The following is a 46,594-nucleotide window of genomic DNA, read 5'->3' on the forward strand; positions in this document are numbered from 1 at the left end:
AGATGCTCACCGTCTGGCTGATCCGATCCTTCACGCTCGACCTTGTCGACCATATCGCCCGTCGCCGCAATCCGGCCGGCGCGGCGAGGCTGGCGCCGCAGTTGCGCCGGGCGCTCGGCGTGGGTAACGCGACGGGACTCGGCATGGCGCCCTTCCTCGTGCGCCACCCGCTACTGACGCATAGCTGGTTCCTCGCCCGCGAAACCGCGCTGGCGCGGGTGCGCGCCGAGCCGCAGGCAGGCGAGGCGGAACGGAAAATCTTTGCACAGTCGCTCGCCGATCTGGCCCAACGCGTCGCCCGCTGGCACAGCGACGATGACCGACAGGCCGGCGCGACCCGGTCCCTGGCCGCCGATCTCGATCGGCTGTCCGAAAACCTCGACCGCCTTCTGGCGAAACCGCAGCCCTGGGATGCGCTCTACCGCTTCGCGGAAGAGCACTTCTCCCTGGAAGGGCAGGAGGCCTGCGTCTCCCTGATCCTCGAGCCGCACGGGGCGCTGGTCGACGAGCTCGGCGACACGATGAAAGCCGACGAGACGCCGGGCCATGCCATCGACGGCGGCATCGACTGCGGCTCGCTGCGCCAGGCGCTTCTCGAATGCTATTCATGGGCGAGGGCAATCGACTTTGCTCAGCCGGCTCACAATGCGCGCTTCTGGTATGTATCGGCGGAGAAGCTCGAGCCCCGGCTCGGCGAGCGGTTCGAGGAGGACGGCGCCGAGCTCGAACAACCTTTGGCCACCGCGCGCGACGCGCTCAGCCTGGCGGCCGCGCTGGCGCAGGAGCCGGCCTCGGCCAGTGTCGCGGACTTCCTGCTGCGCCGGCCTGAATGGCGCCATGCGGTGCGGCGCGCCCAGATCGTCGCGAAATTCCCCTATGCCGAGATCCACGACAATCTGATCGGCGCCGAATTGCGGCCCGTCGACATATTGCGTGCCAAGCTCGCTTTTTTCGGCGCGCGCAGCTTCGATCCCCGCTCGGACCGCTGGCTGCGGATCGCGCTGTTCAGCGGCGAGCCGCTGATCGAGGATGTCGCCGTGCAGGCAGGAGAGGCCGCGTGATCGACCTGTCGCTCAACGAGGTGGAAACGCTGAGCGCCAAGGCGGCGCGGGGCGCCGGGTTTTCATGGGGACTGGCCGAGGATATTGGCCGCGCCGCACGCCGGTTCGCCGTCGAGGACGACAATTGGGGCATGGCCATGCTGAGCCTTGCCGAAAACGCGCAATCCCTCACGGCGCCCGATCCTGCTCGCGCGGCGCGCTGGCGAAAGGGCAAGGCCGACAAGCCTGCCCAAACGCCGCTCTGTCCGATCCGAACAGCGGCTTTGCTGCTCGACGCTCCGCTTCCGGCGAGCGCGCTGCCGCTGGCGATCATTGGTGTCGGGCTGCCGGTCTGGCTCGACGCCATGCTGCGCCGCTCGGCCATGCGCGTCGCGCGACCTGCGGGGCTGGCGAAGCGCGCCGATGTCGTCATCGAACATCGCGCCGAAATCGAGCAGCCGGCCACGGGCCGGCGCGGCGCGATAGACGAGCAAACCCTTGCGGCGCTCAGTTCCTTCGCCGCCAGAACGTATGTGCCGGAAAGCGAGCGATCGCGCATGCGCGGCGCAGGCGGCGGCCGGGTGGACGACGAATAAGAAGGGAGAATAAGTTGAGCGCAGCCGACGGCCAGAAGATCGCCATGCGTGGGGCGGGCTACTACTCGACCAACACCGTCGGCGCCAAATACGTCATCGACAAGGTCGGCGATCTCGTCGTCAAGGCAGTCGCCGGGATGCCTCGGCTGGCCGATGGCCAGCCATTCGCCGTCGCCGATTTCGGCGCGGCGGACGGTGGCACCTCGATGGACATGATGCGGCGGCTGGTCTCCGCGGTTCGGGAGAGGGAACCGGACCGGGCGATATCGATCACCTACACCGACCTGCCCCATAATGACTTCTCGACCCTGTTCCGGCTGAGCCAGGGACTTTTGGGAACCTCCGCCGAGGTTCCGCTGGCCGAGACGCCCGGCCTTTACATCTTCGGCAGCGGCACCAGCTTCTACCGCCAGATCCTGCCGGACAATTCTCTCTCGTTCGGCTTTTCCGCCACGGCGATGCACTGGATCAGCAAGCGGCCCTGCATGATCGCCGACCATGTCCAGGCGGTCGGCGCGACCGAGGCCGAACGGGCGCAGTTTCGCGCCCAGGGGCTGCGCGACTGGGAGACGATCCTGTTGGCAAGGGCCCGTGAGCTGAGGCCCGGCGGCCGGCTGGCGCTGGCCAATTTCTGCGTCGACGAGGAAGGCCGCTATCTCGGACATACGACCGGGGTCGACATGTTCGACAGCTTCGCGCGCCATTGGCGCGATTTGCTTGCGGCGGGGCGGATCAGCGAGGCGGAATATGTCAACGCGACGTTCCAGCAATTCTACAAGACGCCGGACGAGTTCGCAGCACCCTTTCGCGATCCCGTTTCGCCGGTGTCTCAGGCCGGGCTGAGGCTGGAAAACATCTTCACCATGGTGACGCCGTGCCCCTATGCCGAGGCCTTCCGGGTCCATCGCAACGGGCAGGATTTCGCCAGGGCCTATGTGCCGACGCTCCGCTCCTGGTCGGAAACCGTTTTTGCGAACGCGCTCGATCCCTCGCGTCCCGCCAATGACCGTGCCGCAATCGTCGACGATCTTTACGGCGCTTATGAAGCCGAGGTCGCACACGCTCCCGAAGGTCACCGCATGGACTACGTCCACTGCGTGGCGGAGATCGTCAAATCGTAAGGGGTACCGAGAGTTTGCGCGCCGCTTCCTGAAAACGTTCAGATGACGATCCTCCGGGCCAGCTGTCCATTCTAGAAGATTCACGGCATCTAGCTGCCGGTCGGCTTTCGGCCCAAAGCGGTGGACAGGTGGGTCTACAATTGGCCTTCGACTGGGGTTCCTGGAAGCCTTTCGAACTTTCTGCCTCGCGCCGCCAGCCGAACTGCGGGCATTGGTGAAGGAAGTCGGGGATCCAGGCCCCGCTGTAGTGCAAGCTTGAGGCACTCGCCGATGGCGTCGGGGCCACTGGCCCGTTTCTCGCATATGTTCGCGGCCAACGGAGCGGTGCAGTCATCAGAGGATCATGGCGTCCTCTTGGTTTGGCTATCTTGCCAAGCAGACGCAGAAGCGGCGTGAGCAGTCCATGCGCAGCGTCGTGGTCGAAGAGATTCGGCGGCAGTCACGGCCAGCCAACTTCTTCAGTGCGCGGAGTGTATGTCGAGACATTGCCGCCAGAGAGCTTCCGCTGGCAGGCTTGAAATGGAGGTAACTTACGGCGATATCTTTGTGCAGCGTTCACTGGACAACGCGATGTCGGGGATCATTATCGATCAATTGGAACGTCAAAAGACCGCACGGGGGAAGCAGCTTCTAGATCAAGATCGCTAGAGGATGTGAAGGTCGCCAGCCTATCGCGGCCGCCGGGGCCCGGCAATGAGCGCTTTTCCATTGAGCAGGGTGATGACGGGATAGCCAGGGTGCTGATTCACAGAAGGCCGTAGGAAGGCTCCCAGTGTGCCGCCCGTCCCCGCAACCAATTTTATCATAAATCAATAACCGTCCCGATTTAGCCGGGGCGGTTTTTGCTTTGAGAGGCGCGAGTGACCTTTGATACACACGAAGCTGGTGAAGCGGGTTGCTAAAGCTGTGCTGCACTCGGTGATTGTGCCCTCATAGAGGCCGACGAGAGAAAGTGTTGCGGCATGTTAGAACCGGTCACGGAAGCGGCCGCTTTGCGCCTCGTGTCGCTCGTACAGAAAGGTTGAGACTGAAATGTAAGCGGACGACGCCCACGGGCATCGGCTGCATTGAAAGGAGATCAGGAACGGCACGAATTTTCCAACACACACTGGCAAGACCGACGGAATGTGCCGCACCTTTTTTGGATGTGGTTTGGCTAGACGTCCTGTTGCAGCATTCGTTCAAGGCCGCTACGCAGCGCATCGGCCTGCACTGGCTTGCTGAGCAGAAGGAAATCTTTGAAGTCCGCCCGAAGCTGGCTAGCCGCATATCCGCTGACGAACGCAAAGGAAATGCCCTTTGCCAGTAGGCTCTCCGCGACGGGATATGATGTCTCTCCCCCCAGATTGACGTCAAGAAGGGCTCCATCGACTGTCGTTTGCTCAAGGAGCTCAAGAGCCTGCGAGACGGAAAGCGCCGGTCCGATTACACGATATCCCGCCGCCGCCAATTCGTCGGCCAGGTCCATGGCAACAAGCCACTCATCTTCAACGATCAGGACAGCAAGCTGCCGCAGCCTGCCATCTTTTTCACCCCCTACCATTGGTCCATCACTTTTAGCCTTACAGCGGAAAGCTCAATTCGAGAACAAATCCTTCTGGGGGAAACCTTACGTCCAATTCGCCGCCCAATTGCTGTTTCACCTGTCCCTCGACCAGAACAAGGCCGAAGCCCTTTCGTTCCGGCGCTTGGACTTTGGGGCCGCCTTTTTCGATCCATTGAAGCCGGATGCGCCCGTGCTCATGCTTCCAATTCACAGAGACACCGCCGGTCCCGTTCGATAGAGCACCGTACTTGGCTGCGTTTGTCGCAATTTCATGAATCACCATGCCCAGCGAAAGCGCGTGCTGCGGCGCAAGGGCCACCTCGGCCCCTCCCAGCTCCAGGCGCTCCACGCCGAAGGTCTCAGCCTCCACACGGACGAGATCCCGGATCGACACCTTCGTCCAGTCGGCCTCGGACAGAAGCGAATAGGCTCGGGCCATCCCATGTAAGCGACCAATCAGGTTGTCCGAAAATTGCTCTAGGGAGGGCGCCGTCTTGCGTGTGCTCTTTGCAATGCTGATGACCACCGCGAGCATATTCTTGACCCGGTGGTTCAATTCCGAAATGAGAACCTTCTGCTGTTGCTCCGCTCGCACGAGCGAGGCGACGTCTACGATGGTGATGACGACACCGCCGACCTCCTCATCCTGGTTGCGGTATGGAGCGAGGCGCACAAGGTAGTGCGTTCCGCCGTCGTCAGCGGAAAGCTGGCGTTCGATGCCTTCGCCTGAGCGAAAGACCTTGCGCACCTGCGTCTCGAGATCGGGATACTGCAACGCCCCCGCCAATTCGGTCAGGGGCCTTCCGATGTCCGCCTGACGCAGGCCGAAGAAATCGGCCGCGGCGGGAGTAAAGTTGCGAACCACCAAATTGCCGTCGAGGAATACCGTGGCGATTTGCGTGGCGGCGTATAGGTTCCTCAGATCGGTGTTCGCGCGGTCGAGGTCCTCGACGCTGGCCGCTAGTTCTGCGTTGATCGTCGTCAGTTCCTCGTTGAGCGACTGCATCTCCTCCTTGGAGGCCTCAAGCTCTTCGTTCGTCGACTGAGCCTCCTCGTTGACGGAAACCAGTTCCTCGTTGGATGACTTAAGCTCCTCAAGGGCGGTCTCGTATTCCTCGATTGTGGACTGGAGACGTTCGCGCAACTCCCGCAGCTCGCCTTCCGCGACCGCCTCAGCTTCTTCTGCTTGCCGCTCCGCGCCTTCGACCGTGGACCGGTTCCGCCAGCGCTCGACCGGCGTGAACAGGACCAGAAACAGCGATTCACGCCCTTTAGGCCCGCCTAGAGGCTCTATCGTCAAGTTGGTGATGTTGCCGCTCTCGCCGTTCTGGTCGAGCATCAACACCTGACGGCTGGCGGAGCGTCCTGTTTCCATTGCCTGACGCAGAGCCGCCCGAAGATCGGCTCGCAGCTCGCGCCGTGCCAGATCGAACAGGTGCCGGTTGGGCGCGCCCTTCGGCATTCCGAGGAAGCGGTCGGTGTTCGAGGAATAGTGGAGGATCTCTCCATCGTGAGTAATCACTACATGCGCCGGCGCATGCCGTTCGAGAACCTGCAACTCGGCCTGCTGGCGGACGCCGTTTGCATCAAATTGGTCCCGATCAGACGTAACGCCCCGCTGCCGCAGGCCTGAATGGTCTAGGGCCATTGGTAGACGCCGCGATCGCGACACGCCGCCATGGTCGCGGGCCTGGAAGATACGGTTTTGCTTGTCGAGCGGCGCAAACAAATCGCCGTGCCGGGCGACGCCTTCAGATGTACCGAGGAAGAGATAGCCCCCCGGCTTGAGAGCGTAGTGAAAAGTCGGGATCACCTGATTCTGGAGTTCACCGCCGAGGTAGATCAACAGGTTTCGGCAGGAGACGAGGTCCATGCGCGAGAACGGCGGATCGGAGATGACGTTGTGCGGAGAAAAGATACAGATCTCACGCACATCCTTGGAGACGACATAACTGACGCCGTCGCGGCGGAAGAAGCGCTTGAGCCTCTCGGGATTCATATCTGTCAAAAGGGCGGGCGGATAGCGTCCAGCCCGTGCGACCGACAGCGCCTCCTCATCGATATCGGTGGCAAAGATCTGAACCCGGGGCATGATCTCGAGTCTCTCCATCTGCTCGCGCATCAGAATGCCCAGCGAGTAGGCTTCTTCGCCGGTGGCGCATCCGGGCACCCACAGCCGAATCGTTTCGTCGGCACCGCGCCCCTCAAACAGCCGCGGCACGACTTGTTCCTTCAGTGCTGAGAAGGCATCGTTGTCGCGGAAGAAATTGGTGACATTGATGAGCAGGTCCCGGAACAGCGCCAGCACCTCGGAAGGGTCATCGTGGAGGCGCTGCTGGTAGGCCTCGAGCGTTTGCAAGTGAACAACCTTCATCCGTCTGGCGACACGGCGCATAAAGGTCCGAGGTTTATATCCGGAAAAGTCGTGTCCCGCGTGGCTGCGCAGCAGGCTCGAAATCTCTTTTTGAACGCGCTGAACTTCGTCGCGTTGCCGGTCCTGTTGATGATTGATGAGACCGTCGAATGCGCTGAGGCTGTCCCGGATCTGGAGCAGTCGTTCAGGCATATGCTCGACCGGCTCGGCAAAGTCGATCAGACCGCTTGCCATGGCGCTGGCGGGCATTTCCGGATTTCGCGGACCCGAACCATCTTGCGCCTGCGCCATGGTAATGCCGCCGCTCTCCTTGATCGCCTTGACCCCCAGCGTTCCATCGGAATCTCCCCCGGAGAGCACGATGCCAACTGCATTCTCGCCCTGATCTTGGGCCAACGAGGCGAAGAGGATATCGATCGGCTTGCGTTCCCGATGCACCGGATCGTCGTCCGTCAGCCGCAGTCTGCCATCCCTTACCGTCAGGATCTTGCCCTCGGGCATGACATGTACGGTGTTCGCCCGCAGCTCCGCGCCCTCTTCGGCAACAAGAACGGAAATCGCAGTATAACGGCCAATGACCTCGTGCAGCAGGCTACGCCGTTCGGGGCTGAGATGGGTTACAATGATAAATGCCATCCCGCTGTCGTTCGGAAGTTCTCGGAAAAAACCCTCAAGTGCCGGAATACCCCCGGCCGAGGCGCCGATACCCACAACGAGCGGAGTCTGCGATGTCATAAGCTTAATCTAGCGCTGTGCGATGACACCGACAACGGAGGCCGATTGTTGAGGCACATGCGGAGCCCGCCTTAGTCGCTGATAGAATCGATGTTCGGCTGAGCGGCTTCTATATCCAGCGGCGCTTTGGGGCCGGATGGGCGAAATGACCGGCTTCCTATAGTCGCCGGTACCGTTTGGAAGACCACCGTACAAGAGCGGCTGTGATTTCGATCAACTGCCGGGGTGGTTTGCACCGAAACAGGAGCACCAGCAAAGATGCGTCTTACGACCAGAACACCTTCTACGAGGCTTGGCGGCTGACGATCCAGCGTCGCAGTGAGAGGCGATTTCATTCCAGTCGTAGACACGGACCTTGCGGGGCGGCTGCCGACCCTGTGCAATCAGATCCAGCATATACTCCCGAACGCGCTCAGCCTCATGAGGCGGCAGAACGCTGGAGATACGGAGGCGGCAGAAATCGGATAGTTTTACGGGAGAGCAGTTTCATATTCGAAATTTCAGGCACTGATAGCAGCTTTGGGAGATGCGGGCGGCCAATAGCCGATTCTTCCGGTTTGGCGTCGTCAAAATTTGCCAGGCAACGTCCTGTAGACGAAGCCGTTTCCAGCGGCTTTCGCTAAGAAACGATCTCTTGACTCACAATCGTTGTTAGTAAAGAGATCGTATCTAGTGGATCAGGCAAGGAACATGGCCGTGCCTTGCTGCCAGCAAGACAACGGCAACCCTCGCGATCGAAGCGCTGGCTGAAGCTGGAATTCTCGTCGAAACGACCGGCAAGAAGCGTGACCGCAGTTTGCCTACCGAGCCTATATGGAGCGTCTGCGGATAGGGACGGATTGCCTGATCGCAAATGAAACGAACGGGTCAGGGCTGGCGACATCGGACCTCACATCGCGTAACTTTGCAGCTTGCATCGCCACAACCATCAATCACTTCGATGCGCCAGAGCGTGGACGTTTGCGCCACCCTAATCAGAGAATGTCCGCTTCGCGCCCAATTTCGGTCCTCAAAGTTAGCTGTGCCCCTGTCTAAAAGCGGACGTCCCAGGCGACCGCGCTGGAAGTCATGGTACGCCACTAGCAGACGATCCGCTTGCCGCCAGCAACGGCCCCTAATTCAACACATCGAGAGGCCGCGCCCCGCCCCGCCTGCAAATTGTTCATGTGAGATGAAGGTTCTGCACTTCGTAGGTCCAGACCCGAAACCCTTTGAGAACATGCGGGCCGAAGGAGTTGATGAGCGGAATGTCGGCCGCATCGCGGCCGCGGGCGACGACGATCCTGCCAATCCTGGGCGTGTTGTTTCGGGGATCAAAAGTATGCCAAGCACCGTCCAGGAAGACCTCGATCCAGGCGCTGAAGTCCATGGGGTCGACGACCGGGACCCCGATGTCGCCGAGGTGTCCGTTGACATAGCGTGCAGGAATATTGAGGCAGCGGCACAAAGTCAGCGCGAGATGGGCGAAGTCGCGGCAGACGCCTATGCGTTCCTGGTACGCCTCGAAGGCCGTTCGCGTCGATCTGGCCTGCATGTAGTCGAATTGAATATGACCGTGGACGAAGTCGCAGATTGCTTGCACGCGGCCCCAACCTGGGGCAGTGGCGCCAAACATGTCCCACGCCGCCTGGCTGAGACGATCGGTTTCGCAGTAGCGGCTGCCCATTAGGTAGACAAGGCAGTCGTCTGGCAAATCCCACACCGCTACTTCGCGGGCAGCTGGCAGCAGCCTGTCTATCTTGCCGTCATCCTCGATCGTTGCATCGCCCCACATCGTCAGGTCGCCCGCGGGCGCGACAAGCCGGCGGCATCGGTTGCCAAAGACATCATGGTAGGTCGATGTCGGAACATCGGGCGTGGTGAAGACCGTTTCGGGGATCCTGATGTCGGCCGCGCGGTCGTCGTGGACCGATAGCAGGCATACCAATGCGGTCGGTTGCTGGCAGGTCAGCGTGATCTCATAGCCGTAGCGGATCAGCATGTGGATCTTTCCTGCCGGAAATCAGCGGGGGTCAGAGTGCAGGATTCGCGACGGTTGCCGGAGTAGGCTTGGCAAGCAACATCATGGATGGACACCAGCAAGGCCTCGAATGCTGAAAGGTATCTTGTTTCAGCAGGCCCGGTCTCGGCCAAGGCGATATCCGATTTCGCGAGCGCCTCGACATCGACCAAGAAGCAAGCCGTCATGATCGGTGAGGCGGACGGCGTTGCGCGCTGAAAACGTGGAAGTCGGTCCAGGAGCGACCAACTTTCACTCGACGGCCATTTGATGGTCCATAGAAATCGCGCCCGGACGCGCCGCCCTCATTTTCCCAGACCGCAAGCGCGGCGAAGTTGCGGGTCCGACAGCTTTCGTTGTTATGGCCACTCATGATGTTAGCCGATCCTCATTACTCGCCTCCCCGGCGAGAACGCCCGAATAGAGCGTTGCGCCATTCGCATCGGCGATCGTCATGGCGTCCGGCCGCTGCGGCATGTTCAGGGTCCCAGCCAAAAGCCTGGCGATTTCGATCGCATCGTCGAGGTCGGCGGCTTCCGCGGCCTCGCGGCCGAGCACGGCATGCGCATCGTCCGCTTCTCGGGTGCGATAGAATTCGATCATGATCTTCATCATCATCCATCTCGCTGTGTCAGTTCTCGCCTTAGCCGCGAGGGGTACTGATGTCAGGAAGTCTGGTGTGGGCGCCGAACACGCTTTTAGGCTTGGGCAGGGCCTTTTCCTGCTTCGGCTTCCTGATTTCCCGGCTCGAGCGTTTCGGTCCCTTTGCCATGTGCGAACGTCCTTTCGATGAGCGTTATGGTGTCACCCGGCGATGTGGCGACCGGTTCGAGACTGTCTTGCGTCGCCACCCGTTCATGAGGTTCGCCGTCGTTGCGGATGCGGTACTGCGCCGAATCTTCCCTCGGCGGGAGTCTGGCTGTGATCCGGTAGATTTCCGAAGTCTTTGGAAACGTGCCGAAGCCGCCCTTCAGCCGGACAGCCTGTCCGAGGGCAAATAGATGCGTTGCGGCTTCGCGGCGGACCGGGTGTGCGTTGCGTTGCATCATCGTGGTTCTCATCATTGTCTCTGGTCCTGCTCCAGTGCGGCTTTGAGCGATGCCGGTTCGATCGGCACCATCTGCCGCGTAGCACCGCTTGCGGAGATCGCCGGCAGGTGAATGAAGGTGGCGACGCGGCGCCACGCGATCAGGGAAGCTCCTTCGAGGGCTTCCTCGTCGTGATCGACGCGGTAGTCCCCGGGTGGTTGCGGTGCATCAAAGCCGGGCAGCGAAAACGCCGACTTGAAGCGAACGATAGTTGGTGTGGTGCGGCTGGTCATTTGTTGCGCCTTTCAGCGGAAACCCGCGCCTGCGCATTTCCGTATCATTCCCACTCGAACCACCGGAATGATGCCCGACGCTGCCAGTACATCCGTGGTCAGCGTCGATGTCATTCCAGGGGTTCGAACGGAACGAAATGTGCGCCGGACCGGCGCTGCACTCGTTTTCGAGAATTCGGTGGTGAATGGCGGGGCTTGACACAAAGCCAACTCGACCAAATCAACGAGTTTTACCTATGCGCCTCATTTGAGTTCTAAACAAGGTCGAGACGCATTATATTTGTCCCTTGAAATAACAGACGCACGCCCGCAAAATTCAAGCCGGCAGAAAATTTCCCACGAGCGCGGATGAATTTCTGCGCGGCTCGAATTATTTCATTCGAATTCTTGGCCATCGGCGAGAAATAATTCTGGCACTCCTATCTATCGAGTGCCAACCCGCCTATACAGAGGCAGCGGCCCGCCCAATGCCGGCCACAGAAAGAAGTTCCCCATGAAATTCCGGCCACTCCACGACCGCGTCGTCGTTCGCAGCGCCGAAGGCGATACCAAATCCAAGGGCGGCATCATCATTCCCGACAATGCCAGGGAGAAACCGCAGGAAGGCGAAGTGATCGCCGTCGGCCCGGGAGCACGCGACGAAGCCGGCGCCTTGATCGTGCCCGATGTGAAAGCCGCCGACTTCATCCTGTTCGGCAAATGGTCCGGCACCGAGGTCAAGATCGATGGCGAGGACCTTCTGATCATGAAGGAAGCCGACATCATGGGCATCATCGACAAGAGCGAGACCGGCATTGTCGACAAGACAATGGCCGTCAAGGACGCCGCCTGACCGGGCAGTCTTCACGGCAAACGGCGCACTCCAATTTTCGAACGGGATCAACGATCATGTCTGCCAAGGAAATCAAATTCTCCACCGACGCGCGCGACCGCATGCTGCGCGGCGTCGAGCTCCTGAACAACGCCGTCAAGGTGACGCTCGGCCCCAAGGGCCGCAACGTCATCATCGACAAGGCTTATGGCGCGCCGCGCATCACCAAGGACGGTGTGACGGTGGCCAAGGAAATCGAGCTTACCGACAAGTTCGAAAACATGGGCGCCCAGATGGTGCGCGAAGTGGCCTCGAAGACTAACGACCTTGCCGGTGATGGCACCACCACCGCCACGGTGCTGGCCGCCTCGATCCTGCGCGAAGGCGCCAAGCTGGTCGCTGCCGGCATGAACCCGATGGACCTCAAGCGCGGCATCGACCAGGCGGTCACCGCCGTGGTTGAGGAAATCAAGGCGCGGGCCAAGAAGGTCAAGTCGTCGGCCGAGATCGCGCAGGTCGGCACCATTGCCGCCAATGGCGATGCCAGCGTCGGTGAGATGATCGCCAAGGCCATGGACAAGGTCGGCAATGACGGCGTCATCACTGTCGAGGAAGCCAAGACCGCCGAGACCGAGCTCGACGTCGTCGAGGGCATGCAGTTCGACCGCGGCTATCTCAGCCCGTATTTCGTCACCAATGCCGACAAGATGCGGGTCGAACTGGAAGAGCCCTATGTGCTTATCCACGAAAAGAAGCTCGGCAACCTGCAGGCGATGCTGCCGATCCTCGAAGCGGTGGTGCAGGGCGGTAGCCCGCTGCTGATCATCTCCGAGGACGTCGAAGGCGAGGCGCTGGCCACGCTGGTCGTCAACAAGCTGCGCGGCGGCCTCAAGGTCGCGGCCGTCAAGGCGCCGGGCTTCGGCGATCGCCGCAAGGCGATGCTGGAAGACATCGCCGTGCTCACCGCCGGCCAGATGATCTCGGAGGATCTCGGCATCAAGCTGGAAAACGTCACCATCGACATGCTCGGTCGCGCCAAGCGCGTGCTGATCGACAAGGACACCACCACGATCATCGACGGCGCCGGCGCCAAGGCCACCATCCAGGCGCGCGTCGCCCAGATCAGGGGTCAGATCGAGGAAACCACGTCCGACTACGACAAGGAAAAGCTGCAGGAGCGGCTGGCCAAGCTCTCCGGCGGCGTTGCGGTGATCCGCGTCGGCGGTGCTACGGAGTCGGAAGTCAAGGAAAAGAAGGACCGTATCGACGATGCGCTGAACGCCACGCGCGCAGCTGTCGAGGAAGGCATCGTGCCCGGCGGTGGTGTGGCGCTGCTGCGCGCCAGGTCGGCGCTCAAGGGCCTGACCAGCGCCAATGCCGATGTCACCGCGGGCATCTCGATCGTGCTCCGGGCCCTCGAAGCGCCGATGCGCCAGATCGCTGAGAATTCCGGCGTCGAAGGGTCGATCATCGTCGGCAAGCTTGCCGACAGCAAGGACCACAATCAGGGCTTTGACGCCCAGAACGAGGTATATGTCGACATGATCAAGGCAGGCATCGTCGATCCGGCAAAGGTGGTGCGCACGGCACTGCAGGATGCCGGCTCGATCGCAGCGCTTTTGATCACCGCCGAAGCCATGATCACCGACATTCCGACCAAGGATGCCGCACCTTCACCTAGCGGCGGCGGCATGGGCGGAATGGGATACTGAGATCTTGGCGCCAGGATACGGCCGTGCGTGAACCGACGCTACCCCCGGTGTTCGGCAGGCTTGGGGTCAAGTCGCCGGTCGCCATCGTGGCGGCTTCGGCCACATCCAGCAATATGACGAACCTGGCGGCCCGTATGCGAGAAGGTCTCTCGTCGCGCAGGGACCTGGCTTTGAACCTCGGCGTGGTGCTGTGGACAGTACTTGTCCTGGCGGCGGTATTTTTCATTCTGCAAACCTGAACCGATCGGCGGCGGGCGAAAACGAAAGGACGCGGAATATGGCAAACCGCTACGCCCTTGTATGGACCCTCCGGACAGCTGGACCGTTTTCGACGTCTTCACCGGCCAGCCCGCCGAGTCCGATCACAAGATCATGGTCGGCATCAATGCCGGCCAAGCGTACGAGATGGTCAGCCGGCTGAACGATCAAGACGCCAAGCGGCGGGAAGAGGCCGGCCGCTGACTTGTGGACCTGAGGATACTAGCGACCGTAGGCGAACTTCCGGGTGTAACTCGCGATCAAATTCGCCTGTCGGGGTCTTCAGTCAGTGCTCGCTAGAGAACACTGTCAATGTGTAACCGAACGAGCCAAGACCGACGACTTCCTCATCGAGGCGAATTTTCCCGGAGCCGTCGAACCAGCCGGCCAGCGTGGTTTCGGTGGTCTGGCGCCTATTCCTGCCTCAGCCGACCATCAACCTCTTTCAGGAAATGAGCTTCATTGAGGAGCTTTTCCCAATCCGTACCGAAGCGCTCAATCAGATCACGAGCCTGTGCTTCCGTGAGATTCGCTTCTCGCGACAGTCGGCCGGCCAGGAGGTCGAATTCGGTGAGATCGGTCTCGGGCAAACTGCCATCGCGGTGCTGCATCGCCTGGGCGATAACCTCGAACACGCTGCCGACTTCCTCGTAAATCTCGCTGACCTCGATGCCCTCTCGGTCCGCAGCTTTACATCGCTTGGTCGGTCAGATCGCTTATGGCGGCAGGGTCGTCCGTCACCACTTCGGGCAAATGCTCTGCCATCCAACGCTCGAGGAAATTGGCGCCGCGTGTGCTCATTTTTCCATAGCGGAAGCCGCATATTAGGTTCCGCTGATCTTAATTGGACCGTGAACCTTCTCTTTCGGGGAGCGTTGCCATTGGTTTCAGGAGGTTTCCGATGGCGCGCTTTCAAATCGAAGAGATCTATGGCGAACGCCTCGTTGCCACGACATCTGCAGAGGCACCTGATGCGCTCAGCGCCGCAGAGACCCTGACGGGAAAGGCGATCTCCACCAAGGCCTTGCAAGAGCACTGGTTTCGGGTTGTCGACGAACGCGAAGGCACCGTCCACGAATTCAGAATTGCAGAGGAGCCGCCAAAGGATTTTGCCAAATGATGAACTGCTTCGGCGCAAAGCCCGGCTCGCAGATCAAGGGTGACACAGGATTATGCGAGCCGGGCCTAGCCGCCGGCACCTATTCCGGGGGGACGTGGTTTCAAACTCGGCGGTAAGTAAAAGTTGTTCGATAATCCCTCGTGCTGCAATGAGGACTGAGGTCCCATTACGCTACCTGCTATGGTCTATTCGGCATGTGAAAGAGCCCGCCTGCCATGCGCACTCGACGGGCTGTTTATCGAGTGTGAAGCGTTGGATTGCGGAAGGCACCCACCCGACGCGACGCGCTCTGAAAGGAAGCAGCCTAGCGCGCCGGCAACGTGAACAATCACCAGCCAGCCATGACCGCCCTCTCTCAGCGAATTTGCAGAACTCTCAGCACACTACCGTGTCGGCACCCAAGGGCTGCAGCGAAACACCTTCCCCGGTGGGGCTGCTGTGACCACGGCTGCGCCCGACCGTCGCAGGAACAAAAAGCCCTGGCGCCGATTGGTTTTTTGAAGCCAAACCCGCGGAGGAAACGGGATGACGGTCGAACTTGTAGTTCTCGAAATGGCGGCTGCCCGGCAGCACGCAAAGCGAGCTGACCAGTCGCTGAAGCAAGCGACGGCCATGCTCCACGATAACCATGGTATCGCGGTGAGCATTGCGCTGTGCTGCCGCATCCGAAACGGGCAAGCGCGCGCGAAGGCGGCCAAGCGTCGCCTGCTGAAGATCGCCCCACCAGCAACCGCGCACTGACGAGCAACAACACTCATGCAGATCTCAGATTTTAACACCGCATCGATGCACGGGAGCCAACTGTTCCGTGATACCAAGACGGCGATGCTCGTGGTCCGGATCCTGCACCAGATGAAGCGGACTGCGGCCGCGGTCGACGACGTCGCGGACGCGCTTGAGGAGTTTGCAGCAGCCACGCACCGGCCGGTGGCACACTTCACCCGGCTGGGAACGGGCGAAACGCTCGGGCTTTAGCCCACGCGACAGGCGCGGCGCATAAGCTATCGATTTCGGAGGGAGTCACTCGCCTCGCCCTACCGGGCCACCTGCGCCACCATTCCCGTTCAAGCACGCTCGCCACGAGGTCGGCGGCTGGTGTGCGCGGCGCGGCATGCGCGGCAGCATGTTCGATCAGGAACTGAGGTTCGGGCATACGCTCGGCGGCTTCAGCGAAGCATCCGAGAGTGCATGAGAACGCCGCGGCGCGGATAGAGACCTCGTCGTCGTCGGTTTCTGGCACCGTTCCACCAGGCCGGGCCTTGATCAGCTTCTCGACCTCTCGGAGGCCCACCAGTGCCGGCGAGGCTTTCCAGTCGAACCGGCGCGCGCTTCCGCCGGCTTTTCCTTCAAGATGACCTTGCCAAGCATCACCTGCTCGGAGCTATTCTTGTTGATCTGCCGGCGAGCCTTCATGCCGCGCTCGTGGCTTTCGGCCAGACGCAGCGCCAAAGCGCGTAGCGAGCCCGCAAGCGCGATGGGCGGGGCTTTCAGGGCTGCTGCAATGTCGTCAAAGATCGCTTCCATGGTTGCCACCTGCGATTTCTTCGAGGCAACCATAGATCGAAACAGGGATCTTTGAATCCCCCTCGCTGTTGCTGCAAAACCTACAGCGACCATGGTCATCGGGCTCTATGACATTCCTTGTGCAAGCTTCCTCAGGCGGACCATCCAGGGAAAGGGGCACACAGTTTGAGGGAAGGGGCTCGCACGCCGGCGCCTCGAAAGAGGATCGCGACAGGGCTCGTACCTCAGCCGGCCAACAACGTCGGCGGCTGCTCCCCGGGTCTTGCCACCGCGGAGCCCAGGTCGAGAAAGATGGCATGGTCCAGATGGAGGCAGCGCAGGCCCGCGGCATGTCGCGCGCCATGCGCTTCCGCCGCCTTGAGCGCGGGCAAGCCACTCACCTGCTCGCGGACGTCACGGCCGTACTGGGATCTATCGATATCGTGCTGGGTCACGTGGACGGATAGGCCCGAGCCATCGAGAGCGAGCCCAACGTCGGAGTTGAGACGGTATCGCATCAGACGGCGTAGCTAGCTCCGCTGACCTCTTCTTCAACAGCGGCTATGCACTACTGATTGTCGGTTCGGCCCGCAGAAGCCTGCACCTGCGCGTTTATCCGTCCACCACAAGGTCAAGGAAGGCGTTGGCCGCCTCGACCTTGCCGATCGCGGGGAACCTTGGAGATCTAACAGACCACCGCTGGGAACATCGCCGTTGGGAACAATGTCTTTCGGGCGTAGTTCGGTCGCGTCCAGGCGGAGAGCGGCCAATCATGTGTCTACAGCAAACGACCGGAAGTTCGCGGCCTAAGCCCCGACGGCGGACCAGGCCAATTTTCATTCCTTGCGCAACCCTGTCGGCAGGCAGGCTGGACCCACAAGCTGACGCGAGCACGTCGTGCGCGGCCGTATGACTCTTTTCAGTTTCGTGACAGCGCTGAAAGCGACGTCCGGGATCCCAATCGCATTTCGGCAAGCGATGCAGATCAGCTCGCCTATGGAGAAGACGATGCCAATCACAAGAGTTCGAAGGGCACATTCACGCCGGATAAGGTGAGGTTTTTGAGGCACGTGCTGGAAGCTGGCGCAACGGCCAATGAAAGCGAAGCCCAAAGAGAGGGGCGCTCATTGCGACTGGTCGCCAATTTCATGACCGGCATGTCAGACGAGCGGGAGTTGAGGGAACTCTCGCACAAGCCGCTTGGTAGGTAAAATTGCGTCGATCCGGGAAGAGCAACAGCTGGGCAGGACGTGATTGGCGCGTTGGCGTACAAGGTGTCGATGCTGCCGTTGAGACGACTGCCGATCCAGTGGCGGGCAATCATCCTCTCTTGGATCGGCAATGACCAGCGATCCTCTTGTTCCGCTCGCGAAATCCATTCGAGAACGCGACGCGGTGCTGTTTGTTGGGGCAGGCGTCTCGATGAGCGTCGGCCTGCCGTCCTGGGAGAAGCTGATCGAGCGAATGGCGGATGAACTCGGCCTGGAAGCGGACCTTGGCAGGCAACGCGGCCGCTTCCAGACTCTGGCCGAGTATTACCGCATTGAGCATGGCAGCATCGGACCGCTGCGCAGTTGGATGGACCGGCACTGGACCGTCAGCCGCGATAAGATCGAACAGTCCGAATTGCACCGTCTCATCGTCGCGCTGAACTTCCCGGTGATCTATACGACGAACTATGATCGAAACCTTGAAGTCGCCTTTGAAATACATGGCGTCGAATACGTGAAGGTGGCCAATGCGAGGGATGTCTCGAAGGCTCGCAGGGACGTCCCCTATATCGTGAAGTTCCATGGCGACTTCGATGACGATTCCTCCTTAGTCCTCACGGAAACCGATTATCTTGATCGACTGTCGTTCGACTCGCCGCTAGACGTGAGATTCCGTTCGGACGCATTGGGCAGTACGGTTCTGTTTATTGGCTACAGCCTTTCCGACCTGAACATCCGGCTGCTTCTGCATCGGCTCTGGCAGACTTGGAGCCGGTCGGGCTATGAGGCGGATCGGCCCCCCTCGTTTATCTTCATGGCACATCGTGATCCTGTCGAGGAAGCTGTGCTGGCGCGTTGGGGCATTACGGCGGTGACGGGCGACGATCCAGATCCTGAGACGGGACTCCTTAATTTCCTTTCTCGCCTCGCTGACCTTGTATACGCCAACGGAATGAGTCGGCCCGGGTCTGCCGCCGGGAGGCGAGGTGGGGCCGGGCCTACCCTCACCGAGTGACGGCGGCTCGCCGAAGATGGGGTGGATAGGTTAAGGTTTCTTAGGTTCGGGCGCTGCTTCAGCTTACGCTGGCCTACATATGGCTTGCGTTTACGGAGCTCACGTGACATCGAGCAACAAATCGCAGGCCAACTTTTCAGCGGATAGATGTTCCGGCACGCGCTCTAAAAGGCCGTCGCTTGTGCGCAACCTCAAATGGGCCGACCGCACCGAAAGGCCTAATTTAAGGTTCGTACGCCGTCCGGTTTTGTCATGGCGCACGGACGCTGGCCGCGGACATCTCCCTCGCCCAAACACGAGGCGCTGAGATGCACAGCCAAGTCCTAGAACCCTCCCACCTCGACATGCTCACTCGCGTTCTGCACCACGCTGCAAGCAGGACGGGCATTAACTCGACTCGGACGATGCGCAGAACGTCGCCGTTAACGTTGGTCTATCTGTTCCAGAGAGCGATGGTGAACGAGTTTGACCTTATTGACACCTTGGGGCCCAGTCGCGCAAGAACCTACGCCGCGTTGGCTAAACAATCCGCTCGTCCGATAGTAACCTGGCTGACTGCATTGTGGCGGATCGCAAGCTGCTAGGTCAAGCAGGCGACCGCAACAGTCGCTTTCTATTGGCCCTAATCTTCCCGCCATAGTAACTTACAAACTTGTTTGCTGGCGCGCCCACAGCGAGCATCATAATTGAGCGGCCGGCAGCCTCGATTTTTTCACTGATCATCAACTTAGCTTCGCGTTCAGCCGCTTTGCCGCCACTAGCAATTCGCATACCTCTAAGCCAGATCACTTGCTGCGCCTCCAGTATCGAAAGTGAGAGATCGACCCATAGATTGAACATTGAGCGGTCCTGATTGGGATGAGAGAACGGCAATCTCGTTCGTCGGTTCCGCCGAATTGGCAGGTCGAAAAACTTCTCTCTGGGAGCGAGTTCAAGGAAGAAGCCGAACGTTCTCTTCGAGACTTGCGCGAGCGGTGACGACCCGATCCTGCCCGAGAAGAAAAAGCCCCGTGGAGAGTTCCACGGGGCCTCATCGATTACAGCGGTGTCGTTCGGCGAACGCGATCGCGTTCCGCTTGGATGTCATCAAAGGGCGCTGCGGTAGGGTCGAATCCTGTCCATCCGGCGGACTCGTAAGCGCTGCGCCGTTCGTCAAGATTGACGGAACGCTCTCCTCGCAGGATGCGCTCGGCCTCGCCGGTCAGCCGATCGTCCACTCTGGCAGTCACCAGACTGCCTCCGCGGCGCACGCCTTCGGCATAGACATGGGCGTCACGTTCCGAAACGCCAGATTCAGTCAGCGCCCCGACGATGCCGCCTGCGGCTCCACCAACCACAGCGCCGCCAACCGCGCCGACAGCCGTAGCAGCGAGCCAGCCTGCGGCCACAACGGGCCCGACACCGGGGATCGCCATGATCCCGAGCCCCGTGAGCAGGCCGCCCGCGCCGCCGACGAGCGCTCCCAGGCCGGCACCAGCGGCGGCATCTTCGCCGGCTTCTGAAGTCTCATCCTGCCGATACCAATTGTCGGAATTGTTGGCCACGATGCTGATGTCGTCTCGCGGCACGCCAATGGCTTCCAATTCGCTCACGGCGTCGGAGGCGTCCTGATAGTCATCGAAAAGTCCGGTGACAGTGGTCATTGTTTCACTCCATTTCTGAGTTCGGTTATTGAGCGCCGGCAACCACGTTGCCTTGGAAATCGAGCGCTACGGTCACCTGCTTTCCGTCTTTCTGGGCGGTGCCGCGCCAGATGCCTTGGTCGTCCTTCGTCAGCGCGCTGACATTGGAGAAGCCGGCATCCTGAATCCGCGATTTCGCCTGCGCTTCGGTGAAGCTGTTGGCGCCAGGCACGGGCGCGGCCGGATTATTGGTGTCGCTCGTGGACACCGCGGGCGTCGTCGAGCTCGTCGTGGAAGACTTGTCGCTGGTGCCGGATGCGATCTTTTCGATCATTTCCTGATGCATCTTGAGCGTCGGCAACGTCTGCTGCGCGAATGTCTTGAGCTGAGCATTGTCGCCGTCCTTGGCGTAGCCTTCGAACAGCTTCACAGCGTCAGCATGTGCGTCGCGCTGCATCTGCACGTAAGACTTGTCGAATGCGTCCTTGCCGGTGTTCAGGGTGTCGAGTTCGCTCTTGTGCGCGGCGTCCGTCTGGGCAGGCACCTTCAGTTTCTGCTCGCCGGCGATCGTCTCCAGCTTGGCGTTTGCCGCGCCGTGATCGTCGATCATCTTCTGCGCGAAATCTTTGACTGCCTCATCTTGAGCCTTGCCTTGTGCGATCTTGCTCGACTCGACCTCGAACATGCCTCCGGCGGCGGCCTTGTCGACGAAGTCCTGAGCTTTATCGGCGGCATAGGACGGCACGGCAAATGTCAGGACCGCGCAGGTGGACAGCGCTGTCATTAGAAGGCGGTGTTTCATCGATAAGTTCCTTGCTGAATGGGTGTCACTCAACAAGCGCCAGACCCCTTTGTTCCGGTCCAACGACGATTTAGGCCACTAAAGGAATGCCTCTTGCTCAGGAGGCGGCGCTAGGTCGTCTGTAAGGGCGAGGTGCGTCGAGATTCGCGCCGCCCCAATCGCGACGAGCCAAGCGCGGGCCGGCTCTTCTGTCGCGTTCGACCCTAGCCGCGGTCAGCCGCCGTTTGCAGGATGTAGAGCGCATCGCCATCAGCAATGCAACGGCGGGTATGGCCTGCCATTTCATTCGGTTAGTCCTTCTGCTCGTCACGCTTACGGCTCGGCGGTAGCGGGGCGGCGAGACGGATGTCCTTGCCGCCGGTGACCATAACTCATGACAGCCTCCGGATGAAACTTGACGTAAGAGATCACGGCGGTTTTCACATCATCGACCAGTTCTTCCCTGAGCTGATGCCAATCCAAATACTGTGCGTTGCCCTGCGAAGGTTTGACCCTCCACATGGCATAGGGTGCAGTTCGGAAGTATTCGAGTTCGCCCTCGATGACCGACTCGCCATGCACCACGAGGTGCCCAGCGAGCACATAGGTTTGGCCCAAGCGCCTTGGAAACTCGGAAGACGCGCGAGTGCCAGATTGGCTGCCGTCATGGGATGGCAGGCAGGGACTTCCGTGGGCTGATTTGCATCTAACGCAGCTAGAGGAGCAAAAGGCCAGGAGGACACTACCAAGACACAGATCAGCGTTTCCACGAAACCTGTCTGCATCTTACGCATGGGGCTTCCCGACGCCAACGACCCTTTATATATCTTCAGCATAAACATTCGCAGGGAATGGCATCCTTGTCTCGGCGAGCTTTCCACCCCACGAGCAGTCTTGCAGGTACCAGTTCGCGTCGTCGCACGAAGCCGCAGACTGTGGCAAACGGGACTGGTATGCTCCACCTGCGAAGGGGCGGCCAGATCAGATACGTCCGAACCATCAAAGTATGCACCGACCGTGCCGCGCTGTTTACGATCAACTACAACCGTGATGAAAAGGAGCCCTACGATCCGATTGCAGTTGGCATGGTGCGGTCGTTAAGGGCGGAAGGGTGCTAGCGCCCGTTCGTCGGGGTCTCGCCGATCATGCATGGAGGCGGACAGCGCTTATTGAAAAACTCTTCGCGCACTCAACCGGCTATGGTCTTTTCAAGAATGACAAGCTGAACGCTTTCGCGCTCTGCCGGTCGTTCGGGCGAGGCCATGTCGTAGGACCGGTCATGGCCGAAAGCGATGCTGATGCCGTGGCAGTTGTCCGGCCGCACCTAGCCGACCATTCGGGGTCTTTCCTCAGAGTCGACACTCACATGCACAACGGCGAGTTCGCTGCCTTCCTGTCACATGCCGGAATGCCGGTCTTCGACACGGTGCTGACCATGTCGCTGGGCAAACGCCTCGCTGATTTTGCGAATGGCGGCTCGCCAAGGATCCATGCGTTAGCAAGCCAAACCCTCGGGAAATCACCTTCTTTCGCGCCGTGGTTACGAGCGGGCGTGGTGGTGTTCGGACGAGAGCTGCGGTTGGCACAGCCGTAAAGCGCTTCAGGGAAAGTAGCAGCTAAAGCGAACCTCGCGCTGGTTGGCGAGTGCCGAAGCGCCAGCACAGGCTGCGGGATCAACTTGGCGCCGCCAGCTCGCCCGCCTCTTCGATCTTGTCCAGAACAGCTTCGGGCGCCACGTCGCGCTTGAGTTCCTTCAACTCGTCGTCACCTTTGGTGTCCACGTCCAGCCGCTTGGCAATCTCTTCGACCATCTTGATGAGCTTGGTCGTCTCATGTTCACTCAGCAGACTGACCTGCAGATCGAGGTCTGCCCGGGCATTGTCCTCGGCCGCCATGCGGTTCTGGTTGATCAGAACGAACGTCGACAGAAAGATCGCCTCGACCGAGGCGAGCATGGCCAGGATGACCAGCGATGGATCAAACGGCTTTATGAAGGTTACGACGCCGAGATTGAGTGCGATCCACGCCCCAAAGAAGATGAGGTGAATATAGACGAACATCATGCTGCCGGCGAAGCTGCTGATAGCTGCGGCCGTGCGTTGCTCCACGGATGCAGACCTCGCGTCGCGTTTCCGTCTCGCGACCAACGCCTCTATGTTCCGCGCCAGAGCAGGGGTGAGGCCTTCCGCCGCCGAGGTGGTTGGCGTGACGTAGCCCTTGCTGTCGGAGGCGGTTGTAGGACTCATTCTTGTCTCTCCCATCCAGGCTGCCTAACTCCCGGTTTGACGATTCGCTCCATTTTGCTCGGCTTCGAACGTGCGCATCCATGTTCCTGTCCGCAATGCCGCCGCCGCATTGATGATCCTGCGGACCACCGCTCGTCATTCCTCGGCGTTGAGTTGCGTGCCCGTAGAACCTATTTAGCGGCCATGCCTGTGCGCCGAAAAATCGACCAGACCGCGAAGCTGGTTGGAGAGTGGACTCTTTCTCCGGCGGCGACGCTTGGATCGTCGGTCCGGTCAAGGGGAATCTTCCTCGAGATGCGCGCGCGTCTTCCCTTGTCCTTGAAAACGCTGCTCCACCTAGAGTCCCGAGTGCTCAGCTTGCGGCTGCCTGAGGGCTCTGACCTCGACGTTGAAGCCGCAGCGGCAATTGTGTCCGAGGTCATGCGGAATATCGAAGATCTCCCGGTAATCCCTCGAGAAGTGGAGGACATCCTTACAATCTCGTCCGGCGAGCGGCACCGTTGGCTGAAGGACGGTCGCTTGCAGAGCGCGGGGACCAGAACCGTCAAACTTCGCGGACGCGCGAGAAAGATCACCTTCCACGTGTTCGACCCACGTCACATCGAGGATTTGCTCGATCGCGATCTTGTGACCGTCTGGCGCGAAGAAGACGCGGCGACGGCGGCCGAGAACCGGAGACGCGCCGCCGCAAAGGCAGCCCTGAAGCGCGCGCAAAAGAGAGGGCGCGGACCGGCAGGCTCAACCAACAGCAGCAGGAACGAGGATCCCCCTTCCAAGCTGCGCGGCTGGGAAGATTTTGAGGGCGAAGGGCTGCTGCGCTGACCGGCTCGTCGCATCGTGCGTGATCAGCAGGGTTTCCGCTGGAGGCCAGCCGCGAGGGCCGATGGTGACTGCGCCGCGACGGTGGCCGCCTCTGACGCGCTGTCGGGGGCATCGTTTGATCGTGGCAACGTGACCTTGCCCGACCGGCTTACCGGGATCATGCGGGCAGAATCACCGACGGCAACTTGATCTTGGACGGTCTCCTCTGGCCCAGCCGACGAGCGGCTTCCAAAGCCCCGCCCGCGAACGCTTTGGCGACGAACGCCGTTATTAACATCTCAGTGAGAAAATCGTCGACGGCGGCCGAATCCATTTCAGAGCCGCGGGGATCAATTTCTGTCAACCGCGATCGCGCTTCTCTTGCCGCCGCGGAGGCATCTTCTGCGTGGACCAGCGCTTCAAGCCTCTCTATCGGACCTCGCGACCTAGATCAGCGTGATCGGCATATAGGAATAATCACCTTGTCCTGCCGGAAACGCCGCTCCAGCGTGGTACGGCGAGCACGCCACTCACGTAGGTCGATCTCCTCGGTCATGACTTCAAAGATGACGATCTTGTCGGCGTTTGACTCGGCCCCCTTTCTCCACAAACCATCCGCAGGCGCCTGAAGATAGGCGGTAACGCCGTCGAAGCGGCTCGCCAGTTCTTCCTTTACCCTCTCGAAGTCCCCTTGGGCGAAAGGCTGGCCGCCATTGTCCATGCAGGGAAGCAGTATTTGAACAAGATGCATGGCGATCAGTGACGAAAGCTGTGGTTGGTGTCTGCAAGATGATTGTGAATGTCCGTGGCTGCGATCGCAGCGTGGCCGGAGGCTACCGCGATCTGGTTGATTTCGTTCACCACATCACCAGCGGCATAGAGACTGGGCACAACGGTTCGTTGATGCGCAGTTGCGGGTAATCGCAATGAGCTTCGCGCGGCTTTCACCGGCATCGAAAACAACAACTCGACGCCGGAAGCGGCCGAGATAGGTCGCGGCGGCGAGCCCAGCGGGGCCACCTCCAACTATCAAGCAGTCATTTTCCTCGGAGCGATGATGTCCCTGATCAGTCATGACTTGATCCCAACGAGCTCACCTGAACCCCAGAGAATGGGTCGTGACAGGCTGCAGCCTTGCGGATTGGCGTGCCTGGGACTGCCCTGTCTTCGCAGCTGTCTATAAGGAAACGCTTCCAGGCGAGGGGGCTCGCCTCCCCAATTTGCGCACAGGGAATGGAAGTTTTGACGTTGGTCCGATCATGATGACACAGTCCTATGGGATCCCGTCTCTCCCACTTCATAAAGCCCGGGGCCGCTATTTGGTTCAGCAACATTCCCCAAAACGCACCCGCCGCCCTTCTGGGATGGCCCGCGATTGGTTGTCCTCAAGATCGACGATAGCCAACGCATGCCGCAAATGCGGTGCCTCGCGTTGCTCCTCGCGCTTGTCGTTCGCGCACATGGGATTAAGGTGTTCTTGGGGGTGACGGGGGAGAAGATTGTCTCGTCGATCGGCACGAGCCCATCTGCTTGGACTAATCGCGGCAGCCGTGTTGCCCGTCTGGCTTTTTGCTGCCCATCTGCTGGTGACATACGCACTGCACGAGCGGTCACGGATCGAGCAGGAAGCCCTGTGGACCGCTCGACAGGTGTCGCTGGTGGTCGAAGGCGAACTCTCCAATCTTAAGACGGTTCTGGACGGCCTCTCCAGGTCCCCCGCTCTGGCCAGGGGAGACTTGCTGGCGTTTGGCTCCGAGGCGCGCCGCCTTGTCCAAGGGACGAACGAGGTGATCACACTGCGGAATCTGGACGGTCGCCAGTTGGCAAGCACCGGACCTGAGCTGGCCTCCGATACCTCCTTGACAACACCGCTCACGGTTGATGACCGCGAGCAACTGAAACTGGCTGGAATTCTCGTCAGCAACGTGTTCGCCGGGCACAGGGCTAACGAGTATCGCGTCGCCGTCACCACGCAGGTATCGGGGTTCAACGGCCAACCGTTGTTCCTTTCGATATCAGTTCCTACCGAACGCATCCGCCTTGTCATGCTGCCAGCGGTTCCGGAGGGGTGGACGGTCGGTGCCGGGGACCGCGAGGGAAAATATGTCGCCAGATCCAAATTGCATGATCAGGTGACCGGCAGGCCCGGTTTGCCTGAATACGTGGCTAAGGTCGTAGGCCGCTCCGGAACCTTCCAGTCTCAGAATTTCGAAGGGAACAGATTGCTGGCTGGATATTACCGATCACCCTATTCTGGCTGGTTCTACACCGCCAACATTCCACTATCCCAGGTCCAGGCACCGCTCTGGTGGTCGCTCGCGCAGATCGGAGGGATCGGTCTTTCGGCGCTGCTTTTCTCGCTCGCTCTGGCCTACTTCGTCGGCCGGAGGTTTACCAAGGCCACCGCAGATCTCGTCGAGCGAGCCGATGCGCTCGGCAACGGCCGCGCCGTGGAGCCGATCCTCACCTCGGTCGCGGAATTCGACACGATTGGGCAGGCCATGATCACGGCAGAGCATGCAATTGCGGAGCGCACGCGCGAGTTGGAAGCGGTTTTAGAGACGGTTCCCGCTGCGGTCTGGTTTACCTATGACCCGCAAGCTCGCCAGGTTATCCGCAACCGGTTTGCGGCGGAACTTATGGGTCTGTCGCCCCCGCCGCAAAGGCCATTTGGGAAGCCGGATCTGGTGATCGACACTCTTGCCTACAAACACGGCCAAACCATCAGCCGGGAGGACCGCCCGCTTAGCAAGGCAATGCGAGGCGAAGAGACCACCAACGAGGAATTTGCATACACTCTGCCATCAGGGGCGCAGCGATATTTGCTTTCCAGCGCGCGGCCCATTCGCAGCTCGGAAGGGTCGGTGGTGGGCGCAGTGCAGATCAGCCTGGACATATCTGACCGCAAACGGGGGGAGGAACAGCGCCAGTTGCTCGTCAATGAACTGAACCATAGGGTCAAGAACACCCTTGCGGTGGTTCAGGCCATAGCCGCCCAAACTATGCGCAACGCCAGCAGCCTGGCACAGGCGGGTCAGGCGCTTTCCAGCCGACTTGTGTCCCTGGCAAAGGCGCACGACATCTTGACCCGTGAGAACTGGAGCGGCGCCGACCTCAGCGCTCTGATTGCGGCCGCCGTTGAGCCGCATGCATCTCTCGACCGTTTCGACCTCGGCGGAGAACAAGTCTGGCTTCCACCCAACATCGCGCTCGCTTTCGCCCTAGCGCTTCATGAACTGACGACAAACGCGATCAAATATGGATCGCTCTCAAACGCAACGGGATCGATCGCGATCAATTGGAAGCTGCAGGAGGCTGGAGGCGACCGGGTTCTTGAGCTCGATTGGCGTGAGAAGGGCGGTCCACCTGTCACCCCGGGTAAAACTGGATTTGGTACGCAACTGCTCCAGCGGGTATTCGAGGGAAAGAACGCTGGTGGGGTGAAGATCACCTACGATCAGGCTGGTCTACATTGTGCGTTCCGGATGAACTTGAGCGAGGAAAGATAACACCCCCAACGCTCACGGAACATAAGTTCCGATCGGGCGTTCGGGTTCGCTCGGGGTCTCGGCGGTGCGGTCCTAATCGTTGAGGACGCGACAATGATTTTGCTCCTCGCCGCCATTCCTCAGGTTGGTGCGGTATCAGCTGGAATGAGCAACTTGGCCCTAACCGGTCAAGGGAGCGCTTGACAACCTTGTTCCTATTTTGTTCACTGTGGGGATGGCAGCCACAGGGAGGCCGGTGATGAACATCTTGATCGATGCAAGGCGCGCGAGCCCAGAAGAAAAACAGCGGGGTCTGGACGCTGCTCGGGAAGTGATCGAGCGTTCCGGGTTGACACCTGAGGAAGCGGCTGAAGGCTCATTCGCGGTCGAAGGCTGGGATGAGATGGGTTTCCCACCGGACCAAGAGCCATCGGAACGGGAATATGCTGCCGCTGACGTTTGGTGGGCAGCTAGCAATGCCGCAATTAAGGCGTGTTGTGAGGGGTGGCCCGACGAGAAGCGCATGCAGGTCAGCGGCATCCAGTTGCTGCATAATCCGGATATGCAGCTCGCCGACCGTACCACTGCACTCAGTCGGATGCGCGCCATCATCCAGGCCGAAGACGGCGAGCACGAGTACCATGACGATAGGGTCTTCTTGCTTGCTCTAGCCGCCACTGCTGAGGTTCCGGACAGTTCGAAAGTGCAGCGACTCGTTAGCGCCGTAACCGTTGCCTATACATCGCTGTCACTCGCAGGGTTCCACCCATATGAGCCCGTCGAGCCAAAGCGCCAGGCGGTGCTTGACGCCATCGACGCTCTTGAAGCGGAATCAGCGCCGCTCAACTGAGAAAGGCCGTTGAATGTCCAACGACGTCCTTCCTGGGCAGAAAAAGCCGAAGCTGATTGTTGTGGTCGCATTCGACCGCGGCGACGACGGCGAGCTATTTCCGATGTACGGCCCGGCCGATGAGCAAAGCGAAGAACGGGCGACCCGTACCGCCAAAGCACTGGCTGGCAAACACGTTGGCGTCATCGCCTGGAGCCGGGATGCCGATCCGGCGCTTGGGGACTACGGCCCGCCAAACACTTTGTTTGTGAGCGGCGATGTGCCCGACATGGAGTGATACCAATGTGCGGGCGCTAAACTCGATATCTACCTTGGCGGAAATCCATCACCTCTATCGACTGACCCGTAAGCCGATGGCGCCAAGCGGCCTTTGGTGCTCGATCGCTTCGAAAATCACTTCAAAGACACTGTCGATTTCCTCGGTGATCTCGGCGGCCGGGATGCCTGCTTGTTCGGCAGCTTTCATCAGTTCGTCCGCCAGGTCGCTCACGGCGACCGGATCATCAGTGATCGCGTTCGGCAGGTGCTCTGCCATCCATCGGTCGACGAAGTTGATACCGCGTGTGCTCATGGAGTCATGAAGCACGCACACTCCACTATGTTCCCGACCCAGCGACAAGCACCGGCTAAAGAGGTGGAACAAGAGGGCAACGTGGGTGTTTCTGCCAGTCAGGAGAAACCGACATGGTGGACGACAAGAGCAAGCGCGACTTCCGCGAACGCGATCGGGTTTCCGCCGAGGAAGACGATGAGGTGGAGCATTTCGCCCAGAAGGTCGCGCTGACGCCGCAGCAGATACGCGAGTTGATCAAGAAGCACGGCAATGACCGCGAAACGCTCGAACGCGTGGCGAAAGCCTTCGGGCGGCGGTGACAAGATGCCTCGATATCAGGTCGAAGAGCTGTGCGGCGAAGAGGTCGTCTCAGCGCAAACTGTGGATGTCGACGAGCCAATAAAGGCGGCCGAGCACGTGGCCGGCGCGCCAATCTCACCGAGAGCCTTGCAGGAGCATTGGTTCCGGGTCGTCGACGAGGAAGAGAACAGTGTCTTCGAGTTCAGTCTGGCCGAGCCCGTGGCGCGGGATTTCTCCAAATGACCAGCCGGATGAACGACATGGACTGCCGCGTCGTGCTCCAGCTGATCAGGGCGACGATCGAGGAGCATTGCCCGCCTGGCGTTCTGCCGAGCGAAGACCAAGTGAACGGTCATTACGGCCCGTCGCTACTTAACGAGGCTGAGGCGATATCAGCGGCAATCGTCAAGACTGTCGAGAAGCTTTCCAAATGACCAAGCTCTCCGAACTCGGCCCTCCTTCTCGTTCACCATGCACGACCAGCCGGGTGCACCTCCCACGCCCGATACCTACCGCCGCGAGACCTGCGGGCAGATGGTGGACCGGAGAGACCTGCGCCAAGTCATATGGCACGAACAGCCCGGGCAAAAGCCGCTTGAGATGGACGCTTAGTCCGAAATAGGTCGATACCGGAAGTGATTGCGAATGTGGTCGTTGAAATAGCGACCTTTGACGAATGCCGACCGGAACGCCGCATATGTCTCGGGCGGCACCTCCTCAAAATCGTAGCGCTTGCCGCTGGCCACGAACCACACCGAGAGGACCCTGCTTGCCGGATCGTATTCTGTTTTCTTTATCGAGGTGGATGGCATTTGCCGCCAGCCCCTTGTCCGGGTACTCGTCAGTGGAACAGGGCAGCCGAGAGCACGGCCATGCCTATCGACACTGGAATGGCTACAAGCAAACACGTTTCGACAACAAGGGTTTCTTTGTCCTTGAACATGGAAGGGGAATGCGTGTCCGGGTTTTAGGTTCCGTCCAAAGAAGAACCCGCCGGCCGAAGCCGACGGGCATCTTCCCACAATCTGCTTGTGCTCCCCTTTTCCGGGATGGTCCGCACCCAGGAATGCCGCACAAAGCTCACCTAATGCAGGCGCTAAAAGGCATGATTGCCGTTGCGCCGCGCTGGTTGCGCAGATAATCGACGAAGATCCGATCTCCGCCGCCTGATCAGCTACTTTGTGCGCATTTTGGAGCGGAGCGATTTGGCTGACCAGCAACCCCACGCTGGTCGAGCGGCGGTGTGCGATTTGCATATCTGAAGCCCTTCGCCGTGGCCGCGAGCGGATTCAGAAGACGCCTAGACTCTGGCCGCTACTTCAGCTCAACGCTCTAATGGCTTGCAACTTCATGGAACAATATCTTCCTCTGCGGGTAAGGTCTCCATGTCATCGGGTCGTTGTCTATGCGGGTCTGTGCGTTACGAAATAGCGGGCGAGCTTGCACAGCCTATAGCCTGTCACTGCACCCAATGCGCCCGCACCAGCGGCAACTTCGCGGCTATGGCGGCCTGTCGTTCGGAAGATCTCCGACTGCTAGCGTCATCGACTCTCAGTTGGTACCGCTCGTCAGATGACGTCGAGCGGGGCTTCTGTTCGCGCTGCGGTGGTAATCTATTCTGGAAGGCGGCTCCGGGCATTGAAACCTTCGTCGCAGCCGGAACCCTTGACCGACCGACCGGCCTGCGCCTTGTCAAGCATATTTTCGTCGGCTCGAAGTCCGATTTTTACGATCTGACCGACGGCCTACCGCAGGAGCAGGATGGCTAGGTTCAGCCGGCAGGCGCTCGAATGGGGCCTCAAACGGCCGCCGTCGGTTGCCAGTTTTCTTGGCCTGCACGCTTCGGCTGTGCGAAACTGGCCGTTTTGACGGTGCTGTCACGCGCCCAGTCACGAGCCGATCACGCCGCCAATTTACGGCAAACGAGTTGCGTCGCGTCGAGTCACGGCTCAGGCGACCGAATGTCACCGAGACTGGACCCACCGGACGGGATTATGAGATCGCCCACCGAGCCGCAGGATAAGGGCAAAGCAGGTCGACTTTCTACAAGCAGCCTCCCGAAGTTTCCGAAATCCGCCTGGGCCAATTTCTCCACCGGGCAACGGAAGCTTATGTCTCTGCCATCTGGAGGGCGTACGAGCCGTCGATCGACTTCGCTCGAGCGGAGCTGCCCCTCGGGCCAGAAGCGGCGGGGGTGACGGCTCTAATTTAGCGCAGGTAAAGGGAGCTATCCGTATGCCGGACAAGGAGACTTTGCAGCGCCACTTCATCGCCGGGCTGAGCCAAGCGAATTGTGATCCCGGTCATTGGTGAAGCGCCTCATACGCCATCCGTTGTTTACATCAAGGGTATGGCCGGCGGATTTTGGCCAGCAACGACACGGTGGAATACCCACAGAATGGCTGGGCAAACCAGGAGCATGACGGCGCCGAAGTCGAGCGCGGCGCTCGCGGAGCCGAGCGACGTGGAGAGCGTTCCCCCGATCGCGGACCCAACCGGGCTCCCGGCATAGAAAGCCGTATAGAAAATTCCCATTCCGATCGCCCGCGTCTTCGGCTCGAGCACACGCGCGGGTAGGCTCATAATGGCGCCGGCCGGCAGGCCGCAAATGGTCCCAACGGCAATGACGGCAGGAAGCACCTGGCCGCTTCGCGACAGGAGAACCGTCAGCAACGCAAAGCCGATGCAGCCTACGACGATGATAGCTTCGCCGCGTTTGGTCAGATCAGCGAGCAAGCCTCCTAAGGGAACCGAAAGCGCCGTGAGCCAGAGGACGATGCTGATCGTTGATCCAGCTGCAGCCATGGACCAGCCTCGCTCGACGAGCATCGTTGGGCCGAAACTGAAGATCATCACCAAACCGAGATTGTAGAGACACCAGATCGAGCTAGCGGCAATCACCGCATAGACCATTTCCGAGGTCACACTGCCTGGTTCACCACCAACGGAGACAACCGCCTCGGGCGCGCGGTAGAAAAAACGCCATCAGGCCGAAGCCGATCATGATCCACCCTGCGACGGCAAGGTTGACGGCAGGAAGGCCGAACCTCGCTCCGATCCATGGCAAGAGCATGAGCGAAATTGCGATGCCTACCGGCCACGAGTTGACGAAAATGGCCATCGCGGTTGCGATTTCCCTGCCGGCAAACCAGTCGGCGACCATCTTGGTCATCAGAACGCTCAAGAGAATGCCGCCAGTGCCCGCAATCAGTCGGCCTGCGATTTGCACGCTCCATGATGCCGACGAGGTCATCAGCAATTCGCCAGTCAGCATCGCCAGGAGTGCGGCGAGGACCGTCGCCTTGTCGCCATGGCGATGTCCGATCGTACCAGCGGGGAAGGCAAGCAGGACGCCCGGCGCAAAGTAGATTCCGATAAGGATGCCGATGTCAGCCAAGCTCGCACCGAGGCTCTGGCGAAGCTGCGGCGCTACAGCCCCCACACTGCCAAATTGAAAGGCGAAGGCGGCACGGGCGACAAACAAAACGGCAAGAATGGTCCAGCGGCTTGGCACTTGGATCCTCCCAGCCACCGCGCGATGCTGCGGCATTTTTATATTAGCAGAGCGACATGTAGCTTGATAGGCGGTAAGGAGTGGAGCAAAATCGCGCTTTTTCTCCTGCGTCGGCTCACCGGATCCGCGGCATGCGCCCACTCTGATCCAGCCGCGAAGGCGTGGACGATGGCGAAGCCCACGCCGACGGCAACGCCCATAACGAAGGCGCACCATTGCGCAGGCTCTCCGCTTCTAGCCCGGAGTACCTGAGCTGTCAGTTCAGTGTCGGCTCGCCCATCGTCTCGGTAAGAAAGGACGTGGCGATCAAATCGTCCGCGTCAATGCGTAAGGAGCCTTCGCCGCGCCCCATAATGGCCGCGACCTTCTGGAAAATTTTAATCTCATGCTCGGTGATCCTGGCGTCCAGCATCCTTGTTCTCAGATCGGCGACACGCATCCCGAGCGAAGGGGATGTTCCGGTTTCTTTATTCGACATTTTGATCAGTCCTCCTCCCCCCGCCTGTCTGTTTCGCCACCGCCCGATGCGCAGCCTGCCTATAGTCTGGTGTTGCAGTTGAGGAGCATCAGCATGCCCGCTTGTGAGAATCTGCTGATATTATGAATGAATGATGAATGGCGCGCGACTGTAGTTCAGCTCCTGGTGCGATCGCGGAAGGCAGCCTGATTCTCCGGTCGGGGGCCGGGCCGGCGAGGCAGGGGCTAGGCGGGCACGCTGCAGAGCAAGGCCGCCTGAACGGCGTCGAAGAAGCGACGGACCTCAGCGCGCGCATCGTTGGCGTTCTGGCCGCGTTCGGTCGCGACTGAGAGCAGATGCGTAGCAGTTTCCCGCCAGAGCGTAGCCGCCTCGTCACTCGGAAGGCGAGCAATTGCGTTCGCCACGATTCGAATGGCGGGAAGCTCTCGACTAATTGGGAAGGCATGCACCGACATGGACCGGATGACCCGCAAAAGGTTTCATGCCGAACCTATCGATCGAAAGGAAATAGAAGCTTAAGGGGGCGGCCTAAGCCCTTCGCCAAGACCTCGTGGCCAATGTTGACGCTGCCCTTCGCCGCGGTTTTGAGTCTGAAGCGCGACTCGCTGCCGCGTCAAGATAAGCGGAACCTAATATGCGCCGGCTGCTTATGGCAAAATGAGTATACGCGGCGCAAATTTCCTGGAAATATGGATGGCAGAGCATCTGCCGGATGCGGTGACCGACGACCCGGCCGCGATAAACGATCTAGCGGACCAGGCGATGGAAGCTGCGGACCGAGAGGGCATCGCGGTAAGCGAAATCTATGAGGAAGTCGGCAGCGTCTTCGAAGTGATTGCGACGGCGATGCAGCACCGCGATGGCAGCTTGCTCGAGGCAGATCTCGCCACCTTTGATCTCTTGGCAGACCGGTTGTCCCGAGAAGCAAACATCTCCAACGAGCAAGCCCACGATCTAATTGGGCGTTTCGGCACCGATTGGGAAGTCCTGCTCAACGAAGCCCATTTTATGAAAGAACTTGAAGGCCGCCTTGGGGAGGTGAAGGAACAGTAGGCGCTGCCCCGGCGGGATTGACCGCTGGGGCATTTAGGGCGGACGATTTTCCCCGAAAAATCCTCCACGCGATATCGCGATCATCGTATTCCGCTCGCGTAATCGCCCGGGGTCCGAGCCCGAACACCGTTTGGTTCAGATGCGATCAAAGGTGAAGGACGTTAGAAGGCTAGTGACGAAATTGCTTGCCTTCTCTTTGACGAGAACCTCGGTCCATTCGTCGTTCCCTCGAAGCCTAAGGTCCGTGGAGATGCTGTCTATCGCAGACTCTTCGAGGCGCTTAATATGGGACAAGAATAAAGCCTCGTCGCCTGTTTTATAGATGTCCCGCACGACTAACCGGAGAATTTCCTGGATTGCGATTTGCCAGGCGGTATTAATTGTCTGAAGCTCGTTCATTTTGTTTGTCATCGAGATTTCCTCGATCATCTTGGCTTCGGCCCGCCGCCAATATCCATTTATTCGAAGCGCACATTCCGCCGAAATTAAAAAAGGTCAGGCAGATTTGCCTGACCCCCATTAGGTCTCATGCTTTCACAGTGCCAGTACATCCGTGGTCAAAGGAAAGCTGATCCGATTAGACGGCCTGCAGCTTACCGGCCGACATCTTCCCTGACTTGCTGTCCCGCTCAAGTTCATAGCCAATCTTCTGGCCCTCAACGATTTCACGCATACCGGCGCGCTCGACCGCAGAGATATGAACGAACGCGTCGGCGCCGCCGTTGTCAGGCTGGATGAAGCCGAAGCCCTTGGTGGAATTGAACCATTTAACTGTGCCAGTGGTCATGATGAACCCTTTCATAGCAATATTGAGCCAAGGCAACGCGAACGCGCTGCCGATTGAAGATGACGATTTTGAAAGAAAGTTCGTTCAGGGCGCGTTGCCAAGCGCGCGATAACCAAAGCTCAGCCAGCAATATCGACGACCAGTTCCTATGCTGCCTTGCCAGTTATGTCAACTTTTGGTTTTTCGGGTCCTCGATTGCAACTTATTGATGTGCAGGCGATACGAACTTCGGATTTAGCGTCTCCACCGGAGATCAACCCTGGGGTCGTGTGAACCTTGTCGAGGTTCCGCCGGATGTGCAAACGCGGGAGGGCAGCGGCATCATACCGTTGGACGACATGGCGCACGACCGGCTGCAAGCTATCGAACGGTTCATCCGCTTGATCCACAGGCAACACCTTCCCGATCCCCGATTGACCGCGGCTCAGCGCCGGCGCCTCGGTCACATGCTGCGATGCTTGGATGGCCGGGAAGAGCAGGCATCCCATTTTGAAGTCGCGACCGCCTTGTTCGGTCGGCGACTGGTCAGCGCCGCCGACTGGCACGCTCGGCTTTTCGATATCAGACGCGTCGAATTAGTGCGCGACGGCTTGAAGATGGTCGAGCGCGGCTATCGCCAATTGCTTCGTGCGCGACGGCGCCTTTCCTGAAGAGAACCCGACGTCCCCTGGTTCACTTTTTGGGTTGTCTGCAGGGCCGGCCTGGATCCTGAAGTGAACGGGAGCTTTGCGCCCGATGTCGGCCGCTGAAGGCAATCTTGTCACCCGCTGAAAGCAGACATGTAGTCTGCATCGGGAGTCTAGCTTGTTCCCCTCAGGCCAAGCCTCGCAGGTACTGTCAATCGGGGATCTAGCATGTAACATTGCTTGCTAATATGCGATGGATTGAGGGAAGCGTTCCGCTCGAACTTGGCGGAATGTCCCTTTTGGGAGAAGCCGACATGCAGGGCTCAGTCGAAAACGACCTTTCCAGCCGCCTTGAATCCGCAAACCGGCGTATTGCAGAGCTGGAAAAGGCCGAGGCAGCTGCGGCAATCGAACTTGACCGTCTTTCCGCCGAAAACAAGCGATTGATTCAATTCACCGAGGAACGCACCAAGGAACTGGCCATCCTCAACAGCGTCGGCGAAGCGACTGCCAAGACGCTGAATGTCGAAACAGTGACCCGTATCGTTGGCGACAAGGTTCGCGAGATGTTCGGCGCGGATTTGACGGAAATCCTGCTGCACGACGAGACGTCCAATTTGATCAACGTCTCCTATGCATTCGACGGCAATTACCAGTACCCTGAACCTTTTGCGATGGGCGAAGGACTTACCTCGAGAGTTATGTTGTCGGGTAAGCCACTGTTCCTGGGAACTTTCGAGGATGCAATCGAGTTGGGCGCCCTGATGCCCAAGGAAGAGGACAAGACTGAAACCTATCTCGGTGTGCCTATTATTGCTGGGAATAGGACGCTGGGTGTGGTTAGCGTGCAGAGCTACAGAAAAAACGCTTTCAACGAAGATCATGTTCGCCTGCTGCAAGGGCTCTCGGCCAGCATGGGCGTTGCCATCGCCAACGCCTACCTCTTCGACGAGACGCAGCGGCTCCTGAAAGTGGCGCAAGACCGGGCCAAGGAATTGGCCATTCTCAACGGCGTCGGCGAAGCGATGACGAAGTCACTGAACGTCGACACGATTATTCGGCTGGTTGGCGATAAGGTCAGGGAGGCCTTCGGCACCGAGGTCAGTGAGATTCTGCTGCACGACAGTCAATCCGGTGTAGTTCGAGTTCCTTACGCTTACTATAGAGGTCACAAAACCATCGAGCCGTTCCCGATGGGGTTAGGGCTTACGTCGGAAATTATCTCCACGGGGAAGCCGCTGGTTTTCAGCACCATGGAGGAAGGAAAAAGGCGCGGTGCCTATTTTCCAGACGAAGATGACAGGACCTCATCATACATTGGCGTGCCGATCAATTCGGGCGAGAGAACGCTCGGAGTGGTTAGTGTTCAAAGCTACGAAAAGAATGCCTTCGATGAGAATCACGTACGATTGTTGCAGACGATAGCTTCCAATATGGGTGTCGCGATTGCCAACGCCCGCTTCTTCGATGAGACCCAGAGGCTTCTAAAGGAAACGGAGCACCGAGCCGCTGAACTGGGTGCGATCAGCAAGGTCAGTCAAGCACTCATCGGCGAAGCCGAACTTGGCAACACAATCCAGCTGATCGGCGATCAGATGCAGGAGATTTTCAGCGCCGATATAGTCTACGTCGCTCTGCTCGATCCGGACACAAAGCTGATCCATTTTCCTTATCAGTTCGGCGAAGCCTTCACCACACTCAAGCTCGGCGAGGGCCTTACAAGCAAGATCCTGGAAACCGGCGAGCCGTTGCTCATCAACCAGGATGTCGCGGAACGCGGCGCGGAAATCGGAGCAACTCCGGTTGGCAAGGATGCACTTTCGTATCTTGGTGTTCCGATCAAGACCGCTCAGGGCAATGTCGGAGTGATCAGTGTGCAGAGTACGACACGAGAGGGTATGTTCAATGAAAATTCGCTGCGGCTGCTTTCGACCATCGCCGCCAATGCGGGTGCGGCGCTTCACAACGCACAACTGTTCACCGAGCTCAAGGAGCTTTCGCCGGCGTTGACAGAGGCAAAGGAGGCGGCGGAGGCTGCCAACGAAGCCAAGAGCACGTTCCTTGCTACCATGAGCCATGAAATCCGCACGCCGATGAACGGCGTTATCGGCATGGCCAACCTGATGCTGGCTACCAAACTTGACGATGAGCAGCGGGAAATCGGCGAGACGATAAACAACAGCGCGGAAGCGCTGCTGACCATCATCAACGACATACTCGATTTTTCCAAGGTCGAGGCGGGCAAGCTTGATCTCGATCCCCGGCAGTTCGAATTGCGCGAGTGCCTCGAAAGCGCGATCGATTTGATTGCGCCAAGGACAGCAGAGAAGGGATTGGACCTCGGCTATGTCGTTGAGCCCGGCACGCCGGAAACTATTGTCGCCGACAATAACCGTCTAAGGCAGGTTCTGATCAACCTGCTCAACAATGCCGTCAAATTCACCGAGCGGGGAGAGGTCGTGCTTTCCGTGATGGAGGTGCCGTCCGGAGCCGCGGGCACCAGTCCGCAGGGCGAGGGCGAGCGCAAAACGTGTACGCTCCAGTTCGCGGTGCGCGATACCGGTATCGGCATAGCCAAGGACCGGATGGATCGCCTGTTCAAATCATTCAGCCAGGTCGATGCTTCCACGACGAGACGCTATGGCGGAACCGGGCTCGGTCTGGCGATCAGCAGGCGTCTGGTGGAATTGATGGGCGGTGAGATTTGGGTGGAGAGCGCCGAAGGAAAAGGCACGACATTCTTTTTCACCATCCGCGCTCCGGTTGCCTCGAGCCAAAGAGCGACACAACTGCTGCCGACGAAGGATGAACTGGCTGGCAAGCGGCTGCTGATCGTCGACGATAACGCAACAAATCGGCGCATCATATCCTTGCAGGCACAGGCCTGGGATATGGCTGCATCAGCAATCGAACATCCCGCCGACGCGCTTCGACGGCTTGCGGGAGGCGAAGTTTTCGATGTCATCGTTCTCGACATGAACATGCCCGGCATGGATGGGATCGAACTGGCCAGGCAAATACGCGCGCTCGAAGGCAACGGCAGCGTTCCGTTGGTGCTGCTCAGTTCAATGGTGCCCATACCGGAAGACAAGAAAAAAGAGATGGAAAGTATCAAGTTTGCGGCCATGCTTTCCAAGCCAATCAAGCCATCACCGTTGCTCAATGCATTGCTGTCGATCTTTGCCGGAACTCCGATACGCTCCATCCGATCCGATCAGCTGAAGGCGCCGGCACTCGACAGTACGATGGCGGAGAAATTTCCGCTTCGCATCCTCCTGGTCGACGACAATGCCACCAACCGGAAACTTGGCTCCAAGGTGCTCGAGCGCCTGGGGTACAAGCCGCAACTGGCGGTCGACGGGCAGTCGGCAGTCGCTGCATATACCCAGGGCAGCCATGGCGTTATCCTGATGGATATCGAAATGCCTGACATGGACGGTCTCGAAGCGACAAGATTGATCCGCGCGTCCGGCAGCCAACATGCGCGTCAGCCGTTCATCATCGCCCTGACCGCCAACGCAATGGCCGGTGATCGCGAGAGGTATCTGGATGCAGGGATGGATGATTACCTCAGTAAGCCGCTGCGCATGGAAGACCTCATCGCCTCGCTGAACAAGGCGGTGCTGGCTGGCGGGCAGAGACTTGCCGGTGCAGGGAGAGATTTCCAGGAGCCCAGCGTGCCAAGGCTCTGAAATGCAAGGTCGGATCTTGGCGCAATCGCCACCAGCCGTTGCAGCATTGAACGAAACTATGCGCTATCGCTAATTTAGCGCGCCCGCGATAGTCTACCTTTTCAGCGCAAGGGAACGCTGACAAATTCAAGCAGGGCGGTCGATTTCGATCGTACATCGCCAGCGCCGATCGAAGTTCGCGGTCGAAATCGAGGGACATCGTGGCGATCGATATAGGGGCACTTGATAAACTGCGCGAGCTTATCGGTGGCGAAGAAGCCGACCTTGTAGAGCTCGTGGAGTCTTTCCTCGAGGAGGGGGCATCCATCATGCAAGACATGCGGTCGGGTCCGGCTTCCGACCTGACCGCCATCCGGCGGGCTGCCCACTCCCTGAAATCCAACGCGCGGGACATGGGTGCGGCCGAACTCAGCCAAATCTGCGCCCGGGTCGAGGCGCGATGCGCAAGTGGCGGGCCGACGGATTTGGCGGAAATCGACAATGCACAGCGCGCGTTCGACGCCGCCGTGACGGAGCTTCGAATAATCTTTAATTTGGGAGAATAATTTGAGCAACCCTGGCAGGATTCTCATCGTTGACGACTCCCGGACCATAAGGATCAAGCTCAAGAAATCGGTCGAGGCTCTCGGCCACCAAGCCGCGGCGGTAGACAGCGGCCGGGCGGCGCTCGAACTGCTCGCCACCGAAAATTTCGATCTCATCCTTCTCGACATCATCATGCCGGTAATGGACGGCTTCGAGGTACTGAAGAATCTGAAGGTATCGTCCAGAACGCGGGATGTTCCGGTTATTGTGATTTCCGCGCTCGACGATGAGATGAGCAGCGTCGTCAAGGCGATCGAATTGGGGGCCGAGGATTTCCTGCCCAAGGACTTCGAACTCGCACTTCTCAAGGCACGGGTTTCCACCTGCATCGAGAAGAAGAGGCTGCGCGACATCGACAAAGAATATCTGCGGCAGGTGACAAAGCTGACGAAGGCGGCCGCGACCTTGGAAAGCGGGAGGTTCAATCCTTCAAAGCTCGGCATCCTCGATGTGGCAGGCCGCCCGGATGGTCTGGGCAAGCTCGCTACGGTTTTCGCCACAATGGCCCAGAAGGTCTATGATCGCGAGCGCAAAATGCGGCAGAATATCCGCACATTCCGTGGCGCACTGCTGCTGCTGGCTTGCGGAGGATTATGGGGCCTTGTCGTGCCACTATCGAAGATGGCTTCACTCGTTGAAGCTCATCCGATCGGACTGGCGCTCCTTATTGACGTGATTGGGGCTGTGTTCTGCATCGGGATAAGCATGAAGCGGCAGACAATGCCCCGCTTTGCTGATCTTACGCGCTCGGATTGGAAGTTCATTCTCATCCTTGCATTCATCAGCTCGGTGATCAATCAGGTGCTGGTCTATTGGCTGGCAAGCAAGCTTCCCGCCTTCATCGTCTCTATTGTCATCGTCCTCGAGGGATTCGCCGTATTCCTGTTCGCTTCCTTGATGCGGACGGAGGCGCCCAATCTGAAGCGGTTTTTGGGACTTGGACTGGGTCTCGCCGGTATCTTCATCATACTTCTCTATGGAGAGCCGGCGGAAATGGCGACCAGTTGGTTGTGGCTTGCCATTGCACTCGTCATCCCGATCACTTACGCGACCGAGGATATTTACCTCTCGGAGTACAAGCCTGCTGCCATCGATAGCGTCGCTCTGTTCGGCATCACCCTTGTTGCTTCGGTTTTGATGCTGATGCCGCTGGCAGCTTTCTATCGGGATTTCATCCCTTTTGATCTACTGACCGGACGGCTTGGCATGATCGTCGTTCTAATGGCCGTTGCCGGCAATTTGGCGATGCTGCTTTTCATCGCGCTGATCTCCAGCACAGGCGCTGTTTTTGCAAGCCAGAACGCCTACGCAGTCACCGCAGCCGGCATAGGCTGGAGCATGCTTTTGCTGGGTGAGGCGATACCGGCGCTCACCTGGGTCTCTCTGGCGCTCATCGTCGTTGGTCTCCTGATGGTCGAGCCCAAGCAGGAGGCTGAAGAAGAACCGCCCCTATTTGACGACACATCGGAGGAGTTCGTCCCGCAGTTGCTGTCGTCGCCCACGGAATGAAAGATCCGGTCAACGATCTACCCGCGGGACAGTTCACGTCGAAGAAATGCCTGAAGGTCTGGTTTTGACTATCACCGCTGAAAAGCTGCCCGTCAGCTCCCGGCCCGCCACTGGCACAGCTATAAACACCTGATTTCGCCGCTTCAACCACCGCGGGCGTATTGCGCTGGCGGCGCCCCCATGCACCGCGAGAAGGCTGAGCTGAAGGCACTCGTCGAGCCATATCCGGTCTTCGCCGCAATCTGCGCGATGCTATGCTGCCGCGCTCTAAGCATGTGCTTGGCCAGCGTCATCCTCCAGCTTTGCAGGTATTCCATCGGCGCCATGCCCACCACTCGGTTGAATCGCGTGAAGAAGGCCGAGCGGGACAGCCCCGCCTCACGTGCCATCTCGGCGACGCTCCATGCGCGATCTGGCGCCGCGTGGATGGCGCGCAGCGGGCCGGTCAACCGGTCGTCCGCCAGCCCGCGCAGCAGGCCTGGCGTGGCACTCGTCTCGGTCGCAGAACGCAGAGCTTCGATCAGTAGCACCTGCAGCAGATGTTCCAGAACCACGTCGCGTGCCGGGCGATCCGCTCTCGCCTCGTCCCGCACCAGTCGCGCCAGGTCGCCAAGACGCTGCTCGCCCCGGACCATGGCCATATCGGGAAGCAGCGACACCAGCAGCTCCGCATCCGGGGCGCCGAAGCTGCAATACCCGATGAGCTGCTGCACCTCGACAGGGGCATCCTCTGGCCCGATCCGCACTGATCCGTCCGGACGGATCAAAGGGCGGCTTTCCAGCCCAGGCGGCGGTTCGGGGTCGGCGCTCGACATTGAAAAGCTCTGCACCGCCGGCACCAGCACGAAATCGCCTTGGCAAAGGTTCATCGGCGGCTTGCCGTCCACCTCGAGACGCGCCTGACCGGCAAGGAGCAGACAATAGTAGACCTGTCCAACCTCGGTCCGCCGTACGCGCCAGCGGCCGGAAGCGTCCACCAGCTTCGAAAAGGGCGCGCGCGGACGCAAAAGGGCGATCACTTCGGAAAGCGGATCTGACATTTCGGACTTTCGATAAACAATCAAGGACATGCGATTATAGAAAGTTCGCTCCGCAAGGTCGATATCCAAAGCATCCAACAACGGAGACACCCCATGAATACCGTGATGATCACCGGATGCTCCTCTGGCTTCGGGCTGGAGACCGCGCGCCACTTCATCGACAAGGGCTGGTCGGTCGTCGCCACGATGCGCAGCCCGCGCGAGGATGTCTTGCCCGCCTCCGATCGACTGCGCATCCTGCAACTCGACGTGACCGAGCGCGATGCCATCGGCCGCGCGGTCGAGGCAGCAGGTCCGATCGATGCGCTCGTAAACAATGCGGGCATCGGCTGGATGGGACCGCTGGAGGGCACGCCGGAAGAGATAATCCGCGAAATTTTTGAGACCAACACTTTCGGCACGATCGAGATGGTCCGCGCCGTGCTGCCGCAGTTCCGGCAACGCGGAGCGGGGACGATCGTCAATGTTTCCTCCAGCACAACGCTGAAGGCGCTGCCGTTGCTACCGATCTACACGGCCAGCAAGGCTGCGGTGAATGCCTTTACCGAATGCCTCGCGCTGGAGCTCGAGCCCTTCGGCATCCGCACGCGGCTGGTCCTGCCCGGCCAAGCTCCAGGGACCCGTTTCGGGGCCAACGCACGCGGCAAGATGGCAGAAGCGGGGGGCATTCCCGAAGCCTATGGCCCCATTGCCAAGCAGGTCTTTGCCGCTCACGCGGCGGCGGCGAACACGAAGATCACCGAGCCGGCGGACGTGATTGCGGCCATTTGGCGGGCAGTGACCAAGCCGGACTGTCCGTTGCGCCAGGCCGCAGGCGCCGATGCCATGGCTCTTGCCGCATGACGGCAGGAATGCTGGGGCTCCGGCACTTCGGGTCAGACCGAACGTTACGAGCCCCAAACCGACCCTGGAAGCGCGTCGAGTGGGATCCTCAGATAACGCCGACCATTTTTCTCGACTTGGGGCAGTTCCCCTCCGCGGATATTGACCTGCAGCGCGTGCAAAATGGCCGTTCGGCTGGGCCGAGGACCTATGCTCTGGCAAGCCAAACCCTGGGGTAGTTGGTGCTCGTCGATACATCCCATCTTTGAAACCGAGAGGCGTCGCGTCATTTCCGGGGTTTCGCGGAAGTTCGTGAACGATCTGATGAAGCTGCGCGCCGAGAGGGGGGCGCTTGAGCCGCTCCGGCAAGGCCATGCCACTGGCGGCGGCAAGCTGGCCGCTCGCGCCGACTTCGTGCGTCAGTGGATGACCCAGAACGGCGATCTGACGCTCGACGAGCTGTGCGGTGCGATCGCGTAAGGCTGGCTTGGTCTCCGTCGCCGGCCCAGCGAGGCTGCGGCTAGGCGGGTACGCTGCTGAGCAAGGCCGCCTGAACGGCGTCGAAGAAGCGACGGACCTCAGCGCGCGCATCGTTGGCGTCCTGGCCGCGTTCGGTCGCGACCGAAAGCAGATGCGTAGCAGTTTCCCGCCAGAGCGTAGCCGCCTCGTGACTCGGAAGGCGAGCAATTGCGTTCGCCACGATTCGAATGGCGGGAAGTTCTCGACTAATTGGGAAAGCATACACCGACATGGACTGGATGACCCGCAAAAGGTTCCATGCCGAACCTATCGATCGAAAGGAAACAGAAGCTTAAGAAGCGGGGCTTAAGCCCTTCGCCAAGACCTTGTCGCCAGATGACGAAAGATCTCCCGTAGGGCCATTCTCGAGTTCGCGGGAAGTTGCGCGGCTCCTGGGATTTGGCCCGGAACAATCACGCGCCTGAAAGCAGGGCGCTTAGAGCTTCGAACTGAAGCCGCACTGCATCACCATCGCCTCGATTGCCGCCATGCTCGCTAACGGGCTTGCCCGTCCGGCAGTTTATGGCCATGTGGCGCGCCCTTTCCCAGTTTGTGTAATGCCACGGCGAAGTGATTGATACCGGGAACAAATTAGCAGTTCGAAAGTTCGCGACAACTGGAGAAGGACTAACCGCTCCCGAGCCGGTTGGTCGAAGGCCTGCTTTCGTTCCAGGATTCCCGCATATGAAGATTGCCCAGATCGCCCCCCTGACTGAGTCCGTGCCACCGAAGCTCTATGGCGGGACCGAGCGCATCGTTTCATATTTAACGGAAGAGCTGGTTCGAAGGGGGCATGACGTGACGCTGTTCGCCAGCGGCGATTCCCGTACTTCGGCCGAACTGGTGGCATGTTGCGACGTTGCGCTTCGCTTCAATCCGAAAGCAAAGAATCCGATTCCTTACCACGTCATGATGCTTGAAGAGGTCCGCAGGCGAGCGGACCAATTCGACGTGCTGCATTTCCACGTCGATGTTCTCCATTTTCCGATAATTAGAGAGTTCGCGCAGCGAACTGTTACCACGCTTCATGGCCGGCTCGACCTTCCGGATTTGTCGCAGCTATACGCGATGTTCAACGACATTCCACTGGTCTCGATTTCGGACGACCAGCGCCGGCCCATGCCGCCGGTCAATTGGCTTGGAACGGTCTATCACGGCCTGCCGAACGATATCCTGCCATTCCGGCCGAAAGCCTCTGGATACCTCGCGTTCCTCGGCCGCATCTCACCCGAAAAAGGACCGGAAGCCGCGATAGAAATCGCCAACCGCGCCGGAATGCCGCTGAAGATCGCGGCCAAAATCGACGCAGTTGACCGGTCATTTTGGAGCGACAAAGTCGAACCCCAGGTGCTTCGACATTCGAATGTCGAGTTCATTGGCGAGATTGATGAGCGTGAGAAGGCGGAATTTTTGGGCAACGCGACAGCGCTGCTGTTTCCGATCGACTGGCCGGAGCCGTTCGGCCTAGTGACGATCGAGGCGATGGCATGCGGAACGCCGGTGATTGCATTCAACCGTGGAGCCGTTCGAGAGGTCATCGATCACGGCGTATCCGGACTGATAGTGGAAAGCATTGACGAAGCCGTCGACGCTGTGCGGCGGATAGGCAGTCTCGATCGCGCACGAGTGTGGAGAACTTTTAAAAAGCGGTTCACGGTCGGGCGCATGTGCAGCGACTATTTGGGGATCTACAGCTTGCTGGCGTGCGACGGGCAATTTCCACTCGGCTCGCGAAACGGTTTCGCCGACAACGCAGCTGAGATAGCCAGCACTGCTTGAAACGAGTTGGCGGTTACAATCGCTGGCTTCCGCCGCATGCGATCGGGATCGAGCAGCGGAAGCTTCGTCGAACATCCGCCAAGATTTCAATGACGCTCTCCGAGATCATGGGCATCGCAGCATCGATGCGAGATACTGTTGAGAGGGGATGGTCGGGCGCAGGCATATTGGATGAGCGCCAAACATCGGCATCTGAACAGGAGGGATGAGATGAGCATCGAAGTCGAAGAACGCAAGCTTAATCCAGCGGTCGCTCTCCCCGCACTCGATGAATCGGCACCGCGCGAGCCGCATAGGCAATTTGCGCTGAAGCATGAGGACTGCTTCGTCGTCGCGGACAGCTATGGCGACATACGCGGCAGCGGCGACGGGCTTTTCCGCGACGATACGCGAGTGCTGTCGCGTTTTCGGCTGTTCGTAGGTGGCCGCATGCCGTCGCTGCTCGGAGCCTCCTTGTCTCAGGACAACATCCTATTCACCGCCAATCTCACAAATTTGGCTACCAACGGGCCCGACGGCAGTGAGACGCTGCCTGGGGTCGTGCACATCGAGCGGACCAGATTCATCTGGCATGACCGCATGTACGAGCGTGTCACTTTCACGAATTACTCCGCGCGTGAGGTGTTGCTGCCGGTCCGGTTCGACTTCGATGCCGATTTCCGTGACATGTTCGAGGTGCGCGGCACCACGCGCAGCCGGCGCGGTCGTGCACATGACGCCTTGGTCGGCGAGTCAGGCGTGACATTTCGCTACGAGGGCCTCGACAATGTGGCGCGCCAATCCGTCATCGCGTTTTCGATGAGGCCCGACCAGATCCATCCCCATCATGCAGAGTTTCTCATTCTGGTGGGGAGGCACGACAAGAAGGCGCTGTATCTGGAAGTCGGTCAGAACGAAGAAATCCCGTCCAGTGATCGGTTCCGCGCCGCCGCGGCGCGAGCGCGATTTGCAATGCGCTCAAAGCGTCGACAGGGCGCCACTGTTTTCAGCTCCGGCCGCGTGTTCAATGACTGGCTCACGCGCACACGTGCCGACATCGCCCTGCTGACCACCGATCTGGAGACCGGGCCATATCCGTATGCCGGTATTCCCTGGTTTTCGACTGCCTTTGGCCGCGACGGCGTCATTTCCGCCTTGCAAATGCTGTGGCTCAACCCCGAGCTTGCCCGCGGCGTGCTGGCGTTCCT

Annotated in this window: 53 protein-coding genes and 3 pseudogenes (1 of these 56 running past the window's edge); 30 read left to right on the forward strand and 26 right to left on the reverse strand. The window is 59.7% G+C overall.

The window, feature by feature from the left end; all coding sequences use genetic code 11:
• The 3 genes in view from LB523_RS19145 to LB523_RS19155 are tightly spaced (at most 14 nt apart) and all read left to right on the forward strand, a layout consistent with a single transcriptional unit that may run on beyond the window.
• Positions 1-1,061, forward strand: the 3' portion of a protein-coding gene (locus LB523_RS19145; RefSeq protein WP_224605928.1) for a hypothetical protein. The gene continues 589 nt to the left of window position 1, outside the view; only the last 1,061 of its 1,650 coding nucleotides appear in the window; its start codon lies off the left edge, out of view; it ends in the stop codon at positions 1,059-1,061.
• A complete protein-coding gene (locus LB523_RS19150; RefSeq protein ID WP_224605931.1) occupies positions 1,058-1,636 on the forward strand; it encodes a DUF3726 domain-containing protein in 579 nt (192 codons plus the stop codon). Before LB523_RS19145 ends, LB523_RS19150 begins: the two co-directional genes overlap by 4 nt.
• 14 nt (positions 1,637-1,650) lie before the next feature.
• Entirely contained in the window at positions 1,651-2,757 is a 1,107-nt protein-coding gene (locus tag LB523_RS19155; protein ID WP_224605934.1) for a class I SAM-dependent methyltransferase, read from the forward strand.
• A 1,156-nt stretch (positions 2,758-3,913) separates the two neighbouring features.
• On the opposite strand, the gene LB523_RS19160 is transcribed toward LB523_RS19155, so the two are convergent.
• From LB523_RS19160 to LB523_RS19185, 6 genes are all read right to left on the reverse strand, one after another.
• Positions 3,914-4,300, reverse strand: a complete 387-nt coding sequence (locus LB523_RS19160) for a response regulator (RefSeq protein WP_224605937.1) — start codon at positions 4,298-4,300, stop codon at positions 3,914-3,916.
• 19 nt (positions 4,301-4,319) lie between these two features.
• Positions 4,320-7,412, reverse strand: a complete 3,093-nt coding sequence (locus LB523_RS19165; protein ID WP_224605940.1) for a CheR family methyltransferase — start codon at positions 7,410-7,412, stop codon at positions 4,320-4,322.
• A gap of 1,162 nt (positions 7,413-8,574) precedes the next feature.
• Positions 8,575-9,393, reverse strand: coding sequence for a transglutaminase-like domain-containing protein (locus LB523_RS19170; protein ID WP_224605942.1), 819 nt, complete (start codon positions 9,391-9,393; stop codon positions 8,575-8,577).
• 387 nt (positions 9,394-9,780) lie between these two features.
• Complete coding sequence (locus tag LB523_RS19175) at positions 9,781-10,023, reverse strand: hypothetical protein (RefSeq protein ID WP_224544590.1); 243 nt, start codon at positions 10,021-10,023, stop codon at positions 9,781-9,783.
• Between the two features lie 86 nt (positions 10,024-10,109).
• The gene (locus LB523_RS19180; RefSeq protein ID WP_224605945.1) at positions 10,110-10,475 is read right to left on the reverse strand and encodes a hypothetical protein; all 366 of its coding nucleotides are present in this window, start codon (positions 10,473-10,475) and stop codon (positions 10,110-10,112) included.
• Positions 10,472-10,732, reverse strand: coding sequence for a hypothetical protein (locus LB523_RS19185; RefSeq protein WP_140721212.1), 261 nt, complete (start codon positions 10,730-10,732; stop codon positions 10,472-10,474). Before LB523_RS19185 ends, LB523_RS19180 begins: the two co-directional genes overlap by 4 nt.
• 493 nt (positions 10,733-11,225) lie before the next feature.
• On the opposite strand from LB523_RS19185, the gene LB523_RS19190 reads away from it, so the two are divergent.
• The 4 genes from LB523_RS19190 (at position 11,226) to LB523_RS19205 (ending at position 13,717) form a co-directional block, all read left to right on the forward strand.
• Positions 11,226-11,564: a co-chaperone GroES gene (locus tag LB523_RS19190; protein WP_224605948.1), complete on the forward strand. Its 339-nt coding sequence runs from the start codon at positions 11,226-11,228 to the stop codon at positions 11,562-11,564.
• 56 nt (positions 11,565-11,620) lie between these two features.
• Positions 11,621-13,255 carry a chaperonin GroEL gene (groL, locus tag LB523_RS19195; protein WP_224605951.1) on the forward strand — a complete coding sequence of 545 codons (1,635 nt, stop codon included), beginning with the start codon at positions 11,621-11,623 and terminating at the stop codon, positions 13,253-13,255.
• 23 nt (positions 13,256-13,278) lie between these two features.
• Positions 13,279-13,494, forward strand: a complete 216-nt coding sequence (locus LB523_RS19200; protein ID WP_224605954.1) for a hypothetical protein — start codon at positions 13,279-13,281, stop codon at positions 13,492-13,494.
• A gap of 61 nt (positions 13,495-13,555) precedes the next feature.
• Entirely contained in the window at positions 13,556-13,717 is a 162-nt protein-coding gene (locus LB523_RS19205) for a hypothetical protein (RefSeq protein ID WP_224605956.1), read from the forward strand.
• A 209-nt stretch (positions 13,718-13,926) separates the two neighbouring features.
• Here the strand turns inward: LB523_RS19205 and LB523_RS19210 are convergent, their stop codons facing one another.
• Complete coding sequence (locus tag LB523_RS19210; RefSeq protein WP_224605959.1) at positions 13,927-14,148, reverse strand: hypothetical protein; 222 nt, start codon at positions 14,146-14,148, stop codon at positions 13,927-13,929.
• Positions 14,149-14,414: 266 nt separating this feature from the next.
• On the opposite strand from LB523_RS19210, the gene LB523_RS19215 reads away from it, so the two are divergent.
• The 3 genes from LB523_RS19215 (at position 14,415) to LB523_RS19225 (ending at position 15,608) form a co-directional block, all read left to right on the forward strand.
• Complete coding sequence (locus LB523_RS19215) at positions 14,415-14,633, forward strand: hypothetical protein (RefSeq protein ID WP_224605963.1); 219 nt, start codon at positions 14,415-14,417, stop codon at positions 14,631-14,633.
• A 525-nt stretch (positions 14,634-15,158) separates the two neighbouring features.
• Positions 15,159-15,374 (forward strand): hypothetical protein, encoded by a 216-nt coding sequence (locus tag LB523_RS19220; RefSeq protein ID WP_224605966.1) that lies wholly within the window; start codon positions 15,159-15,161, stop codon positions 15,372-15,374.
• Between the two features lie 15 nt (positions 15,375-15,389).
• Positions 15,390-15,608: a hypothetical protein gene (locus LB523_RS19225; RefSeq protein WP_224605969.1), complete on the forward strand. Its 219-nt coding sequence runs from the start codon at positions 15,390-15,392 to the stop codon at positions 15,606-15,608.
• Positions 15,609-15,896: 288 nt separating this feature from the next.
• On the opposite strand, the gene LB523_RS19230 is transcribed toward LB523_RS19225, so the two are convergent.
• Complete coding sequence (locus LB523_RS19230) at positions 15,897-16,256, reverse strand: hypothetical protein (RefSeq protein WP_224605972.1); 360 nt, start codon at positions 16,254-16,256, stop codon at positions 15,897-15,899.
• A 197-nt stretch (positions 16,257-16,453) separates the two neighbouring features.
• Between LB523_RS19230 and LB523_RS19235 the strand changes: the two genes are divergently transcribed.
• Entirely contained in the window at positions 16,454-16,603 is a 150-nt protein-coding gene (locus LB523_RS19235) for a hypothetical protein (RefSeq protein WP_224605975.1), read from the forward strand.
• Positions 16,604-17,477: 874 nt separating this feature from the next.
• A complete protein-coding gene (locus tag LB523_RS19240) occupies positions 17,478-18,362 on the forward strand; it encodes an SIR2 family NAD-dependent protein deacylase (protein ID WP_224605977.1) in 885 nt (294 codons plus the stop codon).
• A 585-nt stretch (positions 18,363-18,947) separates the two neighbouring features.
• Here LB523_RS19240 and LB523_RS19245 read toward each other — a convergent pair.
• The 4 genes from LB523_RS19245 to LB523_RS19260 all read right to left on the reverse strand — a co-directional run bounded on the left by LB523_RS19245 (position 18,948) and on the right by LB523_RS19260 (position 21,383).
• The gene (locus LB523_RS19245; protein ID WP_224605979.1) at positions 18,948-19,202 is read right to left on the reverse strand and encodes a hypothetical protein; all 255 of its coding nucleotides are present in this window, start codon (positions 19,200-19,202) and stop codon (positions 18,948-18,950) included.
• Positions 19,203-19,399: 197 nt separating this feature from the next.
• Positions 19,400-20,005: a general stress protein gene (locus LB523_RS19250; RefSeq protein WP_224605981.1), complete on the reverse strand. Its 606-nt coding sequence runs from the start codon at positions 20,003-20,005 to the stop codon at positions 19,400-19,402.
• Positions 20,006-20,030: 25 nt separating this feature from the next.
• Positions 20,031-20,786, reverse strand: a complete 756-nt coding sequence (locus LB523_RS19255) for a DUF4142 domain-containing protein (protein WP_224606049.1) — start codon at positions 20,784-20,786, stop codon at positions 20,031-20,033.
• Between the two features lie 312 nt (positions 20,787-21,098).
• The gene (locus LB523_RS19260) at positions 21,099-21,383 is read right to left on the reverse strand and encodes a hypothetical protein (RefSeq protein WP_224605983.1); all 285 of its coding nucleotides are present in this window, start codon (positions 21,381-21,383) and stop codon (positions 21,099-21,101) included.
• Between the two features lie 538 nt (positions 21,384-21,921).
• Here LB523_RS19260 and LB523_RS19265 point away from each other — a divergent pair.
• A pseudogene (locus LB523_RS19265) lies at positions 21,922-22,281 on the forward strand (GNAT family N-acetyltransferase); the annotation flags it as partial.
• Positions 22,282-22,438: 157 nt separating this feature from the next.
• Here the strand turns inward: LB523_RS19265 and LB523_RS19270 are convergent.
• Positions 22,439-23,011, reverse strand: coding sequence for a DUF1003 domain-containing protein (locus LB523_RS19270; RefSeq protein ID WP_224605985.1), 573 nt, complete (start codon positions 23,009-23,011; stop codon positions 22,439-22,441).
• Positions 23,012-23,194: 183 nt separating this feature from the next.
• On the opposite strand from LB523_RS19270, the gene LB523_RS19275 reads away from it, so the two are divergent.
• Entirely contained in the window at positions 23,195-23,833 is a 639-nt protein-coding gene (locus LB523_RS19275) for a hypothetical protein (protein ID WP_224606050.1), read from the forward strand.
• 430 nt (positions 23,834-24,263) lie between these two features.
• Here LB523_RS19275 and LB523_RS19280 read toward each other — a convergent pair whose 3' ends face one another.
• Positions 24,264-24,533: a hypothetical protein gene (locus tag LB523_RS19280; RefSeq protein ID WP_224605987.1), complete on the reverse strand. Its 270-nt coding sequence runs from the start codon at positions 24,531-24,533 to the stop codon at positions 24,264-24,266.
• 189 nt (positions 24,534-24,722) lie between these two features.
• Positions 24,723-24,887: pseudogene (locus LB523_RS19285) on the reverse strand (NAD(P)-binding protein); the annotation flags it as partial.
• Positions 24,888-25,362: 475 nt separating this feature from the next.
• Here LB523_RS19285 and LB523_RS19290 point away from each other — a divergent pair.
• The 3 genes from LB523_RS19290 to LB523_RS19300 all read left to right on the forward strand — a co-directional run bounded on the left by LB523_RS19290 (position 25,363) and on the right by LB523_RS19300 (position 28,427).
• Entirely contained in the window at positions 25,363-27,321 is a 1,959-nt protein-coding gene (locus LB523_RS19290) for a sensor histidine kinase (RefSeq protein ID WP_224605990.1), read from the forward strand.
• A gap of 238 nt (positions 27,322-27,559) precedes the next feature.
• Positions 27,560-28,150, forward strand: a complete 591-nt coding sequence (locus LB523_RS19295) for a hypothetical protein (RefSeq protein WP_224605993.1) — start codon at positions 27,560-27,562, stop codon at positions 28,148-28,150.
• Between the two features lie 13 nt (positions 28,151-28,163).
• Positions 28,164-28,427 carry a hypothetical protein gene (locus tag LB523_RS19300; RefSeq protein ID WP_224605996.1) on the forward strand — a complete coding sequence of 88 codons (264 nt, stop codon included), beginning with the start codon at positions 28,164-28,166 and terminating at the stop codon, positions 28,425-28,427.
• A gap of 54 nt (positions 28,428-28,481) precedes the next feature.
• Here the strand turns inward: LB523_RS19300 and LB523_RS19305 are convergent, their stop codons facing one another.
• Positions 28,482-28,736 (reverse strand): hypothetical protein, encoded by a 255-nt coding sequence (locus LB523_RS19305; RefSeq protein ID WP_224605999.1) that lies wholly within the window; start codon positions 28,734-28,736, stop codon positions 28,482-28,484.
• Positions 28,737-28,834: 98 nt separating this feature from the next.
• Here LB523_RS19305 and LB523_RS19310 point away from each other — a divergent pair, with 98 nt between their 5' ends.
• From LB523_RS19310 to LB523_RS19320, 3 genes are read left to right on the forward strand one after another with little or no spacing between them, the layout of a single operon-like run.
• Positions 28,835-29,023, forward strand: a complete 189-nt coding sequence (locus LB523_RS19310) for a DUF3606 domain-containing protein (protein WP_224606001.1) — start codon at positions 28,835-28,837, stop codon at positions 29,021-29,023.
• Positions 28,974-29,246 carry a hypothetical protein gene (locus LB523_RS19315; RefSeq protein ID WP_224606003.1) on the forward strand — a complete coding sequence of 91 codons (273 nt, stop codon included), beginning with the start codon at positions 28,974-28,976 and terminating at the stop codon, positions 29,244-29,246. The genes LB523_RS19310 and LB523_RS19315 overlap by 50 nt, the downstream gene beginning before the upstream one ends.
• Positions 29,243-29,437 (forward strand): hypothetical protein, encoded by a 195-nt coding sequence (locus tag LB523_RS19320; protein ID WP_224606006.1) that lies wholly within the window; start codon positions 29,243-29,245, stop codon positions 29,435-29,437. The genes LB523_RS19315 and LB523_RS19320 overlap by 4 nt, the downstream gene beginning before the upstream one ends.
• Before the next feature lie 174 nt (positions 29,438-29,611).
• Here the strand turns inward: LB523_RS19320 and LB523_RS19325 are convergent, their stop codons facing one another.
• Positions 29,612-29,815: a KTSC domain-containing protein gene (locus LB523_RS19325; RefSeq protein WP_224606009.1), complete on the reverse strand. Its 204-nt coding sequence runs from the start codon at positions 29,813-29,815 to the stop codon at positions 29,612-29,614.
• Positions 29,816-30,388: 573 nt separating this feature from the next.
• Here LB523_RS19325 and LB523_RS19330 point away from each other — a divergent pair.
• Positions 30,389-30,772, forward strand: coding sequence for a GFA family protein (locus tag LB523_RS19330; RefSeq protein WP_224606012.1), 384 nt, complete (start codon positions 30,389-30,391; stop codon positions 30,770-30,772).
• A gap of 568 nt (positions 30,773-31,340) precedes the next feature.
• On the opposite strand, the gene LB523_RS19335 is transcribed toward LB523_RS19330, so the two are convergent.
• From LB523_RS19335 to LB523_RS19350, 4 genes are all read right to left on the reverse strand, one after another.
• Complete coding sequence (locus LB523_RS19335; RefSeq protein WP_224606014.1) at positions 31,341-31,916, reverse strand: MFS transporter; 576 nt, start codon at positions 31,914-31,916, stop codon at positions 31,341-31,343.
• A gap of 22 nt (positions 31,917-31,938) precedes the next feature.
• Positions 31,939-32,517, reverse strand: coding sequence for an MFS transporter (locus tag LB523_RS19340; protein WP_224606016.1), 579 nt, complete (start codon positions 32,515-32,517; stop codon positions 31,939-31,941).
• 256 nt (positions 32,518-32,773) lie between these two features.
• Positions 32,774-32,995 carry a hypothetical protein gene (locus tag LB523_RS19345; protein WP_224606018.1) on the reverse strand — a complete coding sequence of 74 codons (222 nt, stop codon included), beginning with the start codon at positions 32,993-32,995 and terminating at the stop codon, positions 32,774-32,776.
• Between the two features lie 224 nt (positions 32,996-33,219).
• A complete protein-coding gene (locus tag LB523_RS19350) occupies positions 33,220-33,450 on the reverse strand; it encodes a DUF6074 family protein (protein WP_224606020.1) in 231 nt (76 codons plus the stop codon).
• A 238-nt stretch (positions 33,451-33,688) separates the two neighbouring features.
• Here LB523_RS19350 and LB523_RS19355 point away from each other — a divergent pair, with 238 nt between their 5' ends.
• Positions 33,689-34,048: a hypothetical protein gene (locus LB523_RS19355; RefSeq protein WP_224606022.1), complete on the forward strand. Its 360-nt coding sequence runs from the start codon at positions 33,689-33,691 to the stop codon at positions 34,046-34,048.
• Between the two features lie 135 nt (positions 34,049-34,183).
• Here LB523_RS19355 and LB523_RS19360 read toward each other — a convergent pair whose 3' ends face one another.
• Both LB523_RS19360 and LB523_RS19365 read right to left on the reverse strand, forming a co-directional pair.
• Positions 34,184-34,459 (reverse strand): hypothetical protein, encoded by a 276-nt coding sequence (locus LB523_RS19360; protein WP_224589599.1) that lies wholly within the window; start codon positions 34,457-34,459, stop codon positions 34,184-34,186.
• Positions 34,460-34,625: 166 nt separating this feature from the next.
• Entirely contained in the window at positions 34,626-34,835 is a 210-nt protein-coding gene (locus LB523_RS19365) for a cold-shock protein (RefSeq protein ID WP_095769174.1), read from the reverse strand.
• Positions 34,836-35,104: 269 nt separating this feature from the next.
• Here LB523_RS19365 and LB523_RS19370 point away from each other — a divergent pair, with 269 nt between their 5' ends.
• From LB523_RS19370 to LB523_RS19385, 4 genes are all read left to right on the forward strand, one after another.
• Entirely contained in the window at positions 35,105-35,485 is a 381-nt protein-coding gene (locus tag LB523_RS19370) for a DUF2285 domain-containing protein (RefSeq protein ID WP_224606025.1), read from the forward strand.
• 290 nt (positions 35,486-35,775) lie between these two features.
• A complete protein-coding gene (locus LB523_RS19375; protein WP_224606028.1) occupies positions 35,776-39,153 on the forward strand; it encodes a GAF domain-containing protein in 3,378 nt (1,125 codons plus the stop codon).
• A 200-nt stretch (positions 39,154-39,353) separates the two neighbouring features.
• Entirely contained in the window at positions 39,354-39,698 is a 345-nt protein-coding gene (locus tag LB523_RS19380; RefSeq protein WP_224606031.1) for an Hpt domain-containing protein, read from the forward strand.
• A gap of 1 nt (position 39,699) precedes the next feature.
• Positions 39,700-41,247, forward strand: a complete 1,548-nt coding sequence (locus tag LB523_RS19385) for a response regulator (RefSeq protein ID WP_224606033.1) — start codon at positions 39,700-39,702, stop codon at positions 41,245-41,247.
• 143 nt (positions 41,248-41,390) lie between these two features.
• Here the strand turns inward: LB523_RS19385 and LB523_RS19390 are convergent, their stop codons facing one another.
• Positions 41,391-42,368 (reverse strand): AraC family transcriptional regulator, encoded by a 978-nt coding sequence (locus tag LB523_RS19390; protein ID WP_318011982.1) that lies wholly within the window; start codon positions 42,366-42,368, stop codon positions 41,391-41,393.
• 12 nt (positions 42,369-42,380) lie between these two features.
• Between LB523_RS19390 and LB523_RS19395 the strand changes: the two genes are divergently transcribed.
• Positions 42,381-43,130 (forward strand): SDR family oxidoreductase, encoded by a 750-nt coding sequence (locus tag LB523_RS19395; RefSeq protein WP_224606037.1) that lies wholly within the window; start codon positions 42,381-42,383, stop codon positions 43,128-43,130.
• 44 nt (positions 43,131-43,174) lie between these two features.
• Here LB523_RS19395 and LB523_RS19400 read toward each other — a convergent pair.
• Positions 43,175-43,309: pseudogene (locus tag LB523_RS19400) on the reverse strand (MBL fold metallo-hydrolase); the annotation flags it as partial.
• A gap of 112 nt (positions 43,310-43,421) precedes the next feature.
• Here LB523_RS19400 and LB523_RS19405 point away from each other — a divergent pair.
• Positions 43,422-43,589, forward strand: coding sequence for a hypothetical protein (locus LB523_RS19405; RefSeq protein WP_224606040.1), 168 nt, complete (start codon positions 43,422-43,424; stop codon positions 43,587-43,589).
• A 40-nt stretch (positions 43,590-43,629) separates the two neighbouring features.
• On the opposite strand, the gene LB523_RS19410 is transcribed toward LB523_RS19405, so the two are convergent.
• Positions 43,630-43,860 carry a DUF6074 family protein gene (locus tag LB523_RS19410; RefSeq protein WP_224606043.1) on the reverse strand — a complete coding sequence of 77 codons (231 nt, stop codon included), beginning with the start codon at positions 43,858-43,860 and terminating at the stop codon, positions 43,630-43,632.
• A 452-nt stretch (positions 43,861-44,312) separates the two neighbouring features.
• Here LB523_RS19410 and LB523_RS19415 point away from each other — a divergent pair, with 452 nt between their 5' ends.
• Positions 44,313-45,407 (forward strand): glycosyltransferase family 4 protein, encoded by a 1,095-nt coding sequence (locus tag LB523_RS19415; RefSeq protein ID WP_224606045.1) that lies wholly within the window; start codon positions 44,313-44,315, stop codon positions 45,405-45,407.
• 210 nt (positions 45,408-45,617) lie between these two features.
• Positions 45,618-46,594, forward strand: a 977-nt coding sequence (locus LB523_RS19420) for a glycogen debranching N-terminal domain-containing protein (RefSeq protein ID WP_318011983.1), incomplete at its 3' end; no start/stop codon positions are given.

Source organism: Mesorhizobium sp. ESP-6-4 (assembly GCF_020164735.1).
In the GTDB taxonomy this organism is placed as follows: Bacteria; Pseudomonadota; Alphaproteobacteria; order Rhizobiales; family Rhizobiaceae; genus Mesorhizobium.

Bases quoted from the DNA above. Each gene is read 5' to 3' on its own strand.
- LB523_RS19160 (WP_224605937.1), bottom strand. From the start codon at position 4,300: ATGGTAGGGGGTGAAAAAGATGGCAGGCTGCGGCAGCTTGCTGTCCTG.
- LB523_RS19165 (WP_224605940.1), bottom strand. From the start codon at position 7,412: ATGACATCGCAGACTCCGCTCGTTGTGGGTATCGGCGCCTCGGCCGGG.
- LB523_RS19170 (WP_224605942.1), bottom strand. From the start codon at position 9,393: ATGCTGATCCGCTACGGCTATGAGATCACGCTGACCTGCCAGCAACCG.
- LB523_RS19175 (WP_224544590.1), bottom strand. From the start codon at position 10,023: ATGAAGATCATGATCGAATTCTATCGCACCCGAGAAGCGGACGATGCG.
- LB523_RS19180 (WP_224605945.1), bottom strand. From the start codon at position 10,475: ATGATGAGAACCACGATGATGCAACGCAACGCACACCCGGTCCGCCGC.
- LB523_RS19185 (WP_140721212.1), bottom strand. From the start codon at position 10,732: ATGACCAGCCGCACCACACCAACTATCGTTCGCTTCAAGTCGGCGTTT.
- LB523_RS19190 (WP_224605948.1), top strand. From the start codon at position 11,226: ATGAAATTCCGGCCACTCCACGACCGCGTCGTCGTTCGCAGCGCCGAA.
- groL (WP_224605951.1), top strand. From the start codon at position 11,621: ATGTCTGCCAAGGAAATCAAATTCTCCACCGACGCGCGCGACCGCATG.
- LB523_RS19205 (WP_224605956.1), top strand. From the start codon at position 13,556: ATGGACCCTCCGGACAGCTGGACCGTTTTCGACGTCTTCACCGGCCAG.
- LB523_RS19215 (WP_224605963.1), top strand. From the start codon at position 14,415: ATGGCGCGCTTTCAAATCGAAGAGATCTATGGCGAACGCCTCGTTGCC.
- LB523_RS19220 (WP_224605966.1), top strand. From the start codon at position 15,159: ATGACGGTCGAACTTGTAGTTCTCGAAATGGCGGCTGCCCGGCAGCAC.
- LB523_RS19225 (WP_224605969.1), top strand. From the start codon at position 15,390: ATGCAGATCTCAGATTTTAACACCGCATCGATGCACGGGAGCCAACTG.
- LB523_RS19230 (WP_224605972.1), bottom strand. From the start codon at position 16,256: ATGACCATGGTCGCTGTAGGTTTTGCAGCAACAGCGAGGGGGATTCAA.
- LB523_RS19235 (WP_224605975.1), top strand. From the start codon at position 16,454: ATGGTCCAGATGGAGGCAGCGCAGGCCCGCGGCATGTCGCGCGCCATG.
- LB523_RS19240 (WP_224605977.1), top strand. From the start codon at position 17,478: ATGACCAGCGATCCTCTTGTTCCGCTCGCGAAATCCATTCGAGAACGC.
- LB523_RS19245 (WP_224605979.1), bottom strand. From the start codon at position 19,202: ATGTTCAATCTATGGGTCGATCTCTCACTTTCGATACTGGAGGCGCAG.
- LB523_RS19250 (WP_224605981.1), bottom strand. From the start codon at position 20,005: ATGACCACTGTCACCGGACTTTTCGATGACTATCAGGACGCCTCCGAC.
- LB523_RS19255 (WP_224606049.1), bottom strand. From the start codon at position 20,786: ATGAAACACCGCCTTCTAATGACAGCGCTGTCCACCTGCGCGGTCCTG.
- LB523_RS19270 (WP_224605985.1), bottom strand. From the start codon at position 23,011: ATGAGTCCTACAACCGCCTCCGACAGCAAGGGCTACGTCACGCCAACC.
- LB523_RS19275 (WP_224606050.1), top strand. From the start codon at position 23,195: ATGCCTGTGCGCCGAAAAATCGACCAGACCGCGAAGCTGGTTGGAGAG.
- LB523_RS19280 (WP_224605987.1), bottom strand. From the start codon at position 24,533: ATGGACAATGGCGGCCAGCCTTTCGCCCAAGGGGACTTCGAGAGGGTA.
- LB523_RS19295 (WP_224605993.1), top strand. From the start codon at position 27,560: ATGAACATCTTGATCGATGCAAGGCGCGCGAGCCCAGAAGAAAAACAG.
- LB523_RS19300 (WP_224605996.1), top strand. From the start codon at position 28,164: ATGTCCAACGACGTCCTTCCTGGGCAGAAAAAGCCGAAGCTGATTGTT.
- LB523_RS19310 (WP_224606001.1), top strand. From the start codon at position 28,835: ATGGTGGACGACAAGAGCAAGCGCGACTTCCGCGAACGCGATCGGGTT.
- LB523_RS19315 (WP_224606003.1), top strand. From the start codon at position 28,974: ATGACCGCGAAACGCTCGAACGCGTGGCGAAAGCCTTCGGGCGGCGGT.
- LB523_RS19320 (WP_224606006.1), top strand. From the start codon at position 29,243: ATGACCAGCCGGATGAACGACATGGACTGCCGCGTCGTGCTCCAGCTG.
- LB523_RS19325 (WP_224606009.1), bottom strand. From the start codon at position 29,815: ATGCCATCCACCTCGATAAAGAAAACAGAATACGATCCGGCAAGCAGG.
- LB523_RS19330 (WP_224606012.1), top strand. From the start codon at position 30,389: ATGTCATCGGGTCGTTGTCTATGCGGGTCTGTGCGTTACGAAATAGCG.
- LB523_RS19335 (WP_224606014.1), bottom strand. From the start codon at position 31,916: ATGGTCTATGCGGTGATTGCCGCTAGCTCGATCTGGTGTCTCTACAAT.
- LB523_RS19345 (WP_224606018.1), bottom strand. From the start codon at position 32,995: ATGTCGAATAAAGAAACCGGAACATCCCCTTCGCTCGGGATGCGTGTC.
- LB523_RS19350 (WP_224606020.1), bottom strand. From the start codon at position 33,450: ATGTCGGTGCATGCCTTCCCAATTAGTCGAGAGCTTCCCGCCATTCGA.
- LB523_RS19355 (WP_224606022.1), top strand. From the start codon at position 33,689: ATGGCAGAGCATCTGCCGGATGCGGTGACCGACGACCCGGCCGCGATA.
- LB523_RS19360 (WP_224589599.1), bottom strand. From the start codon at position 34,459: ATGACAAACAAAATGAACGAGCTTCAGACAATTAATACCGCCTGGCAA.
- LB523_RS19365 (WP_095769174.1), bottom strand. From the start codon at position 34,835: ATGACCACTGGCACAGTTAAATGGTTCAATTCCACCAAGGGCTTCGGC.
- LB523_RS19375 (WP_224606028.1), top strand. From the start codon at position 35,776: ATGCAGGGCTCAGTCGAAAACGACCTTTCCAGCCGCCTTGAATCCGCA.
- LB523_RS19395 (WP_224606037.1), top strand. From the start codon at position 42,381: ATGAATACCGTGATGATCACCGGATGCTCCTCTGGCTTCGGGCTGGAG.
- LB523_RS19410 (WP_224606043.1), bottom strand. From the start codon at position 43,860: ATGTCGGTGTATGCTTTCCCAATTAGTCGAGAACTTCCCGCCATTCGA.
- LB523_RS19415 (WP_224606045.1), top strand. From the start codon at position 44,313: ATGAAGATTGCCCAGATCGCCCCCCTGACTGAGTCCGTGCCACCGAAG.